We start from the raw sequence: 57,671 nt of genomic DNA on the forward strand, positions 1-57,671 counted from the left end.
GCGCAGGTGGTGAACGGCCTGAGGGCCCACTCGAATCCGCTCAGCCCCGGATACTCCTCCTCGGGCGCCGCGGCCTCTTCGGGTGCGGCGGCCACCGCCGCTTCGGCCAGGTCGGCCCAGTCCGGCCGCTCATCGTCCCCGCCGTCGTGGACCAGCCCGCTGTCCCACCACCGTTCGACCGCCGACAGCGAGGCCGTAGCCCGCTCGTGTCCGGCTCTCACCGCCATCGCCCCTCCTCGAACCGACCCGGCCCATCGCTCCGGGCCGTGTCCGATCCTGGTACGGGGGCGCCTCCGGGGCATGGGGAACAACCCCCCATGTTTTCCACCGGGCAGCGACACCGGACGACGGCTACGCGTGGGGGCGCCGGGTCCGCCTCGGGTCGGACGGGGCTCCGCCCTCCTGAAGAAGGTCAGGCGAGGTGCGCCAGCAACAGTTCGACGAGTCGTTCGGGACTGCGGAGCGGCAGGTAGTGGTCGGCGTCCGGGACGACCACGCCGTGGGCGTCGGGTATGCCCGCGACGAGCCGGTCGGCGATCGCTGCGATCTCCGGGTGGTCCTGGTCACCGTGGATGACCAGGGTCGGCGCGGCGATGTCGCAGAGTCGCGACTCGGCGTCGCGGTCCGGGAAGTGTGCGAAGAACGGTTCGCTCTTGACTCGGGATTCGGCGTTGTCCGCCACCATCGCCTCGATGAGCTCTCCGCCGGCGGCCGTACGGCCCAGCGGAGCCCAGATCGACAGTTCCAGCGCGGCCAGGGCCGCCGCGTCCCGCTGTCGGCGGGCGGTGTCGTAGGCCGAGGACTGCGGGTCCTGCGGCCAGACGTGCCCGCTGACCGACGCACCGACCAGGGCCAGCGCGCTGACCCGCCCAGGGTGGGCGAGCGCGAAGTCCAGCGCCGTCTCCCCGCCCATGCTCAGTCCGACCAGCGCGGCGCGATCCAGGCCGAAGTGGTCAAGGACGGCTCGCAGGTCCTCGACATCGTCGAAGGGCTGGTCCGGCAGGCTGGAACGCCCCAGACCGCGGGCGTCGTAACGGACGACGTCGTGATTGCGGACCAGCTCAGGAACAACCGCGTCCCACAGGCGGGCATCCATGCCCGCGCCGTGCAGCAGGACGACCGGGCCGCCGGTGCCGCGGCGTTCGGCCCGCAGCCGACCGCCGCCCGGGGCGGGAATGTCGACTTCGGCTGCGTCAAGGGGGGTTGGCCTGTCGGTGTGCGAGCTCATGACGTGATCATCTCAGAGCGCTCGATCAGGAGCCCGCGCGCGAATCGGGCTCCGGCGCGCACGCGCGCGATCAGGTGCGGGGCGCAGCCCCCGCGCCGTTCACAGCCCTTGAGCGCGGAAGCGCCCGCAGCCCCCGCGCCGTTCACAGCCCTTGAGCGCGGATGCGCCCGCAGGGCCCGCGCCAGATCACGTGCGTACGAAGGCGACACCGAGCGCGACTGCCGCTCAGGCTCCCGGGGTCGGCTTCCATTCCTGGACGAGGAGTCCGAGCAGTACTTCGTCCAGGAACTCGCCCATCACCCAGGACGACGAGCGCAGTACGCCCTCGCGGACGAAGCCGTTGCGCTCGGCGGAGCGCAGCATGGCGCCGTTGTCCGCCAGCGTCTCGATCTGCAGCCGCTGCAGGCCCCGCACGACGAAACCGTAGTGGCACAGCACCGCGACCACGTCGGTGCCGTAGCCCTTGCCGCGAGCGGCCGGCAGCAGTCCGAGGCCGATGTGCGCGGACCGGTTGTGGTTGTCGATGCCCCACAGGTTCGCGGTGCCGACCAGGGTGCCGCCCTCCAACTCCACCACGGAGAACGGGACGTGTCCCTGCTGCGTGTCGTCCACCACGAGACGCGGGTCCTTCGAGCCGGGCGTGATCGGCCGCCACGGCCCGCCTTCGGCCCGCGCGGCGTTGGCCACGTCGTCGTAGAGCTCGGTCCGCAGGATCGGGATGTCGTCCTCGTGCCGGGCCCTGAGCCCGACCTTGTCACCGCTTAGCATGCAGGCTTCCTATCCGATCGGGCCGACCGGCGGCAAACCGATTTGGGCCACGCGTCAGGCGTCAGACGTCACGCGTCAGCCGTCAGACGTCACGCGTCAGCCGTCAGACGTCACGCGCCGCGCGTCAGGCGCGCGGTGCGGGCTCCTCGCCGCGGGCGATGCCGAGGGTGGCGAGCAGGTCCTCGTGGAGTTCCATCCACACCGTGTGGCAGGAGTCCTCCTTGACCCGGTCGACCCACGACAGTTCGCCACGCCGCACCCGCTCGAGCGCGCCGGTGAAGCGGGCGCCGTACCCGCCGAGGCGGACGACCCGCGCCCCCAGCTCCTCCGACAGAGCCTCGATGACCCGGCCCAGTTCGGTGAGTTCGTCGAGCACCCGCCCGTCCCAGGCGGCGTCCCCGTGGTCGTTGACGGAGAGCCGTCCCGAACCGTCCGGACGCAACTGCCAGTCGGTGCAGGCCCGGAGACAGCGGGCGTTGTGGGCGAGGAACGTCGCGTACCGCTCGCGTACGAAGGCCCCGAGCCCCGCCTCGGCCAGCTCGCCGGCGAGCCGCCGCTCCCCCTCGGCCCGCCCGGAGTCGGTGAGGCTCCACCCCCGCGTCCCGGCGAACGCGCGCCGGGTCACCCAGCCCCTCGCCTCGTGGTCGAGGAGCGCTTCCCGTACGACGTCGGAGTCGAGCCCGTAGCGCGCCGCGGCCTCGTCGTCGCCGGCCACGCCCTTGAGCCGTACGGCGTGCAGCGCGAGCAGCTCCGGGTCGGAGACGACGGGACCGGCCGGGGAGTCCTGGAGATCGCTGGGGTTCACCACACGTCAGAGCATAGGTCCGCCCTTCGATACGCGGCCCCGGCGCGTACGGTACGGATCCGGTACGGCAGCCGGCGTCATGGCGTGATCGAGCACGAGCCGCGAGCGACACCCGGCATCATGATCACGAGCGTCTGCCTACTCCGACGGCATCGGTCTCCGCACCAGCAGGAGGGCGACGTCGTCGGTGCGGTGGGCGGCGGCCTTGACGTGCAGTGTCAGCTCGTCCGCGAGCCGGTCCAGGTCCGGGGCGCTGGACAACCCGAGCCGCTCCGCCAGGTCCGCCATGGCCGTACCGATGTCGAGGCCCGGGGCCTCGACGAGACCGTCGGTGTACAGGGCGAGGACGGAGCCCGGGTCCCAGGGCAGTTCCGTGGTGCCGTACGTGACATCCGGGGCGATCCCGAGCAGGAGCCCCGGCGGAACCTCCAGGACCTCGGCGCTGCCGTCGGCCCGGCGGAGCAGGGGCGGCGGATGGCCCGCGCTCGCCAGCCGCAGACGGTGATGAGTGAGGTCGAACTCGGCGACCAGACAACTGGTGAAGCGGTCCGCGTCGAGGTCGTCGAGCAGCCGGTTGGTGCGCGCCAGGATGTCCCCGGGCGACGCGCCGGCCGTCGCGTGGGCGTGGACGGCGGTCCGTACCTGCCCCATGAGCGCGGCGGCGGTCGTGTTGTGCCCCTGGACGTCGCCGATGACGGCGACGACGGAGGTGGGGGTCGCGCGGATGAAGTCGTAGAAGTCCCCGCCGATGTCCATGCCGTGCCCCGCCGGCAGATAGCGGGCGGCGACGTCGATGCCCGGAAGCGGGGTCAGACCGTGCGGCAGCAGGGCGGTCTGGAGGCTCCGCGCGAGGGAGTGCTCGGCGTCGTAGAGCCGGGCCCGTGCCAGGGCCTGGGCGATCAGCCCGGCCAGGGAGGTGAGCAGCGCCCGCTCCGCGGACGGGAAGGGGCGCGGCCGTTCGTAGGAGAGGATGAGCGAGCCCACCGGACGGCCGGAGGCGATCAGGGGCAGGAAGGCCCAGGCGTTGCGGCCCTCGTAGCGCGGGGCGTTCGGGTGGGCGCGGCGGAGGTCCTCGTACGTGGGGAAGAAGACGGGGACGCCGGTGGAGAGCACCTGGGCGTCGGCCACCGGCGCCGTGAGCGGTTTGCCGTCGAAGCGCTCGACGAACTCCTCGCGGTAGCCGCGGTGGCCGATGACGCGCAGCCGTCCCTCGTCGACGCTCATGAGGACGAGTCCTTCCGGGCCGAACGCGGGCACGATCTGGTCGGCGACGAGCTCGACGACATCGTGCACACCGGCCGCCTCCGCGAGGGACGCCGCCAGATTCATGAGCTGGTAGAGCGCGGTGGCGCCGACGGGCTCGACCCGCCGGGGCAGTGGCGCGGGGGTGGGGTCGGGGGTGGAGACGGACGCGGAGACGGGGGCGGGACCGTCCTCGGACACGGCCCCCTCCGTCCTCGGGGTGATGAGGACACTGATGCCGGTGGCGTCCGGGTAGAGCTCGAACAGCAGCGTTGTCGCCGGCCGCAGCGCCACGGTGAACGACGTCGGCCGACGGGTGACGACAGCGGCGCGGTAGCGGTCCTCGAAGGCGGGGTCGTTGAGCCACAGCAGCGCCTCCCAGGGCCGTCTGCCGATGAGCGCGGCCGCGCCGGCGTTCACCAGCTCGGCGGCCGCGGTGTTGATGAAGGTGATGCGCCCGTCGAGGTCCAGGGCGCAGCATCCCACCGGCAGCCGCTCCGCGAGGTCGAGGGCGGCCGCCGCCAGGGCGGGGTCGGCCTCGGAAGGGCGCTCCGGGTGCACGGCGAGAGGCTTGGTGGGGTGGGGCGGTGGCGGGTCCTGGTCGGCTGCCCGCCGCAGCAGCCGTGCCGCCAGGCGGCAGTGGGCGTCGATCGTCTCGTGTTCGCGCGCGTCGAGCTCCGGCGGATGCGAGAGCGGCCAGAGCAGGACGACGCCGCCCCAGACGGTCGTGTCGTCGGCGATGGGGGCGGCCGCCAGCATGAACTCGTACGGCAGCACCATCCCGATCCGCGGGTAGCGGTGGGCGATCTCCTGCCGGCCTCCCAGCCACACGAGCCTCCGCTCCCGGATGGCGTCGGCCACCGGGATCGGGGCGTCGGCCGGAATCCGTACCCACGGGGCGGCGATCTCCCGTGACACGCCCGAGATGAGCACGAGGCGCAACATCCGGTCGCCCGGGATCATCAGGTAGACGAGCCCCATCGAGGCTCCGGTGTCCCGCATGAGGCCGGTGAGCACGGCGGCCATCCGGCCGTCGGCGAAGACGTCCTCGGTCTCGGTGCCGGTGCGTCCGCCCACGGGTCTCACCCACCTGCCGCGACCGAGGGGGCACCGCGCGGGTCCGGGCGCGGAGCGCGGCGGAGTCCGCCGGCCCGCGTGCCGGGGCCCGGCGGCCCTGCACGAGGTCTCCGGCGGCACACATCACGCATATTCGGACGATACGTCGCCCGCCCGGCGACCGCGCGACGGGCGGCCACGGGCTTCGGGCGGACGGACGGACGGACGGACGGACGGGCTATGGCGCCACGGGCGGCTCCCTACGAGCGGCAGCGGTCCGCTCCGCGACCCGGGCGCCACCCCCGACGGGGTTCGACCGGCCGTGGGCTATCGTGCACCGTCGTCCGCAGCCCGGCCCGTGAGGGTCGGCCCGCCGGAACCAGGAGAGAAGCGCATGTCAGAGGCCATACCCGGCAACGCGGCGGCACCCGGCGCCGGCAATCCGCCCGCCTCGGTGCGCCGCTCGGCCCGACCGCTCACGTCGGTGCGCCGCACCGTCGCCCTGGTGCTGTACGTCTGGGCGGCGGCAGCCGTCGTCTCGGGCGTCTCGTTCCTCGTCCCGAGCACGGAGGGGGTCGCCATCTTCACCGGAGTGCTGCTGTGCCTCGTGTTCGGGGTGCTGCTGCACCTGCTGCACCGGGGTGTCTGGCTGGTGCTGCTCGCCGCCGCACCGGCGCTGTTCGTGCTGGTCGGCGCGGTCCAGTACGCGCCCGAACTGGCCCTCGAACGGTACGGGGTCCGCGAGAGCGTCGTCGTGGTGGCCGACAGCGCCGCCGCCGCCGGCGGCAAGAACCACGAGCTCACCCTGCGTGGCTCCGACGGCCAGGAGCTCGGGGAAAGATTCGTCTACCGCGGCACCGGCGCCCCGGACGTCGGCGAGCGCCTCGACATCGTGCGCGACTCACGCGGCAAGGTACCCATGGAGCAGGCCGACCAGGTCGACGCGGCCGGGCGGCTGGAGGAACTGATCGGCGGCCTCGTCGTCTGGACCGCGCTCGTGCTCATGGCCGGCTGGCGCGGCCATGTCTCCCGCCGCCGTGACCTGGCGCTCCATGCCGGCGGCGCCCGCCCCTGAGCCCTCGGCTGGGCATCGGAGGCCCGCCCGAGCCTCCGCCCCCTGCTCCGGCGGCCGGGTCTCCCCTGTGACGCGACCGGCCTGCGCACAGCCGCAGGGTGAGCGGGGGGGGTGCCGCAGGGCGAGCGCGAGGGGAGAGCGCCTCGAAGCGGGCGCCACCGTCGCGGCTGCCGCTCTTCGGGGCATCCCGTGGTCGCCCGCCGCGCGGCTTCGGTGCGTGGTGCGGGGGCCGGGATATCAGTGGGCGGAGGTGGCGGTCGACGGCGACCGCCGTTGTCGGGAAAGGCGGAAGACCGTGACCGTACAACCCATCCCCGAGGGGTACCCGCGGGTCACGCCGTACCTCTGTGTCGACGGAGCCGCGGCCGGAATCGACTTCTACGTGGCCGTCCTCGGCGCCGAGGAGCGCATGCGGATGCCGGCCCCCGGCGGCAAGATCGGCCACGCGGAGCTGGCGCTCGGGAACTCGGTCATCATGCTCGCGGACGAGTTCCCGGACATCGGCTTCCGCTCCCCCAAGGCGATCGGCGGCACTCCGATCACCCTGCACGTGTACGTGGCGGACGTCGACGCGGTCTTCGCCAAGGCACTCGCCCAGGGCGCGAAGGAACTGTCGGCGGTCAAGGACGAGTTCTACGGGGACCGCACCGGTCAGTTCGAGGACCCCTTCGGGCACCGCTGGAACGTCGCCTCCCACATCGAGGACGTCCCGGCCGAGGAGATGGGGAAGCGGGCCCAGGAGGCGATGGAGTCCTTGAACACGGGGTCGAACGGCGCCTGATCGACGGCGTATGCCACCCGCCGGGCGCCACCGGCCGCGCCGCCCCTCCCCGCGCCTCGCGCCCCACCGGCGCGGCCACGGACCTCAGGCCGTCAGCGGCCGTACACACCGCGGCACAGGCCCGCCGCGCCCATGGGAGCGTCGATGTCCTCGGCCTGACGGCACAGTCGGCGCATCGCCGGATTCGTCCCAGGGGTCGTCGGCTGCGGCCGGCCGCGGGGAGTGGACTGCGCCTGTGGGCGTGCCGCCCCTCGCGCGGGCGGCGCCGACGTCCGGGACTCCGTCCGCGTACGGGTCTTCCCCACGGCGGGTCGCGAAGGCTTCCTCGTGGCCGTCGCGCCTCGGTGTGTGGTGGGTGCCGCCGTTCGCCGAGCGGACGGCCGACCGGCGGCGGGAGCTCCAGCGGCTGGAACCCCGACAGCGGGAGCTCCGGCAGCGTGCTCCGCTCCCTCGGTGACCGGCCGGGCCCGCGGTCTCCCGGTCGGCGTGCCCGGGCGGGGTTCGGTGACGGCGAGATCCTCGTGCGGAACGGGCTCGGCGGGAACGGGCCATGCGGGGAGGGGAGTCGGAGGCCGGTCGGAGGCCGGCGCGAGTTCCCCGGGCCCGTGCTGAGACCGTGGCGAGGGCGGGTGGGGAACGGCCACGCAGCCGGCCGTGAGGAGTACGGACAGCAGGAGGAACGTCGTACGGCGGGGGTGCATGGGGACCACGGTGCCCGATCCGGTCCTGCGCGCGTGGGCGGCTCGGACCGGGTCCACCGTCACGGGTGAACCCGGTCACGGCGGGGTGTGCTCACTCCTGACGCAGGGTCCTGACCAGGTCCCGCGGCAGGCCATGGGTGTCGTGGAGGTAGTGGAAGTCCTCCTCGTCCAGCGGGCCCTGGAACCGCGGGCGGGCGAGGACCTGTCGGCCGCGCTCGAGGAGCAGGCCGAATCGGCGTTCCTCGTCGAGCAGCATCCGGCGCACGTCGCCCGGGTCCGTGTCCTGCCGGAAGTGGTCCAGGGTGTGCTCGATCAGCTCGGGCGGCAGGTCTCCGAGACTGCGCGTCGGATCGTCCCGCCACAGCACGGTGAGCACCCTGCGGACCAGGCGGCGCAGCACGTAACCCCGTCCGGTGCTGCCCGGGCGCACCCCGTCGCCGCTCACCACGACGGCCGAGCGCAGATGGTCGTGGACGAGACGCCGGGTCGGCTCGTCCAGCGTCCAGATCAGGGGGACGAGGAGGCGCCAGGGATCGAAGACGTCGCATTCGAACACGGACGACTTCCCCTGGAGCAGGGAGGCGAGCCGCTCCAGGCCGAGCCCGGTGTCGATGTTGCGCTGGGGAAGCGGCAGCAGGGAGCCGTCGTCGAGGCGGCGGTGGCGCATCATCACGTGGTTCCACACCTCCACCCAGCGGTCGTCCTGGGTGGGCGTCGAACGGGGCGGAGTGTCCCCGCTCCACAGGAAGATCTCCGAGTCGGGACCGCACGGGCCGGTCGGCCCGTTGGACCACCAGTTGTCCGTGACGGTGAGCTCCACGGGGACGCCGCGGTTCTGCCAGAGTTCCAGCGAGGCGCTGTCCTGTCCCGTCCGGTCGTCCCCGCCGAACACCGTGGCGTGGAGGAGGCCCGGATCGATGCCGAGCCCCTCGGTGAGCAGGCCGTATCCCCAGTCGAGGCTCTCGGGGCCCTCGTAGTCGCCCAGCGACCAGGTCCCGAGCATCTCGAAGACGGTCAGATGGGTGGCGTCGCCGACCTCCTCCAGGTCCGTCGTCCGGAGACAGCGCTGCACGTTGACGAGGCGCCGGCCCATCGGGTGGGGGCGCCCCTCGAAGTAGGGGGTGAGCGGGTGCATGCCGGAGGTGGTGAACAGCACGGGGTCGCCGGGCGGTGGCAGCAGCGTCGATCCGGTGATGCGGCGATGGCCGCGGTCCTCGAAGTACTCGACGAACGTGCGGACGATGCGCTCGGTCTTCATGGGATGACTCCTTCGCGTCACGGCAAGGGAGGCACCGGAGAACGGGCCGGCACGGTCGTCGAAGCGGGCGGAGGAGCCACGGAACCACCGGCGGGCCGTTTCCGGTCGCCAGTGGGAGGGGGAAGGTCAGGCGGCGGCAACCGGCGAGCTGGTCGCTCGCGCGGTCACGGTGAGGCTTCGGCCGGTGACGTTCATACGAGCGACGATAGCCCTCCGCCGTCCTGCGGGCACACGATTTTCCGCGCGCGAGCCGCCGCGGGCGTCGCCCGTCACCCGTCCTCCCCACGTCGGCTCCGGCAGCCGTCCGCCACCCCGTAGCAGCGCTGTCCGCCGGGCTGCTCCTCCTCGGTGCGGTGCCCGCGGCGGGCGTCACGGTCGAAGATGCCGAGGATCTCGCACGGACCGCCGTCGGCGCCGATGGCTCTACCTCCTCGCCCGTGGCCCGGAGATCTCTTGGGTGGAAACACCCGAGAAGGAGGACGACAACTTGCGTGGAATTACGGAATCTTCTCCAGAAGGATCGTTCCCTTCCGCATGAAGCTGTTCTGAACACTGGTCAGGAACAGTTGAGGGGTTGACAATCATCCATGGCGGGCAGGTTTGGAGGGCCGCCGGCCGGGCATCGTCCGGCCCGCGGCAGGAGCGGTCGTCACCACGTGCGGGAGTACACACAACCCACCACGGCCCTCCGCGGGCCGAAGAGAGAAGGAGGTTGGTCCCCATGACAGTGCGTGCCGTCGAGCAGCCCCGGCTGTGGATGCCCTATCCGCTGCGGGTGAATCCGTATCTGTCGGCCCTGCGCGAGGAGAGCGAGACCTGGGCGCGCGACATGGGCATGCTGGACGGCACGGAAGGGCCGTCCGCCCGGGGCGCGATATGGACCCGGTCGCAGTTCCATGCCATGACGGTCGACCAGTTGACCGCCTGGGCCCTGCCCGATGCCTCGCTCGCCGACCTCCGGCTCAACCACCGGTTCAACGTCTGGGCGCTGGCCTGGGACGACTACTTCGCCTCCGCCTTCAAGCAGACGGGTGACCTGCCCGGCGCCGTGGCCTTCACCGCGCGGCTGCACGAGTTCCTGCGGCCGGAGTACGGCGCCCGGTCGCCGGAACCGGCGAACCCCGTCGAGCGGGGGATCGCCGATCTGCAGCAGCAGTTCTTCCCGCCGAGGCTGGCGCACTGGCGGCATGAGTTCAACCGGGCCCTGGTGCGCTACGTCGACGCGGGAGTCGAGGAACTGGCCAACAGTCGCGGCGGCCGTGTTCCCCACCTGATCGAGTACGCACCGTTCCGGCGCGAGAGCTTCGCCGCCCACACCGCCCCGTACTCCGTCGAGCTGGCCACCGGCGCACGCATACCCGAGCAGATACGGCACAGCCGTACCGTACGGGCCCTGCTCGACGCCTTCATGGACTTCATGGGGCTGGCGAACGACCTCGCCTCCTACGAACGGGAGGTCCACGAGGAGCACGACGTCAACAACCTGGTCGTGGTCCTCGGCGCGTCCCTGGGCATCGGCCTCCGCGAAGCCGTACCCGCCGCCCTGAATCTGGTGAACACCCGACTGCGGGACTTCGAGCACCTCAGGCAGAGTGAACTGCCCCAGCTCGTACGGCGATCCGGGCTGGACCACGACGAGCGGGCCGAGCTGGAGACATGGATCCGGGGAGCCTGCAGCTTCCTGTCCGGTATCCATGCCTGGTACACCGGAGCCCCCCGCTACGCCGCCGCGGACGTCTCCGTACCGGAGCAGCGGCAGCGGTCGGGACCCGGCGAGGGGGACGCCGACAGACAGGTGTCGGCCGCCCCCTCGCAGTGCAGGCCTACCGCCTCCGCAGGAGGCGTCTGACCCGCGCCCGCCACGAGGGCCGCGGCTCGGGCCGGCGTTCCGGCTCGGGTTCCGTCACCTGCCTCGGCGGTGCCGACGGCATCCCGAAGGTCGGGGCGGGCGGGGCCGGAAGCGGGCTCGGGACGTCGAAGGCCTGGGGGGCGCGGGAGGCGAAGCTCACGGGCAGTGCCGTCAGATGCCGCGCCCAGGTGGAGGAGCGCCAGGTGAGGTCCTCCTCGGGGACGGACAGGGCGATGTCGGGAAGCCGGGTGAGCAGGATGTCGATGCCGGTGTCGGCGATGATGCGGCCGATGTCCTGGCCGGGGCATTCGTGGGTGCCGGCGCTGAAGGCCAGGTGCGCGCGGTTGTGGTGCACCGGGGTCGCGGGATCGGGGCGGATCGCCTCGTCGACGTTTCCGGCGGCCAGGCCGAGCAGGAGCATGTCTCCCGCCTTGATCTGCTGTCCCCCCAGGGTGGTGTCGCCGTTGGCCCAGCGGCCGGGGCACACCATCAGCGGCGGCTCGTCCCAGAGGACCTGCTCGACGGCTTCGGGCAGGGTCATCTGGCCGCCGGCCAGCGACCCGCGGAACCGGGGGTCGGTGACCACCATGCGCAGGACGTTGGACATGAGGTTGGCGGTCGTCTCGTAACCGGCGAGGAGGATGAGGCGCAGGTGGTGCTGCACCTCCTCGTCCGAGAGGTTGGCGGGGTGGGCCATCAGCGCGGACGCGATGTCCTGCCCCGGCCGTGCCCGCTTGGCGTCGACGAGCTGCGCGAGGCTCTCCAGCACGTAGGCGTTGCTGGCGAGCGAGGTCTCGGTGGCCTTGAAGAGGTCACGGGCGGCGTGGACGAGCCGGGGGCCCGCCTCGTCCGACATGCCGAGCAGGTGGGTGAGCGTGAGCATGGGAACGTGCTCGGTGAACTGGCCCACCAGTTCCGCCTCGCCGTCCTCGCAGAAGGTGTCGATCACCTGGTGCGCGATACGGGTGATGTGCCGGCGGACGCCGCGGTGGTCGAACTGGCTGAGACCGGCCGTGACCGCACCGCGCAGCCGCTGGTGCTCCTCGCCGTCCGCGCAGACACAGTCGGGACGCCAGCCGATCATCGGCACCAGCGGCGAGGTGGCGGGGTCGATCTCCCCGCTCCGCCAGCCGTGCCAGACGCGGGGGTCGCGGGAGAACTGGGTGGGACGGCTGGCCACGTCACGGTTCTCGAGGTATCCGAGGACGAGCCAGGCGCGTACGTCGCCGTCGAGCAGCACGGGCGCCACCGGACCGTGCTTGGCGCGCAGCTCCTCGTACAGGCCCATGGGGTCCGTCTCGGCGACGCCGCCGTAGAGCCGGGTCGCTCCCCCGGCTCCCGTGGCGGCGTGGGCCGGGCAGCCCGGAGGGGGGATCGCCCCGGGCATCTCGGTGGTGTGTTCGGCAGGTGGGAGGGTCATGCGGTCTCCTGGGCGGCGGCGAGGGTGCGCAGGTAGACCATCAGCGACAGCAGAGCGTCACGGCAGGACGCCCGGTCACGTGCGTCACAGGTGACTATGGGCACGGATTCGCTGAGGGCCAGAGCGGTGCGCAGGTCTTCTACGGGGTGGTGCGGAGCCTCCGGGAACGTGTTGACGGCCACGACGAACGGGACGCGGCGGTCCTCGAGGCGGGTGATGACTTCGAAACAGACTTCGATCCTGCGGGTGTCGACGAGGACCACGGCGCCGAGCGCGCCTTCGAAGATGCCGTTCCACAGGAACCAGAAGCGCTCCTGTCCCGGCGTCCCGAACAGATAGAGGATCAGCTCCTGGTTGATGCTGATCCGCCCGAAGTCCATCGCGACGGTCGTGGTGTTCTTGCCCTGGGCGCCGGGGTTGTGGTCGATCCCCACGCCCGCCTGGGTCATGGTCTCCTCGGTGGTCAGGGGCGGAATCTCGCTCACCGCCCCGACCATGGTCGTCTTGCCGACCCCGAAGCCGCCGACGACGACGACCTTGACTCCCCTGGCACTGTGGGGCAGCGGCATGTCTGTGCCGCGTGGGCCGGCATCGCGTACGTCAGAGCTTGCGTAGTCCATGGATCACCGCCTCCAGCAGGCCGCGTTCGGGGAATGCCGCGACGGGCACGGGTGCGATGGCCTCGACCCGTTCGTCCTCGACGAGTTGGGACAGCAGTGTGGTGACGACGCTGAACGGAAGACTGAGGTACGCGGACACCTCGGCCACCGAGAGCGGGTAGGCGCACATGGTGAGGATGGCCGCCTGCTCGGGCTGTGTCGCGGCGTCGGGCTCGGATCGCGTCGCGATGAGGGTGACCAGGTTGAAGGTGTTGGCCGCGGAACCCGTGCCCCCGGTGATGACGTAGAGCGGAACAGGATCGGTTTCATTCCAGGGGGCCTGGTTCTCCGATGTCACATCGCCTGCCCGACGTCCTCACGAGGAGGGCTGGTCATGTGCTGGCCGATCCGGACCACCAACGTCCGCATGCGGTCGCCCAGGAGGCCGGCGTCCACCTGATCGTCGGCGAGCACCGCGAGATAGGCCCCGGGACCGGCCGCCATCAGGGAGAAGTAACCGCCGTCGGCCTCGATCCCGACCATCCGCGTCGAGCCGTCCCCCTGCGGGAACCGCTGCGCGATGGCCCTCGCCAGGCTCTGGATGCCGGAGCAGGCCGCGGCGATCGCGTCGGCGGTGTCGGGCTCCGTGTTCGACTGCCCGATGCACAGGCCGTCCGCCGACAGCACGACGACGTGTCGCACGTACGGGACGCCGCCCACGAGCTCCTTGAGCATCCAGTCCATGTTCGGCAGTGGCAGCATGTTACTCGACCTCATCTGACGGCTCGCTGTGTGGAGTGGAAGGTTCGGCGACCGCTCTCTTGTCGCCGTTGAAGGCCTCCCACATCAGCCCCGGCTGGCGGGACGTGCCGGAGGTTCCCCAGGAGGCGGCCGGGGCGGGGGGCGTGGGAGCCACCTGGACGATCGGTGTCTGGACGGGTGTCTCCCGTCGCCGCTGCGGGAGTCCGTTGACGGTCTTCCTGACCTCTCCGGAATCCGTCGAGGCATCGCCCGGCGGCGTCGGCCTGGGCAGGATCGGGCCGCCCGTGCGCCTCCGGGCGGGCGGGGGCGGGTAGCGCACGGCGGACTGAGGCACCGTGGTGATCAGGTTCCTGGGAACCAGCACCACGGCCCGTACTCCTCCGTAGGCGGAGGTGCGCAGGTCGACCTCGCAGCCGTGCTCGCGGGCCAGCCGGCTGACGACGGGCAGACCGAGCTGCGTCACCTCGCCGAGGCCGGCCAGGTGGATGCCCGACGCCGACTGCTCCATGATGCGCTCGATGCGCTGCCGGACCTCTTCGGTGAGTCCGACTCCGCGGTCCTCGATCTCGATGGCGATGCCGGAGGGGACCTCGCTCGCGGACACCTCCACGGGGGTGTGCGGCGGCGAGAACGTCGTGGCGTTGTCGAGCAGTTCGGCGAGGAGGTGCATCAGCGGCTCGGCTCCCGGGCCGACCACGGCCACGGCCGTCACCGACTGCAGCTTCACGCGCGGGAAGTCGACGATGCGCGACATGGCTCCGCGCAGGACGTCGTAGAGCGGGATCGCCTTCGACCACTGGCGTCCGGGCCGGGCGTCGCCGAGGACCGCGATGCTGGCCGCGAGGCGGCCGATCAGCGCGGTGCGGTGGTCGACTCCCTGGAGGCCGCGGGAGACCACGAGGTCCGTGCCGTGCAGGATCTGCATGGAGTGCAGGTCCTTGGCCAGTTGGTGCACGATCGCCTGGACCCGGCGCGCGACCGCCACGAGTGCCCGCTGGGAGGAGTCGCGGGTGAACTCCTCGGCCTCCACGGCTTCCAGGAGTGTCTGCAGAGCCCCCCGGACCGCCTCGGTGAACTCCTCGTCGAGGTGCTCCCCGAAGGTGACGGACCGCAGGATCTCCGAGGCGGGGTCACCCTTCTTCATACGGGCCACAGCCGCCGGGAGGAGCTCTTCGGCGAGCCACACGGTGGTGGCGCGCTGATCGGCCAGGCGCCCGAGCAGTGCGGCCTCGCGTTGCGCGTAGTACTCCTGCGCGTCGGCGGTCGCCCGCTCGTAGCGCTTCACGTCCCCCGATCGAAGCCGGCGCGCGGTCACGGCCGAGGTGACGGCCGTCAGGACGACCGCGGCGAGACCGCACAAGGCGACCGGTGTCCGTATCTGTGCGGGGGAAAAGAGAAACGCTATGGCAAAGGCTCCCGCCAGAACTCCAGGAGGAAGCAGCCAAACCCGATCGACCGCGGGTGGCCTGGCTCTGGAAATTGAACCTGCACGAACCATCAAGGGGTCCCTAATCAGTCTGGAACGAACGGACTGAGGTGATGCGATGCGCCGACAGGAACGAATCGGGCTTCATTCGGGCGAGTGCCACGTTCCGTCCGCGCGCACCACAGCGTTCATGACTCGCTGTGACCGCAGCGCAACACACGGGGGAGCATAGTCAGTTCGGGTTCGCCATGTGACCGTGCTGGAAGGGCTGCCTCCAGTGGTCAATCTCGACCCATAAAACGACCATTCACTGCACCGAACATGCAATGAACTGATCACATCGCGACGCCCGTTCATCAGATTTCCCGGCCCCCGAACAGACGACCGTCCATCGGCGGACGCAGGCCGCCGGAAGCCGGGGCGGTGGGGGTGGCCCGGACCGGCCGGACAGGTACGGACAGGTACGGATACGGAGGAGCCCACGGAGAACAGCTCCACCCCCGCCGGCTCCAGCCCCGCCGGCTCCAGCCCCGTCACACCCCCTTGATACCCAGGGGGGTATTTGACTTGCCGCGACGACTCACCTTACGGTCGAGCTCGCACATACCCATGGGGGTATCAGAGAGCAAGGGGTACCCCGGTGCGTGCATACCGCACGAAAGGATTGCCGTGTTCTTCGCCCAGTACTACCTCGACTGCCTCTCCCAGGCGTCGTACATGATCGCCGACGAGCGGACCGGTCACGCGGTGGTCGTCGACCCGCGTCGGGACGTCTCCGCGTACCTGGCCGACGCCCGCGCCCACGGCCTGACCGTGGTCGGCGTCGTCAACACCCACTTCCACGCCGACTTCGTCGCCGGTCACCTGGAGCTGGCGGACAGCACCGGTGCCTGGATCGGGTACGGCAGCCGGGCCGAGACCGAGTACCCCATCCGCAAGCTCGCCGAGGGTGAGCGGATCAGCCTCGGTGACGTCACCCTGGAGATCATGGAGACGCCCGGGCACACCCCGGAGTCGATCAGCGTCCTGGTGTACGAGCACAGCCGCGACACCGTCCCGTACGGCGTGCTCACCGGCGACGCCCTCTTCATCGGAGATGTCGGCCGGCCCGACCTGCTCGCCTCGGTCGGTGTCACCGCCGACGAGCTCGGCGCGATGCTCCACGACAGCGTCCAGAACAAGCTGATGGGTCTCCCCGACGAGGTACACGTCTTCCCCGCACATGGGGCCGGTTCCGCGTGCGGCAAGAGCCTCTCCACCGAGAAGCGGTCCACGATCGGGGAGCAGCGCGCCACCAACTACGCCTGCACACCGATGAGCCGTGACGCCTTCGTCGCGCTGGTCACCGCCGGCCAGTCCGCCGCGCCGGGCTACTTCGCGTACGACGCCGACCTCAACCGCAGGAACCGGGACCGTTACGACGCCACGACGGCGGCGCGCTCGCTCTCCCGGGCCGAGTTCGCCGAGCTGCGGCACTCGGGTGCGGTCGTCGTCGACGCGCGCTCCCCCCAGGAGTTCGCGGCGGGTCACCTGTACGGCGCGGTGAACGTACCCGCCGACGGACGGTTCGCCGAGCAGGCCGGAAGCGTTCTCGACCCCGCCGACGAGTTGGTCGTCATGGCGCCGGAGAACCGGGAGGAGGAGGTCGTCACCCGTCTCGCCCGGATCGGCTTCGACCGTGTGGCGGGCCATCTGCGGAACCCGGAGGACGCCCTGGAGGAGCTGGCCGACGAGGTCGCCCCGGCGAGCCGGCTGACCGCCGCCCAGCTGCGGGCCGCCCTCGCGGGCGACCGTCCTCCCGTCGTCGTGGACGTCCGCACCCGCGGCGAGCGCGAGGCGAACGGCTTCATCGACGCCGCCCTGCACATCCCCCTGAGCGAACTGCCCCGGCGCGTGGACGAGCTGCCCACCGACCGGCCCCTCGTCGTGCACTGCGCGGGCGGTCACCGCTCCTCCATCGCCGCGAGCCTGCTGCGACACCGCGGCCTCGGGGACGTCTCCGACGTTCTCGGCGGTTACGCGGCCTGGACCCTGCCCACGGCTACGGCCACCGCCACCGCCACCGCCTGACGTTCCAGCCGGTCACGGGTGGTCTCGCCACTCCGTCGCGGGCGCCCCTCCCTCCCCTTCTTCATACCCCCCTGGGTATCTCACACCGATCCGGAGTCATACATGAGCGCCGTGCCCACGCCCGCCCCGTCCTCCCTCAGCCCTGCCGTCCTGCACCGGCTCATCGGGGAAGGGCGCGCCCCGCGTCTGCTGGACGTCCGTACGCCCGCCGAGTTCCGTACCGTCCACATCCCGGGCTCGTACAACGTCCCCCTGGACACCCTGCGCGAGCATCGCGCCGAACTCCTCTCCCACCTCGACGAGGACGTCGTCCTCGTCTGCCGGTCCGGGGCCCGGGCCGCGCAGGCCGAGCAGGCACTCGCCGCTGCGGGGCTGGCGAACCTCCGCGTCCTCGACGGCGGCATGAACGCCTGGGAGGCGGCGGACGCGCCCGTGAACCGCGGCCCCGAGCGCTGGGACATGGAGCGCCAGGTGCGCCTCGTCGCCGGTTCCGTCGTCCTGGCCACCGGCCTTGTCGGCGTCCTCGTGCCGGGCGTCCACCTGATCGGTACGGCGATCGGCGCCGGACTGACCTACGCGGCCCTCAGCAACTCCTGCGCGATGGGCGTCCTGCTCTCCAAGCTGCCGTACAACCGCGGCCCCCGTCCCGACCTCCGCACGGTGATCTCGGAGCTGCGGAGCACGCCGTGACCGTGCTCGTCGTCGCCGCTTCCCTGCTCATCGGTGTCAGCCTGGGCGTGCTCGGGGGCGGTGGCTCGATCCTGACGGTGCCGATCCTGGTGTACCTGGCGGGTCAGGACGCCAAGGAGGCGATCGCCACCTCGCTGTTCGTGGTCGGCGTCACCAGCCTGGCCGCCCTCGTCCCGCACGCGCGGGCACGGCGGGTGCGGTGGCGGACCGGTCTGCTCCTCGGTGCGTTCAGCATGGCCGGCGCGTACGGGGGCGGGCGCCTCGCGGCATATGTGCCCGGCCCGTTGCTCCTCGTCGCCTTCGCCCTGATGATGCTGGCCACGGCGGTGACGATGCTCCGCAAGCCGCGTCGTGGACGTGAGCGGGCGGGGTCCACGCGGGGTGAGCTGCCCCTCGCCCGCGTCGCCGCCACCGGTCTCGGGATGGGTGCCGTGACGGGACTGGTCGGTTCCGGCGGCGGTTTCCTGGTCGTCCCGGCCCTCGCGATCCTCGGCGGGCTGCCGATGGGCGTCGCGGTCGGCACCTCGCTCCTCGTCATCGCGATGAACTCGTTCGCCGGGCTCGCGGGACACCTCTCGGGCGTGACGGTCGACCGGGGTCTCGCCCTGACGGTCACCGCCGCCGCCGTGCTCGGCAGCCTGGCCGGCGCCCGCCTTGCGGGCCGTATCCCGCAGGAGGCCCTGAGGACGGCCTTCGGCTGGTTCGTCGTCGTCATGGGCGTCTTCGTCCTGGCGCGGCAGCTCTCCCCCGCCGTCTGGACGCACCCCGCCACCTGGGCGGTCCTCGGAGCCGCGGCGACGGCCGCGATCGCCTCCCGCGCACGACGCGCGCCGCGGCACCCCTGACGGGGCGCGCGGCCCGCTGCGGCGCGGCCTCCTGCGGCACGTCCTACTGCGGCTTGGTCGCGATCTGGATCAGGTTGCCGCAGGTGTCGTCGAAGACGGCCGTGGTGACGGGGCCCATCTCCAGGGGCTCCTGGGTGAAGCGGACGCCGAGGGCGCGCAGGCGCTCGTACTCCGCCTGCACGTCGTCGACCGCGAACTGGGCGAGCGGGATGCCGTCCTGGGCGAGCGTGTCGCGGTACGGCTTGACGGCCGGGTGACCGGCGGGCTCCAGGAGGAGTTCGGTGCCGTCGAGCTCGTCGGGCGAGACGACGGTCAGCCATCGGTCCGTCTCGCCCAACGGGACGTCGTGCTTCTTCACGAAGCCGAGGATCTCGGTGTAGAAGCGCTCGGCCTTGGCCTGGTCGTCGACGAAGACGCTGGTCAGATGGATCTTCATGGGGTGCTCTCCTCTGGTCCGGCTGGGTGGGGCACGAGCCACCGGTCGGCGATCTGTCGCAACGGGGCCGTGTTCAGGTCGTGGAACTTGTAGCGACCCTCCCGCCTGGTCTCGACGAGCCCGGCGGCCTCCAGCACGGCAAGATGCTGGGAGACCCCCTGGCGGGAGATGCCGAGCTGATGCTTCATGCTCAGTCGCGCACAGATCTCGAACAGTGTCTGTCCGGACTTCTGCGTCAGCTCGTCGAGGATGGTGCGGCGGGTGGGGTCGGCCAGGGCTTTGAAGAGGTCGTCGGCCACCACCCCAGGATAGGCAAGTAACGACTTGCCTATCAAGTCGAGGCGGAGCCCCCGGGGGCCGAGGTCGCCGAAGTCACCGAGGCCCACGAGGGCTCCACCGGCACGCATCAGCCCAGACGGATGTGGTCCACCGCCCAATACCAGTTGTTTCCGGCGTCGTACATCCGGAAGCGAAGGGTCACCGTGCGCGCCCCCGCCGGGACCGTGAGGTCCTTGCCGACCGCCGCGTTCTCGGCGTCCGGCGAGCCCGGGCCGTACCGCAGGACGATCTGCTCCTCGCCGTTGTCGAAGACGGCGCGGACCTCGGCCTTCTGGTCACCCTCCTGCCGGTAGTGGGAGTCGAAGTCCACCCGGAGGGCCGTCCGGCCGGCCGGGATCGGAACCGCCGGCGGGACCAGGGTCGAGTCGAAACGGCCCTTGCTCGCGGGCGCGCCGGTGTCGTCCCGGTCGTCCGGGTCGGCGACCGCGACGATGCCGAGCCCCCGGGTGAAGTTCGGGCGGTTCTGGGAGCCGGCCGACCAGGCGCGCCGGGTGTGGAAGGGTTCCTGACATTGCCCTCTCACCGGCGCGCTCGGGTCGGAGCCGCCGACGACGGGAGCCGCGTTGTCAGTGCCTCGCTGTAGCTTCGATCTTGTTGGATCAGCTGTACGAGAGGGGCGAATTCGTGGGTGTCGAGCGTGCGTTGAGGGTCGTTCTGGTCGATGTCAACGACGAGGTGGTGGCGGCCTGGCGTTCCGCGTTCGCGGACACGCCCGAGGTAGAGATTCGGCGGGGCTCCCTGCTCGATGCGGACGTCGACGCGTGGGTGTCCCCCACCAATGCGCGGGGCCGGATGGACGGTGGCGTCGACGCCGTCGTCAAGCGACACCTGGGCGCCGGCATCCAGGTGCGGGTGCAGCGGGCGATCCGCGACCGGTTCGGCGGAAGCCTGCCGGTGGGCAGCGCGGTGTGCGTCCCGTCCGGGGCGGCCGTACCGCGGTATCTGATCTCGACGCCGACCATGCGGCAGTCCTCGCAGAACGTCAGCGACACGATGAACGTGGCGCTGGCGTGCGCGGCCGCGTTCCAGGCGGTGCACCTGCAGAACCGGGTGAAGCCCGGCAGCATCAGGTCGGTGGCGCTCGTGGGGATGGGCGCGCAGACAGGTCGGGTGCCGGCAGGGGTGTGCGCCAATCTGATGTGGACGGGCTACGCGCTGTTCCACGATCACGGGTTCGCGGACTACGACGAGTTGCGGGCCGCTGTGTTGGGGCAGCTCGACGACATCGAAGGGGCGGGGTCCGCGCGGCGGGTCCGGATCAACGTCCCGGAGCGGCCTTCCTTTCGTTGCTGACACGAACGTTCCGCAGGCCGGCACCGCACAGGGCGGGGAAGCCGGCGATGACCCCACCGAATCCGTACACGAATCCGTACAGGATGCCGGCGGCCCCGAAGGGGCGTCCGGTTCGAGTTCTGGGAGTTCTGCCCTCGTGAATGACGTCGACGTTCCCGCAGCGGGCGAAGCGGGTTCCTCCGCCGGGGATCCCCTGGGACTGGCCGATCTGTTCACCGGTGGCGGTGAGCCGTGGCTTCCGTTGCTGGCCCCGGTGATCGAGGCACAGCCGGGGGCCGGCGACTTCATCGGTCCGAAGCGCAGTCCGGAGGTCGTTCCGGTGCGCGAGTTGACGTTTCAGGCGTTGAAGCCCCATCCGCCGCACAAGTGGAAGGTCGTCGCCTTCGGACAGAACCCGTACCCGCGGGCGGAGAGCGCGACCGGCATCGCGATGTTCGACAACACCTTCAACGACTGGAAGGACAGCCAGTTCGGTCGGGTGGTCAGCATCCGCTGCATCATCAAGGCGGCCGCGATGTGGAAGTACGGCATCGTCAAGAAGACGCCGATCTCCGACGTCCGCGCCCTGTTGAAGAAGGAGGACACGGTAGCGCCGCCGGAGTGGTTCCAGGCGATGCTCACCCAGGGCGTACTGCTTCTCAACGCCTCTCTGACGGCGAGTGCGGACGGGGCGATGCCGACGGATCGGCACACGTCGTTCTGGCGGCCCGTGGCCGAGCAGATCGTCGAGGAGATCCTCCGGGCGAAGCAGGACGCCGACGAGGAGGACCGGGGTGTGGTGTTCGCCTGGTGGGGCGCGCACGCCCGGAGCCTGAAGAGGGTCGTCCAGCGACTGGAGAAGAAGTACCCGGGGGTCGAGGTCCGGCACCTCGACCACGCGAATCCGGCGGCCCAGGGGGACATCTTCTGCGAGGGGGACCACTTCGCCCGGGTGAACGACGCCCTGGCGGCGGTGGGTGCCGAGCCGGTCGACTGGCTGCCGCGGAAGGGCTGGGACCGGAAGGCGGCGGGGGCCGGCGGCGCGGAGGGCGGTGATGTCGCGGAGCGGATGGGGGCGTTCATCGCCTCGACGATGGAGCTGCACCAGCTGTATCTGGAACGGCTCACGAGCGTCAAGGACGAGGGGCTCGTCCTTCCGTCCATCACCGGGGTGTTCGACACACCGCTGATGGATTTCCGCAAGGCCGTCGAGCCGGTGTCGCGGGTGCTCGCCCGGCTGGATCGGCACATCGAGCGGTCGAGCCGGTTCGGGGAGGCCAAGGTCGCGGAGGCGGCACTCGGGGAGGAACTGTCCGCCGACGCGATCTCGGCGCTGCATCTGTACACCTGCGAGTCGGCGTTCTACCGCGAGATCAACGCCGTGCTGCGGTCCCCGGACCGGGAGCGGCTGGTGCCGTACCTGCCGTACCTGCGCCTGCTGTTCTCCGCGGTGGAGTCACTGCCGGCGCGGACGCGGCCGTTGTGGCGTGGCGTGGCGCTGGATCTGCGGTCGCAGTATCCGGTGGGGCAGACGGTGACGTGGTGGGGCGTGTCGTCGTGCACGTCCGAGTTGGGCGTGGCCAGGGCGTTCCTCGGCAGCCGTGGCAGGCGGACGCTGTTCGAGGTCACGCCGGCGCGGGCGGTGGCGATCCGGCGGTTCTCCGCGTTCACGGGCGAGGAGGAGTACATCCTCGCGCCGGGCACCCAACTGAAGGTGACGGAGGTCAAGGCCGAGCGCGGAGGGCTCTGCACCGTGCGGCTGACCGAGCTGGAGGGTCAGGGAATGGTGTCCTAGCCTCAGGGACCCACCCCCTGCCGTCAACACTTCACGCCAACTCCCGTCGAATCTCAACTTCGAGAAGCATCAAGGGGGTTGTGCGTTCAAGATCTGAATGCGCGAAGTCTTGACGCGTCTGGTTCAGACCTTTACATTCGCCGATCAGAAAGTGGAATGGTGTTCACACTCCTGAACGACGGTCGATCCGGTGGATCCGGTCGACCCGGTAGATCCGCGGTGGGCGCCTGCGCCCGGCCGCGCCCCCCGCCGAGCCTCCCCACCCGAGAGGACCCCCCACATGCACCGGACCCGCCTGCCACTCACCGTCGCCGCGCTCGCCCTCGCCGCCGGCGGCCTCACCCTCGCCACCGACGCCCCCGCCGACGCCGCCACCGGTCGGATCACCGGAATCGGCGGCAAGTGCGTCGACGTGGCGGGGGCCGACACCGCGAACGGCACCCCCGTCCAGCTCTACGACTGCAACGACACCGCCGCCCAGAACTGGGACGTGGGTACCGACGGCACCATCAAGGCCCTCGGCAAGTGCCTGGACGTGACCTCGGGCGGCACGGCGAACGGGGCGACGATCCAGCTCTGGGACTGCAACGGCTCCGCCGCCCAGCGCTGGATGGTCACCGCGGCCCGCGACATCGTCAACCCGCAGGCGGACAAGTGTCTGGACGCCACGGGCAACAGCTCGGCCAACGGCACCCGGCTGCAGATATGGACGTGCACCGGCGCCGCCAACCAGAAGTGGACGGCACCCCCGGCCGGTGGAACGGGCCCGGCCCCCGGCGGGAACATGGCCGTCGCCCCGTACCTCTACAACGGCTGGGGCAGCCCGCCGAGCCCGACCACCGTCATGAACGCCACCGGCGTCAAGTGGTTCACGCTCGCCTTCGTCCTCAGCAACGGCTACTGCAACCCGCAGTGGGACGGCGGCCGTCCCCTCGTCGGCGGCGTCGACCAGCAGACGGTCAACACGGTCCGGGCGGCCGGCGGCGACGTCATCCCGTCCTTCGGCGGCTGGAGCGGCAACAAACTGGAGAGCTCGTGCTCCAGCGCGGGCGAACTCGCCGCCGCGTACCAGAAGGTCATCGACGCGTACGGGCTCAAGGCCATCGACATCGACATCGAGGCCGCCGCCTACGACAGCCCCACCGTCCAGCAGCGCACGGTGGACGCCCTGAAGACGGTCAAGGCCGGCAACCCCGGCCTGAAGGTGTACGTCACCTTCGGCACCGGCCAGAACGGCCCCGACACCGGCCTCATCAACCGCGCCGCCACGGCCGGCCTCACCGTCGACAGCTGGACCATCATGCCGTTCAACTTCGGCGGCAACGGACAGAACATGGGCACTCTGACCGTCCGTGCGGCCGAGGGACTCAAGACCGCGGTGAAGAACGCGTACGGCTACAGCGACGACCAGGCCTACCGCCACACCGGCATCTCCTCGATGAACGGCGTCACGGACGTGGGCGAGACCATCACCCAGGCCGACTTCCGCACCATCCTCGCCTACGCGCAGCAGCGGCACCTGGCCCGGCTGACCTTCTGGTCCGTCAACCGCGACCGGCCCTGCACCGGCGGCGGAGCCGACACCTGCTCCAACATCGGGCAGCAGGCCTGGGAGTTCACCCGGATCCTCGCGGCCTACAACGGCTGACCCTCGGCCGCGCCCGCCCCTTCGCGTACGCCTCCGCCGGGTTCGCCCCTCCGCGCCTTCCGCCCCTCCGCGCCTCCCGCGCCCTGCGCCCCCGCATCTCTGCACCCCCTCAGCCAGCCTCCGCCCAAGGAGCCCCCATGCCCGCCCTTCCACGGAACGCCGCACCCCGGCGCCCCGTCCGTGCCCGCCCACGACCCCAGCGCCTCGCCGCGGTCCTGGCCACCGGCACGGTGCTCTGCTCGGCTCTCGTCGCCCTCTCCCCCGCCTCCGCCCTCTCCCCCGCCTCCGCCGCCTCCCCCGGATCCGCCGCCGGGGCCACGGCAGCGGTCGCGGCCGAAGTCCCCACCGGCGTGGTCACCGTAGTGAACTCCGGCAGCGGCAAGTGCCTCGACGCCCGCGCCGCCGCGACCGTCAACGGCACCGCCGTCCAGCAGTACGCGTGCAACGGCACCACCGCCCAGCAGTGGACCATCGCACCGACCTCGGACGGCCACGTCAGCATCGGCAGCCGCGCCGACTCCGCCCAGGTCGTCGACGTCAGCGACGTCTCCACCGCCGACAACGCCGCCGTCCACCTGTGGACCTACGGCGGCGGCCTCAACCAGCAGTGGCGGGCCGTCGACGAGGGAGGCGGGGCCTTCCACCTCGTCAACCGCAACAGCGGGAAGTGCCTCGACGTCCCCGCCGCGTCCACGGCCGACAACGTGCAGCTCGTCCAGTACACCTGCAACGGCACGGCCGCCCAGCGCTACCAGATCACCCCCGTCAGCACCGCGCCCGGCGACGTCGACCTCGGACCCAACGTCGTCGTCATCGACCCGTCCATGCCCTCGACGACCGTCCAGAGCCGCCTGAACACGATCTTCCAACGACAGGAGACCAATCAGTTCGGGCCGGAGCGGTACGCCGTCCTGTTCAAGCCGGGCACGTACAACAACGATGTCAACGTCGGCTTCTACACCCAGGTCCTCGGGCTCGGCCAGTCGCCCGACGCCGTGACGATCAACGGCGCCGTGCACGTGGAGGCCGACTGGTTCCCGCCGCAGAACGCGACCCAGAACTTCTGGCGCGGTGCGGAGAACCTGTCCGTCAACCCGACCGGCGGCACCGACCGCTGGGCCGTGTCCCAGGCCTCGGCGTACCGCCGGATGCATGTGCGCGGCAACCTGGAACTGAGCGACGGCGGCTGGTCCAGCGGCGGTTTCATGGCCGACACCAAGATCGACGGCCAGGTCCGCTCCGGCACCCAGCAGCAGTGGCTGACCCGCAACTCCCAGCTGGGCTCCTGGACGGGGTCGAACTGGAACATGGTCTTCGTCGGCAGCCAGGGCGTCCCCGGCACGAGCTTCCCCAACCCGCCGCACACCACCGTGGACCGCTCCCCCGTCGTCCGCGAGAAGCCCTTCCTCACCGTGGACGCCACCGGCGCCTACAAGGTCGTCGTACCCGCCCCGCGCACCGACTCCACGGGCACCACGTGGGCCGCCGGCGGCACCCCCGCCGGAACCCAGCTCGGCATGGACCGCTTCCACGTCGTGAAGGCGGGCGCGACCGCGGCCCAGATCAACGCCGCCCTCGCCGCGGGCAAGGACCTCCTGGTCACCCCCGGGGTGTACCACCTGAACGAGACCCTTCGGGTCACCCGCCCCGGCACCGTGGTCCTCGGCCTCGGACTCGCCACCTTCGTCCCCGACAACGGCGTCACCGCCATGACCGTCGCCGACGTCGACGGGGTGAAGATCGCGGGCGTCCTCTTCGACGCCGGCACGGTCAACTCGCCGACCCTGCTGGAGCTCGGCCCCGCCGGATCGTCCGCCTCCCACGCCACCGACCCGACCTCGCTCCACGACGTGTACTTCCGCGTCGGCGGCGCGGCCGTCGGCAAGGCCACCACCAGCCTGGTCGTCAACAGCGACCATGTCATCGGCGACCACCTGTGGGTCTGGCGCGCGGACCACGGCACCGGCGTCGGCTGGAACACCAACACCGCCGACACCGGCCTTGTCGTCAACGGCGACGACGTCACCATGTACGGCCTGTTCGTCGAGCACTACCAGAAGCACCAGACCGTCTGGAACGGCAACCGCGGCCGGACGTACTTCTACCAGAACGAGATGCCGTACGACCCGCCCAACCAGGCATCCTGGATGAACGGCACCACCCAGGGCTACGCCGCCTACAAGGTCGCCGACTCGGTCACCAGCCACCAGGCCTACGGACTCGGCAGCTACTGCTACTTCAACGTCAACCCCGGCGTCACCGCCGAGCACGCCATCGAGGCCCCCGATCGTCCCGACGTCCGCTTCCGGAGCATGGTCACCGTCTCCCTCGGCGGGACCGGCACGATCCGGCACGTCGTCAACGACCGCGGCGGCCCGTCCAACTCCTCCACCAACGTCGCGAACCTGGCGAGTCACCCATGACCCGACTCCTGACCCGGCTGCTCGGCCTCATGGCACTGGCCCTCGGACTCGGCATCGTCGTACCCGCCCAAGCGGCCACGGCCGCACCGGAGTTCAAGGTTCTCGCCTTCTACAACGGCACCTGGGACGCGGCCCACATCGACTTCGTCAAGGAAGCCAACGACTGGTTCCCGCGCACCGCGGCCGCCAACGACTTCACGTACACGGCGACCACCGACTGGAACCTCCTCGCCAACGGCGGCGTGGACGCGTACGACGTCGTCGTCTTCCTCGACGACGCCCCGCAGGGCGCCGCGCAACGCGCTGGATTCGAGCGGTACATACGGGGCGGCGGAGCGTGGCTCGGCTTCCACGTCTCGGCGTTCACCACCAACGCCTCCAGCTGGAACTGGTACTACAACGAGTTCCTGGGCAGCGGGAACTTCCGCTCCAACACCTGGGGCCCGACCACCGCTCTCGTACGGACCGAGAACGCGTCCCATCCAGCGGCGGCCGGCCTGCCCGCGACATGGACCTCGGCCGTGAGCGAGTGGTACAGCTGGTCGAACAACCTGCGGGCGAACCCGTCGATCAAGGTACTCGCCTCGGTCGACCCGGCCGGCTTCCCGCTGGGCACCGACCCGAACCAGACCTGGTACAGCGGCGACTACCCCCTCGTGTGGACCAACACGCAGTACCGCATGCTGTACGCCAACTTCGGTCACAACGCCATGAACTACACCACCAACACCCGGCTCTCCTCCAGCTTCGCCAGCCCCACGCAGAACCGTCTCCTCATCGACGGCCTCAGGTGGCTGGCGGGCACCGGCACCACCACTCCACCCGGTCCGTTCCCCGGGGACTCCTGGTACGCCCTGGCCGCCGAGGCAAACGGCCTGTGCGTCGACGTACGGGCGGCGGCCACGGCCAACGGCACACCCGTCCAGCAGTACACCTGCAACGGCACCCAGGCCCAGCAGTTCCGCTTCACCCCGACGACCGACGGCCACACCCGCATCGGCGTCCGCACCGCACCCCAGCAGGTTGTCGATGTGACCGACCGGGCGACAACCGACGGGGCACCCCTGCAGCTGTGGTCCTACGGGGGCGGCACCAACCAGCAATGGCTGCCGGTGGCCGAGCCCTCCGGCCGGTACCACTTCGTCGCCCGCCACAGCGGCAAGTGCCTCACCACCACCGGCACGACCACGGTCGGCGCGCCCCTCGTCCAACGCTCCTGCGACGGCTCCCGGGCGCAGAGCTTCCGCCCCACCGCCGTCCCCTAGGCGCCACACCCACACGGAGGCACCGCACCCACACGGATCACCCTGCCGATACCGCCGCCCCCCGGGCGGCGGTATCGGCATGCACACCCGGCGGCCCGGGACGATCATCCGTACAGGGCAGGCATCCGGCGACCGGACCTCTCGCCCCCACGCCTCGCCTTTCCGCTCGACCCGCAGCAGGGAGCCAGATGGGCCGCCGCCTGATCCTTCGATGCCGTACCGTCCTCGCCGCCACGGCTCTCGCCGCCGTGACGGCGGCGGCGCCCGGACCGCCACCACTGCCCGACACCCCCGCCTCCGCGGCCACACCCGGCCCGCCGCCCGTCTTCACCTCGTCGGCCGCCTCCGACACCCCCACGGCCGCTTTCGACCCCTCGCCCGCCCGGGCGAGCCTGGAGCGCCTGTTGCCCTCCCGGGCCGCGCAGTTCACCCTGGTCCCGGTCGAGGAGCCCGCCTCGGGCGCCTCCTTCTCGGTCTCGGGCGAGGCCGGGGCGATCCTGGTACGTGGCACCTCGCCGGCCACCCTCCTCACCGGCGTCGGCTGGTACCTGAAGCAGGTCGCCGGGGTCGACCTCGGATGGCCCGGCGCCAGCGTCGACCTGCTGCCCGGCACGCTCCCCGCGGTCTCCGGGACCATCACCCGATCGGCGGCCGTGCCCCACCGCTACGCCCTGAACGACACCGACGAGGGGTACTCCGGCGCGTACCGCGACTTCGCCTCCTACCAGCACGAGATCGACCTCATGGCGCTGCACGGCGTGAACGAGGTCTTCGTCCCGACGGGCGCCGAGTACCCGTACCACCGGGCGCTCCAGGAGTTCGGCTACAGCGCGGCGGAGTTGCGCGACTGGATCCCCGCCCCGGCCCATCAGGGCTGGTGGCTGCTGCAGAACCTGTCGGGCTTCGCGGGCCCGGTCTCCGAGCAGCTGATCGAGGCCCGCGCGACGCTGGGGGGCCGGATCGCGCGGCACCTGCGTTCGCTGGGGATGACACCCGTGCTGCCGGGGTTCTTCGGCACGGTGCCCCCGGACTTCGCCGCGCGGAACCCGGGCGCGGTCACCGTCCCACAGGGCAGATGGGTGAGTTTCGACCGGCCCGACTGGCTCGATCCGACCGGTCCCGTCTTCGCCCGGCTCGCCGCCGCCTACTACCGGTTCCAGCAGGGGCGGTTCGGGGCCACCGACATGGTCAAGATGGACCTGCTGCACGAGGGAGGGATCGCGGGAACCGTCGACGTCGCGGCGGCCGCCGGAGCCGTCCAGCGGGCCCTGGAAGCGGCGCGTCCCGGCGCCACCTGGGTCATGCTCGGCTGGCAGCACAACCCGACCCCGGCCCTCCTGAGCGGCGTCGACCGCCGCCGGGTCCTGATCGTCGACGGCCTCTCCGACCGCTACGACGGGCTCGATCGCGAGACTGCCTGGGGTGGCACGCCGTACGCCTTCGGCACGATCCCCAACTTCGGCGGCCACACCAGCCTCGGCGCCAACACAGGGGCGTGGGTGGACCGCTTCCACACCTGGCTCGCCGAGCAGGACAGCGCGCTGCGCGGCATCGCGTACCTCCCCGAGGGCACCGGCGGAAATCCCGCCGCGTTCGACCTCTTCACCGAACTCGCCTGGCAGCCGGGCCCGATCGACCAGAAGAGCTGGTTCGCCGGGTACGCGGCCCGGCGCTACGGCGGTACGGATCCGCACGCGGCCGCCGCGTGGGAGCAGCTGCGGCTCGGCCCGTACAGCATGGGGTCCGGCACGTGGAGCGAGCCGCAGGACAGCCTCTTCGCCGCGCGGCCCGGTCTGACGGCGGCCACCGCCGCGAAATGGAGCCCGAAGGCGATGCGGTACGACGCCACGACGGTGGAGCGGGCGCTCGCGGAACTGCTCCAGGTGGCGCCCCGGCTGCAGGCCACCGACGCGTACCGCTTCGACCTCGTGGACGTGGCACGTCAGGCGCTCGCGAACCGCAGCCGGGTCCTGCTCCCCCGTATCAAGGGCGCCTACGAGGCCGAGGACCTGGCGGGCTTCCGGGCGCTGGTACGGGAGTGGCGGGCGCACGAGGAGCTGCTCGGGCGGCTCGTCGGCTCCGACCGGCGGTTCCTGCTCGGTCCCCGGCTCGCCGACGCGCGCTCCTGGGGCGCCGGCCCGGCCGAGAGCGACCGGCTGGAGTACGACGCCCGGTCGATCCTCACCACCTGGGCCGACCGGGTGCCGAGCGAGGCGGGCGGCCTGCACGACTACGCCAACCGTGAATGGGCCGGTCTCGTCCAGGACGTCTACGCGCCCCGCTGGGCCGCCTACTTCGCGAGTCTCGACAGCGCCCTGGTGGACGGCGCGGAGCCGGTCGCCGTCGACTGGTTCGCGCGGGACGACGCGTGGGCGCACGACCGCCGGCGCTACCCGACGACGCCCACGGGTGACCCGCTCGCCCTGGCGGGCGAGGTGCGGGCGGCCCTGGCGGCGTCGTCCGCGGTCGCGTCGCCCGGCGCCGCTCGCGCCGGAACGCCCGTACGCGCCGGGCGATGAGTTCTCGCCGCCCCCGAAGTCCTCTTGGCGGACGCTGTGGCCGATGCGCCGGCGGACGCTGTGCCCGAAGACCCGGCGAACGCTGTGCCCGATGAAGGAGAACCCGTGACGGACGATGTCTGGCCGATGGTGCACGCCGAGCGTGCGGCGCTGATCGACGAACTCACCGACCTCGATGCCGAGAAGTGGCGGAAACCGTCGCTCTGTGCCGGATGGACCGTGCACGACGTGCTCGCCCATCTGGTCGACAACGCCCGCACGACACGCCTGGGTTTCGTGAGGGGCATGGTCGTCGCGCGGTTCGACTTCGACCGCCAGAACACGCGCGGTGTGGAGCGCGAGCGCGGGACGGCACCGCGGGAGACGCTGGAGCGGTTCCGTCGGGTGGCGTCGAGGACGTCGGCCCCTCCCGGGCCCTTGGACAGTCGGCTCGTCGAGGAGATCGTCCACGGCGAGGACATCCGTCGGCCCCTGGGCCTCGCCCGCTCCTACCCGCCGCAGGCCGTCAGCCGGTCCCTCCGGCTGCAGGCACGGACCCCGGCGTCCTTCGGCGGGGCCAAGGAGCTGCTGACCCGCGTCCGACTCACGGCGACGGACGCCGACCTGACGGTCGGAACGGGGCCGGAGGTGAACGGCCCCGCGCTGTCCCTTCTGCTGTCCGTGATGGGGCGTCGGGCGGCGCTGGACGATCTCCGCGGCCCCGGCGTCGCCACGCTGTCGGCCGACGCCTGAGCTGCCGTCCGGCAGCCCGGCGACCCCGTCCCCATTACCGCCCCCAACCGGCCACGCGCAAGGCGTCGGGCCGGAGAATCCTCGCCGACGCACTAGACTGGCGGGCTGTTTGGCGTCGGACCGGAACAACCTGGGCAGACCCGGGCTCCGCCGACGACCCGGAGTTGCCGGGAACGAGACACGAGGTCCGATGGCAGCCACACCAGAGCACGGTGACACCACTCTGCTCCACGACGGGGACGCGTGGGAGGAGGAGTCCGGCAAGTCCGCCCGGTTCTCCGCCGGGCCCGCCGCCCCGGTGCGCACCCTCATCGACATCTTCGAGGCGTCCGTCCAGGCCTACCCCGACGAGCTCGCCCTGGACGACGGCCACACCCGGCTGACCTACCGGGCGCTCGCCACGGAGGTCGAGCGCCGGCGGCGCGCCCTGGCCGCCGCAGGAGTGGGGCTCGGCGACCGGGTCGGCGTCCGGGTGCCCTCCGGCACCAACGAGCTGTACGCGGCCATCCTCGCCGTACTCGCCGCGGGAGCCGCCTATGTGCCGGTCGACGCCGAGGACCCGGACGAGCGGGCCGAGCTGGTCTTCGGCGAGGCCGGAGTGCGGGCCGTGCTGGGCGGCGGGCAGCGGATCGACGTCATCGGGAGCGACGTCGCCGGGCACGCGGGTGACCTCGCCGGGCGCACGGACGACCGTGCCGCCGCGCGGCCCGGCCCCGAGCACGACGCGTGGATCATCTTCACCTCCGGCTCCACCGGCAAGCCCAAGGGCGTCGCCGTCAGCCACCGCAGCGCCGCCGCGTTCGTGGACGCCGAGGCCGCGCTCTTCCTCGTCGAGGAGCCGATCGGAGCCGGCGACCGGGTCATGGCGGGGCTCTCCGTCGCCTTCGACGCCTCCTGCGAGGAGATGTGGCTGGCCTGGCGCTACGGCGCCTGCCTGGTGCCCGTCCCCCGGTCCCAGGTGCGCAGCGGCGCCGACCTCGGCCCCTGGCTGGTGGAGCAGGAGATCACCGTGGTCTCCACCGTGCCGACCCTCGCCGCGCTCTGGGATCCGGAGACCCTCGACGAGGTCCGACTGCTGATCTTCGGCGGCGAGGCCTGCCCGCCCGAGCTGACCCAGCGCCTGGTCACCGAGGGCCGCGAGGTCTGGAACACGTACGGCCCCACCGAGGCCACCGTCGTCGCCTGCGCCTCCCTCCTGACCGGTGAGGAGCCCATCCGGATCGGCCTCCCGCTGAACGGCTGGGAACTGGCCGTGGTCGACGAGTCCGGCGAACCGGTGCCGATGGGCGGCAGCGGCCAGCTGGTGATCGGCGGCGTCGGGCTCGCCCGCTACCTCGACCCCGAGAAGGACGCGGAGAAGTACGCCCCGCTGGAATCCCTCGGCTGGGAGCGGGCGTACCGCAGCGGCGACCTCGTCCGTGCCGAGCCGGAGGGCCTGGTCTTCCTCGGCCGCGGCGACGAGCAGATCAAGCTCGGCGGCCGCCGCATCGAGCTGGGCGAAGTGGACTCCGCCCTGCAGGCCCTGCCCGGCGTCGCCGGGGCGGCCGCCGCCGTCCGTACCGCGCGCAGCGGCAACCAGCTGCTCGTCGGCTATCTCGTGACGCAGGAAGGCTGGGACCACGCGGCGGCGGTCGAGCGGCTGCGCGCCGAGCTGCCCGCCGCCCTCGTGCCGCTCCTGGCACCCGTCGCCGAGCTGCCCACCCGCACCTCGGGCAAGGTCGACCGGGACGCGCTGCCCTGGCCACTCCCCGAAATGGAGACCACCGGCCCCTCCGAGCAGCTGTACGGCACCGAGGCATGGCTCGCCGAGCAGTGGAGCGAGACCCTCGGGGTGGCCGTCACCGGCGCCGCCGACGACTTCTTCGCCATCGGCGGCAACAGCCTCGCCGCCGCCCAGCTCACCACCCGGCTGCGCACCCGCTATCCGAGCGCGGCCGTCGTCGACATCTACCAGCAGTCCACCCTGCGCAAGCTGGCCAGGCACCTGCAGAAGTCCGTCCAGGACGACGGGGCCGTACGGACCGTTCAGCCGGTCCCGTTCCGGTCCGGGCTCGTCCAGACCGTCCTGCTGCTCCCGCTCTTCACCGTGGTCGGGCTGCGCTGGACGGTGGCGCTGCTCGCGCTGGGCAACGTCCTGCACTGGTTCGGGCCCTACGCGTGGGCGCCGACCGCCTCGTGGTGGCTCGTCGCCGCCGGCGCGGCGCTGCTCTTCAGCCCGCCCGGCCGGCTCGCGATCGCGGCGGGTGGCGCACGACTGCTGCTGCGCGGGGTCAAGGCGGGACGCCACCCACGCGGCGGAAGCGTCCACCTGCGCCTCTGGACGGCCGAACGGCTTGCCGAGTGCGTCGGCGCGACCTCGCTGACCGGTTCCTGGCTGGAGCGCTACGCGCGGGCGCTCGGCGCCAAGGTCGGCCCCGACGTGGACCTCCACTCGCTGCCGCCGGTCACGGGCATGCTCAAGCTCGGCCGCGGCTGCGCCGTGGAGTCCGAGGTGGACCTCTCCGGTTACTGGCTGGACGGCGACCGGCTGGAGATCGGCCCGGTCAAGGTGGGCGCGGGCGCGGTGGTCGGCACCCGCAGCCTGCTGTTCCCCGGGGCTCGGGTCGGCAAGCGGGCCGAGGTGGCCCCCGGCTCCGCCGTGGCCGGGCAGATCCCGACCGGACAGCGCTGGGCCGGAGCACCCGCGGGCAAGCTCGGCAAGGCCAAGCGGAACTGGCCCAAGGAGCGACCGGTGCGCACGCTCCGCTGGCGGGCCGTATACGGAGCGACCGGCTTCTTCCTCTCGGCGCTGCCGGTGCTCGCCGGCCTGCCCGCGCTGCTCGTCGTGAGCCGCTTCGTGCCGTCCGGCGCCGGGCTCGCCGAGGCGCTGTCGGGTGCGCTGCTCGCCGTGGTGCCCGGAGCGCTCGCCTACGGGTTCGCGTACGCGTCGCTCGTGCTCGTCTCGGTACGGCTGCTCAGCCTCGGGCTGCGCACCGGAAGCCATCCGACGCACAGCCGGGTCGCCTGGCAGGCGTGGACCGTCACGCAGCTGATGGACCTGGCGCGGGAGACGCTCTTCCCCCTCTACGCCGGGCTGATCACTCCGGTCTGGCTGCGGCTGCTCGGCATGAAGATCGGCCGGGGCGCCGAGGTGTCCACGGTGCTCGCGCTGCCGAGCCTCACCACCGTCGGCGAGGGCGCGTTCCTCGCCGACGACACCCTGACCGCCCCGTACGAACTGGGCGGTGGCTGGGTCCGGATCGGGCACTCCGAGATCGGTCGCCGGGCGTTCCTCGGCAACTCCGGCATGACCGCGCCGGGCCGTACGGTGCCGGACGACGGCCTGGTCGGGGTGTTGTCCGCGACGCCGAAGAAGGCCAAGAAGGGCAGCTCGTACCTGGGTCTGCCGCCGGTCAGGCTGCCGCGGTCCGCCGCGGACTCCGACCGGAGCAGGACGTACGACCCGCCCGCGCGCCTGCTGTGGGCGCGCGGCCTGGTGGAGCTGTGCCGGCTGGTTCCGGTGTTCTGCTCGGCCGCCCTCGCGGTCCTGACCGTGGCGGCGCTCTGCGCCCTGGTCACGGCGACCGGTCTGGGGATCTGGGGCACGGCGTCGCTGTCCGGGGTGGTCCTGCTCGCCTCGGGTGCGGCCGCGTGCCTCGTCTCGGTGGCCGCCAAGTGGCTGCTCGTGGGCCGGCACCGGACGGGCGAGCACCCGCTCTGGTCCGGCTTCGTGTGGCGCAACGAACTGGCCGACACCTTCGTCGAGGTCCTCGCCGTGCCGTGGCTGGTCGGATCGGTGCCGGGCACGCCGCTCCTCAACCTGTGGCTGCGCGGGCTCGGGGCCCGGGTCGGCCGGGGCGTGTGGTGCGAGAGCTACTGGCTGCCCGAGACGGACCTGGTCGTCCTGGGCGACGCGGTCAGCGTGAACCGGGGCTGTGTGTTGCAGACTCACCTCTTCCACGACCGGATCTTGAGGACGGATACTGTGGTCCTCCGCGAGGGCGCCACCCTGGGCCCGGGCGGAATCGTCCTGCCCGGCAGTTCGGTCGGGGCCCGCAGCACGCTGGGTCCCGCCTCTCTCGTGATGGCCGGGGAATCCGTCCCCGCCGACACCCGCTGGCTGGGCAATCCGATCGAGGCGTGGCGGGCCTGAACGGGCAGCACGAGCACAGCACAGGGCAGGGAGCGGGAGCAGCAGTGAGCGGCGAGCGGACAACGGCATCGGACCCGTACTTCCCTGACCACGGCGACTCCCGTTACCGCGTGCATCGGTACGAACTCGCTCTGGAGTACCGTCCCGGCCCCAACCGGCTGGCCGGGACGGCCCGGCTGAGCGCGATCGCCGGGCGGGCAGCGCTCACCGAGTTCCACCTGAACCTCTCCGAGTTCAAGGTCGGCCGGATCCTCGTGGACGGCCGCGCACCGCACTACACCCACCGCGGCGGCAAGCTCCGCGTCCGGCCGGCCAAGCCGCTGCCCGCGGGCGCCGCGTTCACCGTGGAGGTGCACTACGCGGGCAACCCCAAGCCGGTGCGCAGCCCCTGGGGCGGGCTCGGCTGGGAGGAGCTGACCGACGGCGCGCTGGTGGCGAGCCAGCCCATCGGCGCGCCCTCCTGGTACCCCTGCAACGACCGGCCCGCCGACAAGGCCTCGTACCAGATCTCGGTCAACACGCCCTCCGCGTACACCGTGGTGGCGGGCGGCCGGCTGCTCACCCGTACGACCAGGGCCAGCACGACCACCTGGGTGTACGAGCAGCCCGCGCCCACCTCCAGCTACCTGGTCGGCCTCTCCATCGGCATGCACCAGACGGTGCTGCTCGGGGACCCCGGGCTCGGTGGCGTGACACAGAGCGCCCATGTGCCGGCGCATCTGCTGCCCCGCTTCTCCCGCGACTTCGCCCGGCAACCCGCCATGATGCAGCTGTTCGAGGAGCTCTTCGGGCCGTATCCGTTCGGTGAGTACGCGGTGGTCGTCGCCGACGAGGAACTGGACGTGCCGGTGGAGGCCCAGGGGCTCTCCCTCTTCGGCACCAACCACGTCGACGGCGCGCGCGGTTCCGAGCGGCTCGTCGCCCACGAGCTCGCGCATCAGTGGTTCGGGAACAGCGTGACCATCGCCGACTGGCGGCACATCTGGCTGAACGAGGGCCTGGCCAAGTACGCCGAGTGGCTCTGGTCGGAGCGCTCCGGCGGCCGCACGGCGCACGAGCTCGCGGCCATGGCGCACCGGATGCTGGCCGCGCAGCCGCGGGACCTGAAGCTCGCCGACCCCGGGCGCAAGCTGATGTTCGACGACCGTCTGTACGAGCGCGGGGGGCTCACCGTGCACGCGATCCGCTGCGCGCTGGGCGACGGCGCCTTCTTCCGCATGCTGCGCGACTGGGCGACCGTGCACCGCCACGGCGTGGTGACCACCGCGGCCTTCACGGCCCACGTGTCCCGCTACGCCGACCAGCCGGTGGACGCTCTGCTCACGGCCTGGCTGCACCAGCCGTCGCTGCCGCCGCTCCCGTCACCCCACGGCTCCCCGTCGATACCGGAGCGCCCGGCCTATCCGCCCACGAACGGCGACGCGAAGGGCCGGGGCAGGGCCTCCGCGTAGGGGCAGGACCTCCGCTCGGGGTCTCCGCTCAGGGGCCCCGCTCAGGGGCCCCGCCACCCCGCCGCACGAGGGCGGCCGGGCGTCATGCCTCGCGCGCGCCCTCGTACATGGCCTCGACGAGCTCGGCGTACTCCCGCTCCACGACGGGCCGCTTGACCTTGAGGCTCGGGGTGAGTTCCCCGTGCTCGATGTCGAGGTCGCGCGGCAGAACCGCGAACTTCTTGATCGTCTGCCACCGCTGCAGGTCGCCGTTGACGCGCTGGACGAAGCCGTCGATCAGCGCATGCGCCTCCGGTGCGGAGACGACCTCGGCGTAGCTGCGCCCCTCAAGGCCCTGAGACACCGACCAGGGCATGATCGCGCTCTCGTCGAGCGTGATCAGGGCGGTGCAGTAATTGCGGTTGTTGCCGATGACCAGGATGTTGCTGACGTACGGGCAGGCGGCCTTGAAACGGCTCTCGATCTCCGTGGGTGCGATGTACTTGCCGCCGGAGGTCTTGAACAGGTCCTTCTTGCGGTCGGTGATCCGGACGAAGCCGTCCGTGTCGATCTCGCCGATGTCGCCGGTGTGGAACCAGCCGTCGCTCTCCAGCACCTCGGCGGTCTTCTCCGGGAGGTTGTGGTAGCCGCGCATGACGCCGGGACCCCGCAGGAGAATCTCCCCGTCCTCGGCCATGCGGACCTCGGTGCCGGGCAGGGGCCTGCCGACCGTGCCCACCCTGAAGTCGTCGACCGGGTTGACCGTGACGGCCGCGCTGGTCTCCGTCAGGCCGTAGCCCTCGAGAACGGGCACGCCCGCACCCGCGAAGAAGTAGCCGATGTCGGCGGCGAGCGCGGCGCTTCCCGACGCGCTGCCGCGGAGTTCGCCGCCGAAGGCCGCACGGATCTTGCCGTAGACCAGCTTGTCGGCGAGGGCGTGCTGCACGGAGAGCCACCGGGGCACGGTGCGTCTGCCCGTCGCCACCATGGTCTCCTGCCCGGTCCTGGCGTGGTCGCGGGCGACCTTCGCGGCCCACAGGAAGATCTTGTACTTGACCCCGCCCTCGGCCTTCGCCCTGGCGGCGATGCCGTTGTAGACCTTCTCGAAGATCCTCGGTGCGGACGCCATCACGGTGGGCCGGACGGCGGGCAGGTTGGTGACGATGCGGTCGATGCGGCCGTCCACCGCGATCACGCTTCCCGTCCTCACCTGCCCCGAGATCAGGGCGTTGCCGAAGACATGGGACAACGGCAGCCACAGAAACTGCACGTCGTCGGGGAGCAGCAGCCCGCTGACCTCCTGCGCGACGGCCTGGTAGGACCAGCAGTCGTGCACCAGACGCACGCCCTTCGGGCGGCCGGTCGTTCCGGAGGTGTAGATCAGGGTGGCGAGCTGATCCCGCTCCAGGGCACCGACAGTCTCGTCGACAGCCTCCGGATGCTTCTGAAGGTACGCGGTGCCTCGCTGCTCCAGCTCGGCGAGGGTCAGCACGTCCAGCCCCTCGACCGGGGGCAGGTCCGGCTCCGGGTCGAAGAGGATCGCGTGGTCGAGCCCGGGCAGGCGTTCTGTCTGGGCGGCCACCTTGGCGAGCTGCTCGGCGTTCTCGACGAAGACGGCCCGGCTGCCGGAGTCGGCGAGGATGTAGGCCGTCTCGTCGGCGTCGGTGCTCGGATAGACGGCGGTCGCGGCGCCTCCCGCGCACATCACGCCCAGATCGGCGAGGATCCACTCCATCCGTGTCGAGGAGGAGATGGCCACCCGCTCCTCCGGCCGCAGCCCGAGGGTGAGCAGGCCGGCCGCGATGGCCTTCACGCGCTCCCCGGTCTGCGCCCACGTCAGCGAGCGCCACTCCTCGGCGCCGGGAGCGCCGTGGGCGGCCGCCACGGGGTGGCGATAGGCCTCCCGGTCGGGTGTGGCCTCGACTCTGGAGAGGAAGATGTGCGCCACCGACGGCGGGCGGCTCTCAAGAAGGTGCTGCGCGGAATTCATGTCAACCCCCCGGGCCCGGACTGCCCGTCGACGATTCATTGACCGGCCGGTAACGTGCGAGCAGTGGTGAGGCTAAGGGGAAACTCGCCGGTGCGTAAGAGAGCAGGCGAAGAAAGCGCTCGAAGCTCCGCCGGCGGATCGGTGGCGTAGCCCCCGGCCGTGGTGCCGGGCCGGAACCCGCGTGCCGGAGCGGTCCCCCACGATCGAACATACGATGGGCGGGAGCCGGCGTCGGCAGCTCGTCGTGCCGGTCGTCCGACGCGAGCAGGGCGGAGACGCATGGCACAGGTCACCGACGCGGCACGGACCGTCATCCTGACGGTGGACGACGACCCGGGAGTGTCCCGCGCCATCGCCCGCGACCTGCGGCGCCGCTACGGCGGCGGCTACCGGATCGTGCGCGCCGAATCCGGCGAGTCCGCCCTTGAGGCGCTGCGCGAGCTGAAGCTGCGGGGCGACCTGGTGGCCGTGATCCTCGCCGACTACCGCATGCCGCAGATGAACGGCATCGAGTTCCTGGAGCAGGCCCTCGGCGTGTATCCGGGGGCCCGGCGTGTGCTGCTGACCGCGTACGCCGACACCAACGCGGCCATCGACGCGATCAACGTCGTCGACCTCGACCACTACCTGCTCAAGCCGTGGGACCCGCCCGAGGAGAAGCTCTACCCGGTCGTGGACGACCTCCTGACGGCCTGGCGCTCCAGTGACTACCGGCCGGTACCCGCGACGAAGGTGGTCGGGCACCGCTGGTCGGCGCGCTCCTCGTACGTGCGCGAGTTCCTGGCCCGCAACCAGGTGCCGTACCGCTGGTACTCGTCCGACGAGCCCGAGGGACGGCGGCTCCTCGACGCGGCCGGGGGCGACGGCCATCGGCTGCCCCTGGTGATCACGCCGGACGGCACCGCGCTGGTCGAGCCGGATGCGCCCGAGCTCGCCGCCCACGTGGGGCTCGCCACGACGCCGACCGCCGATTTCTACGACCTCGTCGTCATCGGCGGCGGCCCGGCCGGGCTCGGCGCGGCGGTGTACGGGGCGTCCGAGGGGCTCCGTACCGTCCTGGTGGAGCGCTCGGCGACCGGCGGGCAGGCCGGCCAGAGCTCCCGGATCGAGAACTACCTCGGTTTCCCGGACGGCGTCTCCGGTGGGCAGCTCACCGAACGCGCCCGCCGCCAGGCCGGCCGCTTCGGTGCCGAGATCCTCACCGCGCGGGAGGTCACGGGTCTCGAGGTGAACGGCGCGGCGCGCGTCGTCCGCTTCTCGGACGGTACGGAGGTCGCCGCGCACAGCGTCATCCTGGCGACCGGTGTGTCCTACCGGCAGCTCCGTGCGCCGGGCTGCGAGGACCTGACCGGGCGCGGCGTGTACTACGGCTCCTCCCTCACCGAGGCGTCCTCCTGCGAGGACCAGGACGTGTACATCGTCGGCGGCGCGAACTCCGCCGGGCAGGCCGCGGTGTTCCTGGCGCGGGGCGCGAAGTCGGTGACGCTCCTGGTGCGTGGGGAGTCCCTTGCGGCATCGATGTCGTACTACCTGATCCAGCAGATCGAGGACGCTCCGAACATCACCGTGCGGTCCAGAACCGTCGTCCAGGCCGCACACGGCGAGGAGCACCTGGAACAGCTGACCCTGCGGGACGCCGTGACCGGCGCCACCGAAGTCGTCGACGCCCAGTGGATGTTCGTCTTCATCGGAGCGGCCCCGCTGACCGACTGGCTCGACGGGACGGTGCTGCGCGACGAGCACGGCTTCATCCTGGCCGGGCCGGATCTCACGCCGGACGGGCGGCCGCCGGCCGAGTGGGACCTCGACCGGCCGCCGTACCACCTGGAGACGAACGTGCCCGGCGTGTTCGTGGCGGGCGACGCGCGTGCCCGGTCCGCGAAGCGCGTCGCCTCCGCCGTAGGAGAGGGAGCGATGGCCGTGATGCTCGTCCACCGGTACCTGGAGCAGTCATGAGCGGCCAGGTCATGCCCTGCGACCAGCACGAGATCTCCTCGCTGTTCCTGTTCGAGAAGCTCTCGCCCGAGCAACTCGCACGACTGTGCGCCGAGGGACGGGTGGAACGGTTCGGGACCGGCCCGGTCTACACCGAGGGCGACCCGGCCACCTGCTTCTACGTGATGATCGAGGGCACCGTCGTCCTGTCCCGGCGGGTCGGCGGCGACGACGTGGAGGTGAGCCGCACCTCGCAGCGCGGCGTGTACGCGGGGGCCATGCAGGCGTATCTGGGCGACCGGGTGCCCCAGACGTACAACAACTCCATGCGGGTGACCGAGCCCACCCGGTTCTTCGTCCTGCCGGCGCAGTCGTTCGCGGACATCATGCGGGAGTGGTTCCCGATGGCGGCGCACCTGCTCGAAGGGCTCTTCTTCGGGTCCAAGAACACCCAGCGCGCCATCGGCCAGCGTGAACGGCTGCTGGCGCTCGGATCGTTGTCCGCCGGACTCACCCACGAGCTCAACAACCCGGCCGCGGCGGCCGTCCGGGCCACCGCGGACCTGCGGGAGCGGGTCGGCAAGATGCGGCACAAGCTGGCGATCATCGCCCGGGGCCCCTACTCCCGGGAGGCCCTCGCCGAGCTCATCGAGATCCAGGAGCGCACGGCCGAACGGGTCGCCAAAGCGCCGGTGTTGAGCCCGATGGAGGCCTCCGACCGGGAGGACGAGCTCACCGACTGGCTGGAGGACCGCGGCATCCCGGAAGGCTGGCGGGTCGCGCCCACCTTCGTCCAGGCGGGTCTCGACACGGACTGGCTGGAGCAGGTGGCGGCGACCGTGGCCGAGGACGTCCTGCCGGGAGCCGTCGGCTGGCTCAACTACACGGTCGAGACCGAGCTGCTGATGGACGAGATCGCCGACTCCACGAACCGCGTCTCCCACCTGGTGGACGCGGCCAAGCAGTACGCGCAGCTCGACCGTGCCCCGCACCGTGACGTCGACGTCCACGAACTCCTCGACAGCACGCTGCTGATGCTGTCCGGCAAGATCGGTCCCCGGGTGCGCGTGGTCAAGGACTACGACCGTTCCCTGCCCGACGTACCCGCCTATCCGGCGGAGCTGAACCAGGTGTGGACCAACCTCATCGACAACGCGGTGTCCGCCATCGGGAGCGCCGGCGGCGACGGCACCCTGACGGTCCGCACGGCCCGGGAGGGCGACCGCCTGCTCGTGGAGTTCCGCGACACCGGCCCCGGTGTTCCCGAGGACATCCGCAGTCGTATCTTCGACCCCTTCTTCACGACCAAACCGGTCGGCGAAGGCACCGGTCTCGGCCTCGACATCTCCTGGCGGATCGTCGTGAGCAAGCACCACGGGAGCCTCCAGGTCGAGTCCGTGCCGGGCGACACCCGGTTCCAGGTGCTGCTGCCGCTGACCGCCCCCGAGAGCGAAGCCGAAACCGAAGCCGAGACCGGAACCGGAACCACGGCCGACACCGAAACCGCGACCGGCCCCGAGACCGCCGAGGAGCCCGCATGACCGAGATCGAGGGAATCGACCCGAGCGTCCCGCCCAGCGGCACGGGCTGCGCGGACTGCGACACGGTGGGCGGCTGGTGGTTCCACCTGCGGCGCTGCGCCCAGTGCGGCCACATCGGCTGCTGCGACTCCTCGCCGGCCCAGCACGCCACCGCCCACTGGAAGTCCACCGGGCATCCCCTGGTGCAGAGCTTCGAGCCGGGCGAGGACTGGTTCTGGAACTACGACACCGACGACCTGTACGAAGCCGGCCCCGTACTCGCCCCTCCGGGCGGCCACCCGGCCGACCAGCCGGCCCCGGGCCCGGCCGGCCGCGTCCCCCAGGAGTGGCAGCGGCTGCTCCATCGCTGAGGACCCGGCCGGAACCGGCTGACACGGGGCGTCCCGATATTCGATCAGGGGTGCGCGGCCGCCGTTCGTCCGCCTAAGGTGGGCGTGCAGCTGGTTCGCCCCGTCCGCCAGGCGGGATGCGTCGTAAGAGGGAACCCGGTGGGAATCCGGGACTGCCCCGCAGCGGTGAGTGGGAACGACCGCCGTCATACGCACTGGGCCCGGACGGGTCTGGGAAGCGACGGCCAGTAGGTGTCTGCCCCGGCAGACGTGCCCGCGAGTCCGAAGACCTGCCCGTTGCCCGCACGTGGACGATTCCGCGTGCGGTGATCCCGGTGACCTCGTGGGCGGGTCGGCGTACTCATCGAGCGGCACGTGCGGTGTATCCGCGACGTGTTCCGCCCGGTCGTTCGTTCCTTCGCGTCCACGTCCCGTCTCCGGGGCGCTCAGGACACATCTCGCGAAGGAGAGTTCCGTGACACCGAAGCCCGCAGCCGCGGCAGCACGAGCCACCGTGTACGGGTACCCCCGCCAGGGGCAGAACCGCGAACTGAAGAAGGCCGTCGAGGGGTACTGGAAGGGCCGTGTCGGCGCCGGCGCCCTCCGGGTCACCGCGGCAAGCCTGCGCCGTTCGCATTGGCGGCAGCTGGCCGAAGCCGGCATCCACGAGGTGCCGACCGGCGACTTCTCGTACTACGACCACGTCCTGGACACCAGTGTGATGGTCGGCGCCGTACCCGAGCGGCACCGCGCGGCGGTCGCGGCCGACGCTCTGGACGGGTACTTCGCGATGGCCCGTGGCACCCAGGACATCGCCCCGCTGGAGATGACCAAGTGGTTCGACACCAACTACCACTACCTGGTGCCCGAACTCGGGCCGGACACCGTCTTCACCACCGACTCCCGCAAGCAGGTCGACGAGCTGAAGGAGGCCCTCGCCCTCGGCCACGCCGCCCGCCCGGTCCTCGTGGGCCCCGTCACCTACCTGCTGCTCGCCAAGCCCGCGCCGGGCGTGGCCCCCGACTTCGAGCCGCTGACGCTGCTGGACCGGCTGCTTCCCGTGTACGCCGAGGTGCTCGCCGACCTCCGGGCGGCCGGGGCCGAATGGGTGCAGCTGGACGAGCCCGCTCTCGTCCAGGACCGCACGCCCGCCGAGTTGAACGCCGCCGCCCGGGCCTACCGCGACCTGGGCACCGCCACCGACCGTCCCAAGTTGCTGGTCGCCTCCTACTTCGGGCGGCTCGGCGACGCGCTGGGCGTACTGGCCAAGGCGCCGGTCGAAGGCCTGGCCCTCGACTTCACGGAGTCGGGCGCCGCCAACCTCGACGACCTCGCCGCCGCCGGCGGGCTGCCCGGCAAGCGCCTGGTCGCGGGCGTCGTCGACGGACGCAATATCTGGATCAACGACTACCAGAGGTCGCTGGGCACTCTCGGCACGCTCCTCGGGCTCGCCGACCAGGTGGACGTCGCCGCCTCCTGCTCCCTCCTGCACGTGCCGCTGGACGCCGCCGCCGAACGGAACGTCGATCCGCAGATCGCCCGCTGGCTCGCCTTCGCCCGGCAGAAGACGGCCGAGATCGCCGTCCTGGCACGCGGGCTCGCGCAGGGCACGGACGCCATCGTGGCCGAACTCGCGGCGAACCGGGCCGACTTGGCATCACGCTCCGGATCCGCGCTGACCAGCGATCCGGCGGTGCGTGCCCGCACGGCGGCCGTCACCGACACCGATGGACGGCGCTCGCAGCCGTACGCGGAGCGGACCGTCGCCCAGCGGGCACACCTGGGCCTTCCGCTGCTGCCGACGACGACCATCGGTTCGTTCCCGCAGACGAGCGAGCTGCGCATCGCGCGGGCCGATCTGCGGGCCGGCCGGATCGACGCCGCCGGGTACGAGGAGCGGATCAAGGACGAGATCCGCGAGGTCCTGTCCTTCCAGGAGAAGACCGGGATCGACGTCCTGGTGCACGGCGAACCCGAACGCAACGACATGGTGCAGTACTTCGCCGAGCAGCTGACCGGCTACCTGGCCACCCAGCACGGCTGGGTCCAGTCGTACGGCACCCGGTACGTCCGGCCCCCGATCCTGGCCGGGGACGTCTCCCGCCCCGAACCGATGACCGTCCGCTGGACGACGTACGCCCAGGCGCAGACCTCCAAGCCGGTCAAGGGCATGCTGACCGGTCCGGTGACCATGCTCGCCTGGTCCTTCGTACGGGACGACCAGCCGCTGGGCGAGACCGCCCGGCAGGTGGCTCTCGCCCTGCGCGACGAGGTGAACGACCTTGAGGCGGCGGGCACGTCGGTCATCCAGGTCGACGAGCCGGCGCTGCGCGAGACGCTGCCGCTGCGCGCCGCCGACCATGCCGCCTACCTGGCCTGGGCGACCGAGTCGTTCCGGCTGACGACCGGCGGAGTGCGGCCGGACACCCAGATCCACACCCACATGTGCTACGCCGAGTTCGGGGACATCGTGCAGGCGATCGACGACCTCGACGCGGACGTCATCAGCCTGGAGGCGGCCCGCTCCCACATGCAGGTCGCCGGCGAACTGGCCGCGCACGGCTACCCGCGCGAGGCCGGACCCGGCGTCTGGGACATCCACTCCCCGCGCGTCCCCGGCACCGAGGAGGCAGCCGCACTCCTGCGCAAGGGACTCGATGCCATCCCCGCCGAGCGCCTGTGGGTCAACCCCGACTGCGGTCTGAAGACCCGTGGTTGGCCCGAGACGCGATCCTCCCTGGAGAACCTCGTCGCGGCCGCCCGTGAAGTCCGCGCGGACCTGGCTGCCGAGAGCGCCTGATCCCGCTCGGGGCGGGTCGGGCGCCCGGCGCGCCCGACCCGCCCCGGCCGCCCTGCGTGAGGTGCCGTGCCGCCGCCCGGCCTCCGGGCCGGCGCGAGGGCGTGGGGTCAGCGGTGGGTGAAGTGCGGGGGCCGCTTGTTCACGAAGGCGGACATGCCCTCCTTCTGGTCGGCCGTGGCGAACACCGCGTGGAACAGGCGGCGTTCAAAACGGACGCCCTCGGCCAGGGTCGTCTCGAAGGCGCGGTTGACGGCCTCCTTGGCCATCATGGCGACCGGCTTCGACATCCCTGCGACGGTCTCGGCCACCGCGAGGGCCTCGGAGAGGAGGTCGTCGGCCGGGACGACACGGGAGACCAGGCCCGCCCGTTCGGCCTCGACGGCGTCCATGGTGCGGCCCGTCAGGCACAGCTCCATGGCCTTGGCCTTGCCGACGGCCCGGGTGAGGCGCTGGGAGCCGCCGATGCCCGGGATCACGCCCAGTCTGATCTCGGGCTGGCCGAAGACGGCGGTGTCGGAGGCGAGGAGGATGTCGCAGAGCATGGCCAACTCGCAGCCGCCGCCCAGGGCGTAGCCGGAGACGGCGGCGACCGTGGGGGTGCGGAGGTCGCCGAGCCGGTCCCAGGCGGTGAACCAGTCGGTGAGGTACATGTCCAGGTATCCCTGCGGCTGCATCTCCTTGATGTCCGCGCCGGCCGCGAAGGCCTTCGGGGAGCCGGTGAGGACGATGCACCCGACGTCCGGGTCACGGTCGAGGGCCGCGGTGGCGCTCACGACCTCGTTCATGACCTGGAGGTTGAGGGCGTTGAGCGCCTTCGGCCGGTCGAGTGTGAGCAGAGCCGCACGGCCGCCCGTACGCTCGACGGTGATCGTCTCGTAGTCGGTCCCGGTCATGCGGTGGCCGTTCCCTTCGGTGTTTCGGCGGCCCCGTCGCGCAGGACCCGGACGATGCCGGAGAAGTCCTGGGCCGCTCCGGATCCTTCGGCGAACGCCGCGTACATCTCGGCGGCGCGCAGGCCGAGTCCACCGTGGATGCCGCCGGCGCGCAGTGCGTCGGCGGCGAGTCCCACATCCTTGGCCATCAGCGGCGCCGCGAACCCGGGCCGGTAGTCCCGGTTGGCGGGGCTGGCCGGAACGGGCCCGGGGACCGGGCAGTTGGTGGTCAGTGCCCAGCACTGGCCGGAGGCGGTGGAGGCGACGTCGTAGAGCGCCTGGTGGGACAGGCCGAGGCTCTCGCCGAGGACGAAGGCCTCGCTGACGGCGATCATCGAGATGGCGAGGATCATGTTGTTGCAGATCTTGGCGGCCTGGCCGGCGCCCGCTTCTCCGCAGTGCACGGCCCGTCGTCCCATGACGGCCAACAGCGGTTCGGCCTCGGCGAATTCGGCTTCGCCGCCTCCCGCCATGAACGTGAGGGTGGCGGCCTCGGCTCCCATGACGCCGCCCGAGACGGGGGCGTCCAGAGCCCGGTGTCCGGCTGCTGCGGCCGCGTCGTGGGCGGCCCGCGCGTCGGCCACGTCGATGGTGGAGCAGTCGATGAACAGCGTGCCGGGCTTCGCGGCCGCGAGGAGGCCCTCGTCCCGGTAGAGGGCGAGGACATGGCGGCCCGCGGGCAGCATGGTGATCACCACGTCCGCTTCGGCGGCCGCCGCGACGGCGGACTCGGCCGCCTCCACCCCGGCTGCCGAGGCCGTCGCCAGCGCGTCGGGGACGAGGTCGTAGCCGAGGACCCGGTGGCCGGCGGCGGCCAGGTTGGCGGCCATCGGGCCGCCCATGTGGCCGAGGCCCATGAAGGCGATGACGGTGGTCACCAGGGCACCTCCTGGAACGAGTCGGTGACGGCGGGAAGCCGCAGTTCACGGTCGGCGCCGAGCGGGGCGAAGTACCGGGCCACGTCCTCTCCGGTGACGTCGGCGAGCGCGGCGGGCGACCAGCGGGGATCGCGGTCCTTGTCGATGACCTGGGCCCTGATGCCCTCGACGAGGTCGGGCGAGTTCAGCGCCGCGCAGGAGACTCGGTACTCCTGTTCGAGGACCCGCTCCAACGGGCCGAGCCCGCGGGCTCGGCGCAGCGCGGTGAGGGTGACCTTGAGCGCCGTCGGGGACTTGGCGGCCAGGGTGGCGGCCGCCTCCTCAGCGGCCGGCACGTCCGCGGTGAGGAGCCGGTCCACGATCTGCTCGACCGTGTCGGCGGCGTAGCAGTGGTCGATCCACTCGCGGTGGGCGGCCAGTCGACCGGGCGGTGCCTGGCCGACCTGCGCGGCCAGGGCGTCGTGTACGGACGCCTGCGCGAACCCTGCCGTCAACCGGTCGAGCCGCTCGGCCGGCACGAAGTGGTCGGCGAGGCCGCAGAGCATGGCGTCGGCGGCGCCGACGGCCGCCCCTGTCAGCGCCAGGTGGGTCCCCAGCTCGCCGGGCGCCAGGGCCAGGAGATAGGTGCCGCCGACATCGGGGACGAAGCCGATGCCGGTCTCGGGCATGGCGACCCGGGAGCGCTCGGTGACGATCCGTACGGTGCCGTGGGCCGAGACCCCGACCCCGCCGCCCATCACGATGCCGTCCATGAGGGCGACGTACGGCTTGGGATAGCGGGCGATCAGGGCGTTGAGCCGGTACTCGTCCCGCCAGAAGTCGGCGGATTCCGTGCCACCGGCCCGGGCGTCCTCGTGGATGGCGCGGATGTCGCCGCCGGCGCACAGACCGCGCTCCCCCGCACCGGAGATCACGACGGTCTCGATCGTGGGATCGTCCCGCCAGACGGTGAGGGCCTCCTCGATCCGCAGCACCATGCGATGGCTGAGCGCGTTCAGGGCCTTGGGGCGGTTGAGGATCAGCCGGCCCGTCCGCCCTTCGGTACGGACGATGACCTCCTCGTCCCCGGTCATCGGAGGTGCTCCGTCAGGCCGCGGGCGACGATGACGTTCATGATCTCGTTGGTCCCTTCCAGGATCCGGTGGACCCGCAGGTCGCGGACGATCTTCTCGATGCCGTACTCGCTGAGGTAGCCGTATCCGCCGTGCAGCTGCAGTGCCCGGTCGGCGACGGAGAACCCGGTGTCCGTGGCGAACCGCTTGGCCATGGCGCAGAGTTGGGCCGCCCGCGGGTCTCCCCGGTCGAGGGCCTCGGCCGCCTGTCGGACGAGCGCGCGGGCGGCGGTCAGCTCGGTGGCCATGTCGGCCAGCCGGAACTGGAGGGCCTGGGCGTCGAGCAGTCGGCCGCCGAAGGCCTCGCGGTCGGAGAGATGGGTGAGGCTGCGGTCGAGGGCGCTCTGGGCTCCGCCGAGGGAGCAGGCCGCGATGCCGAGGCGGCCGCCGTTGAGGCCGTGCATGGCGATGCGGAAGCCGTCGCCCTCCGCACCCAGGCGACGGTCGGCGGGGATCCGTACCCCGTCGAGGACGACCTGGCGGGTCGGCTGCGCGTTCCAGCCCATCTTGCGCTCGTTCCCGCCGAAGGAGACTCCCGGGTCACCCCGCTCGATGATGAAGGCGGAGATCCCGCGGGGGCCGTCCGCGCCGGTGCGGGCCAGGACGAGGTACACGTCGGAGACGCCCGCGCCGGAGATGAACTGCTTCACGCCGGTCAGGACGTAGTGGTCGCCGTCCCGCTCGGCGCGGGTGCGCAGCGCGGCGGCGTCCGAGCCCGCGCCGGGTTCGGTGAGGCAGTAGCTGCCCAGGGTCTCGGCGGAGCAGAGGCCGGGCAGCCGGCGGGCGCGCTGGGCATGGTCCCCGTACCGGTCGATCATCCAGGCGACCATGTTGTGGATGGAGAGGTAGCCGGCGATCGAGGGGCAGCCGGTCGCCAGGGTCTCGAAGACGAGGACGCCGTCGGCCCGGGTGAGTCCGGAGCCTCCGTGTTCCTCCCGTACGTAGACTCCGCCGAGGCCGAGCGAGGCGGCTCTGCGGATGACGTCGACGGGGAAGTGCTTGTCCTGGTCCCAGGTCACGGCGTGCGGGGCGAGCTGTTCCTGGGCGAAGTCGAGGGTGACTTCGGCGAGGGCGAGCTGGTCCTCGGTGAGGGTGGTCACGGCGCTCATCCCATCGTCGGGATGGTGAAGCTCGCGCCTTCCTTGACCCCGGAGGGCCAGCGCGAGGTGACGGTCTTGGTGCGGGTGTAGAAGCGGACGGCGTCGGGGCCGTGCTGGTTCAGGTCGCCGAATCCGGAGCGCTTCCAGCCGCCGAAGGTGTGGTAGGCCACGGGGACCGGGATGGGGACGTTGACGCCGACCATGCCGGTGTTGACGCGGCGGGTGAAGTCGCGGGCGGTGTCGCCGTCGCGGGTGAAGATGGCGACACCGTTGCCGTAGGGGTGCTCGCTGGGCAGCCGCAGGGCCTCCTCGTAGTCGGCGGCCCGTACGACGCACAGGACGGGGCCGAAGATCTCCTCCTGGTAGATCCGCATCGAGGGGGTGACCCGGTCGAAGAGCGACGCCCCGGCGAAGAAGCCGTTCTCGTGCCCGGTGAGGGTGAACCCCCGGCCGTCCACGACGAGTTCGGCGCCCTCGCCGACACCGATCCCGACGTAGCCGTTCACCCGTTCCAGGGCGTCCCGGCCGACGAGCGGCCCGAAGTCGGCGTCGGGGTCGTCGGAGGTGCCGATACGGAGGGTCGCGATGCGCTCCTTCAGTTTCGCCACCAGCGCGTCGGCGGTCTCCTCCCCCACCGGGACGGCGACGGAGATCGCCATGCAGCGCTCGCCTGCGGAGCCGTATCCGGCGCCGATCAGCGCCTCGACGGCCTGGTCGAGGTCGGCGTCGGGCATCACGATCATGTGGTTCTTGGCGCCGCCGAAGCATTGGGCGCGCTTGCCGTGGGCGGCGGCGGTGGCATAGATGTGCGCGGCGATCGGGGTGGAGCCGACGAAGCCGAGGGCCTGGACGCGGGGGTCTTCGAGGAGGGTGTCGACGGCTTCCCTGCCGCCGTTGACGACGTTGAGCACGCCGGGCGGCAGTCCGGCCTCCAGGAACAGCTCGGCGAGCCGCAGCGGTACGGACGGGTCGCGCTCCGACGGCTTGAGGATGAAGGCGTTTCCACAGGCCAGGGCAGGTGCGGCCTTCCACAGCGGGATCATCGCGGGGAAGTTGAAGGGGGTGATCCCGGCGACGACGCCCAGCGGGCTGCGCAGCGAGTGGACGTCGATGCCGGTGCCGGCGCTGTCCGTGAACTCGCCCTTGAGGAGGTGCGGGATACCGGCGGCGAACTCCACGACCTCCAGCCCGCGTTGCAGGTCGCCGTGGGCGTCGGCGACGGTCTTGCCGTGCTCGGCGGAGAGCAGCCGGGCCAGGGAGTCCCGTTCGCCCTCGACGAGTTGGAGGAAGCGCAGCAGGACGCGGGCGCGCCGCTGCGGGTTCCATCGGCCCCATTCCCGCTGGGCCTCCTCGGCGTCGGCGATCGCCGCCTCGGTGTCGGCGCGCCCGGCCAGGGGGACCCTGGCCTGGACGGCGCCGGTGTTGGGGTCGTACACGTCGGCGAAGAGACCGGACGTGCCGGTGGTGTGCTTTCCGCCGATGAAATGGGTGAGTTCGCGGACCATCGAAGCCTGCTCTCGTCAGGTGAGGATCCGAGGAAGGCGCGGTGAGGAGCACGGTGCGACACCGATCGGGAGTTCACACCGCGGGTCCGACCGCGGGACAGGGGAAGGCGTGGGCGCCCTCGTCGAGTCACGAACGCGGGGACAGGGCCTCGCCGTTCGGGTACTCCGCCGGATCACCTGGGCCGTGGTCACGTACCGGTGCCATGCGTGTCTGCTCCATCCTCGTGGACAACACGGAACACCCCACGGCCGGTATCCTGACTCCCGGATCAGCGCGCGCTCTCCGGCCTTCCCGACGGATGGTTTCCGCCAGTGGCCTGTACTTCTGAAGAGCACACTCCCCGGTCACAGTGGCGGGACCGCGCCGGATTCACACCGGCTTCCCTGCACCGCGGGCTTCTCACGAACATATAGTTGGACGTCCTGGTAAGTCCACCCCCACTCCGGCGCGCCCCGCGCCGTCCGGGCGGTGGCCGGCACCGCCCCCGTCGAGGTCTCAGACGCGGCGGTCGGCGACCTGGTACGGGACGAACGTGCTGGTGTTCTCGTCCACGGCGAGCGGGCGACCCAGCGGAGGGACCGCGCGCTGGGGGCAGTCGAGGCGCTCGCAGAGCCGGCAACCCATGCCGATCGGGGTGGCGGCCCCGGCGTTGTCGAGGTCGATCCCGTCCGAGTACACGAGCCGGGACGCGTGGCGGATCTCGCAGCCGAGACCGATGGCGAAGGTCTTGCCCGGCTCGCCCCAGCCGCCCCGGTGCCGGGTGACGGCGCGGGCCGTCCAGAGGTGGCGCTGCCCGTCGGGCATGGCCGCGACCTGGACGTGGATCCGGCCGGGCGCGGCGAACGCCTCGTACACGTTCCACAGCGGGCAGGTGCCGCCCGCGCGGGAGAAGTGGAATCCGGTCGCGGACTGCCGCTTGGACATGTTCCCCGCCCGGTCCACGCGCACGAAGGAGAAAGGGACCCCGCGCAGCCTGGGACGTTGGAGGGTGCTCAGCCGGTGGCAGACCGTCTCGTAGCCGAGTCCGAAGTGGTCGATGAGCCGCTCGATGTCGTAGCGGAACGCCTCGGCGGCCCTGTGGAAGGCCCCGTAGGGGAGGATCAGCGCGGCGGCGAAGTAGTTGGCGATCCCGATCCGGGCCAGGCCGTGCGGGGTGGACCCGGCCGGGAAGTCCTCCGCGGCAAGCCGGTCCAGCTCGTCCCCGTATTCGAGCAACGCCAGCTGCGTGGCCATCCGGAACGCCTGCTGGCCGGGCCGCAGCCGCGCGGAGAGGTGGAGCACGCGCCCGGATTCCTCGTAGTGGTGCAGCCGCTCGGAACCGCCCGCCGAGTCTCCGACGACCTGTACGCCGTGCCGGTCCGCCAGCCGGGTGGAGAGCGCGCGGACGACTTCTCCGGGCCGGATTCCGATGCCGCGGGCCAGTTCCTCGGCGGCGAGGTCGGTCTCGTGGAGGTAGTTCTGGCGGCGGTAGAAGAACTCGCGGATCTCCTCGTGCGGGGAGAGCGGTCCACCCCGGTCCCCGCCCCGGCCGTCCGCCACCCCGGCCAGGCCCTCGGCGAGCCGCTGCCCACGGCGGCCGAGGTCCAGGAGGACCTGGGCGACGGCCGGCATCCGGGAGGCGAGCTCGGCGAGGTCGGAGGCGGAGACCCGGGCCTCGGCGACCTCCCCGGCCAGCGCCTCGCGCAGATCCGCGACGAGCCGGCTGGTGTCGCGCTCCGAGAAGAAGCCGGGGTCGACGCCGAAGGCCTCGGTCAGCCGCAGCAGGACGGGCACGGTCAGCGGTCGTGAGTCGTGCTCCATCTGGTTCAGGTAGCTGGGCGAGATGGCCAGGACGCGCGCCAGCTCCGCCTGGCTCATCCGCCGCTCCTCGCGCAGCCGCCGCAGCCGCGCTCCCGCATACGTCTTGCTCACCGGGCCCCCTCGTCCGTCGCCTCAGCCTACGCGGGAATCCGCGCGGGCCGGCCTTGGCAGACTTGGCAAAACCTCGCGGGAAGATTCGCAGAAGTTGGCAATCATCCCTGCTTGATGGCACCCAGTGTCATTGGGAGAGTCGTCCTGCGGCCCGCCGATCCAGGCGGCGCGGCGGTACCACCGGGCGCGATTCATGCCCTGATGTCGGTGATCCCGGCGGGTATCGGCCGGCGGTTCGGCACGATTGCCCAGTTCGCTCCACGAGGGACGGCGGGCCGCACCCCTCAACAACGGCACACAGTGCCAAGCCTTTGCACCTTTGACGTGCACGGCCCGCTCGAACGACTCATGGAGACGGTGACGGTCATGGCAGACACGAACACGACGGCAGCGGCGGTATCCACGGCGGCCGCACGGCTGGCCGAGCGCTGGGCCGCGGAACCCCGCTGGGCCGGCATCGAGCGCACGTACGGTGCCGAGGACGTCGTACGGCTCTCCGGCAGTGTCCGCGAGGAGCACACCCTGGCCCGGCGCGGGGCCGAGCGGCTCTGGCGACAGCTGCACGAGCAGGACTACATCCACGCCCTGGGCGCGCTGACCGGCGGGCAGGCCGTCCAGCAGGTGCGCGCCGGTCTCCAGGCGATCTACCTCTCCGGCTGGCAGGTCGCCGCCGACGCCAACCAGGCGGGCCACACCTACCCCGACCAGAGCCTGTACCCGGTCAACTCCGTTCCCCAGGTGGTCCGTCGGATCAACAACGCGCTGCTGCGGGCCGACCAGATCGCCACCGCCGAGGGCGGCTCGACCGCTTCGGCCGACGAGGGCATCGACTGGCTCGCGCCGATCGTCGCCGACGCCGAGGCCGGCTTCGGCGGCCCCCTCAACGCCTTCGAGCTGACCAAGGCGATGATCGCGGCCGGTGCGGCCGGCATCCACTACGAGGACCAGCTGGCCTCGGAGAAGAAGTGCGGACACCTCGGCGGCAAGGTCCTCGTGCCGACCGCCCAGCACATCCGCACCCTGAACGCGGCCCGCCTCGCCGCCGACATCGCCGACACCCCGACCCTGATCATCGCCCGCACGGACGCCCTCGCCGCCAACCTCATCACCAGCGACGTCGACGAGCGCGACGCGCAGTTCGTCACCGGCGAGCGCACCGCCGAAGGCTTCTACCGGGTCCAGAACGGCATGGCCCCGGTCATCGCCCGCGGCCTCGCCTACGCCCCGTACGCCGATCTGATCTGGGTCGAGACCGGCACCCCGGACCTCGCTCAGGCCCGCGAGTTCGCCGAGGCGATCCACGCCGAGTACCCGGACCAGATGCTCGCGTACAACTGCTCGCCGTCCTTCAACTGGAAGGCCGCGCTCGACGACGACCAGATCGCCAAGTTCCAACGAGAGTTGGGCGCGATGGGCTACCGGTTCCAGTTCATCACGCTGGCCGGCTTCCACTCCCTCAACCACGGCATGTTCGACCTCGCCCGCGGCTACGCCGAACACGGCATGACCGCCTATGTGGACCTCCAGGAGCGGGAGTTCGCCGCCCAGGCGCAGGGCTTCACCGCAGTCAGGCACCAGCGCGAGGTCGGCACCGGCTACTTCGACCTCGTCTCCACCGCCGTCAACCCGGCCTCCTCCACCACTGCGCTCGCCGGCTCCACCGAGGAAGAGCAGTTCCACTAGCCGACCCTCCGGCGCCCGGCCGGCTCGCGCCCCGGCCGAACGGGGGCGAGCGACCGTCCCCGTCCGCCCCCGTTCACCCCGCAGCTCAGGAGAGTTCGATGACCACCAGCGCCCCGACCCGTCATGTCCGTGTCCTGGCCGCCCCCGGTGACCGCCACCACGAGATCCTCACCCCCGACGCGCTGGACTTCGTCGGCCGGCTCGCCGCCGCCTTCGGCGAACGCCGGCAGTGGCTCCTGAAGGAGCGCCGCCGGCAGGCCATCCGGCTCGCCACCGGCTCCCCGCTCGACTTCCCCGTCGCCACCTCGGCCGTCCGCGCCGACCCTTCCTGGCAGGTCGCCCCGCCGGCGCCGGGCCTGACCGACCGCCGGGTCGAAATCACCGGCCCGCCCGACCGGCGCATGGCCGTCCACGCCCTCAACTCCGGCGCCCAGGTGTGGATGGCGGACTTCGAGGACGCCACCGCACCCACCTGGGACAACGTCATCGGCGGCCAGCTCACCCTGCTCGACGCCATCGAGCGCCGCATCGACTTCACGACACCGGAGGGAAAGGAGTACCGCCTCGGCGAGAACCCCGCCACCCTCGTGGTCCGGCCGCGCGGCTGGCACCTCGACGAGCAGCACCTGGAGCTCGCCGGAAGCCCGGTCCCGGCCTCGCTCGTCGACTTCGGGCTGTACTTCTTCCACTGCGCGCAGCGTCAGATCGATGCCGGGCACGGCCCGTACTTCTACCTCCCCAAGCTGGAGAACCACTACGAAGCGCGGCTGTGGAACGACGTGTTCGTCCTCGCCCAGGAGCTGCTCGGCATCCCCCGGGGCACCGTCCGCGCCACCGTCCTCATCGAGACGATCACCGCCGCGTTCCAGATGGAGGAGATCCTCTACGAGCTCCGCGAGCACAGCTCCGGCCTCAACGCCGGGCGCTGGGACTACCTGTTCAGCCTGATCAAGACCTTCGGCCACCGCACCGACTTCCTGCTGCCCGACCGGGCGAAGGTCACCATGACCGCGCCCTTCATGCGCGCGTACACCGAACTCCTGGTGCGCACCTGCCACCGGCGCGGCGCCCACGCCATCGGCGGCATGGCCGCCCAGGTTCCGAGCAAGGACCCGGCCACGAACGAGGCGGCCCTCGCCAAGGTCCGGCTCGACAAGGAGCGGGAGGCCGAGGACGGCTTCGACGGCTCCTGGGTCGCGCACCCCGGTCTCGTCCCGGTCTGCCGGGAGGTCTTCGACTGCGTACTCGGCGACCGCCCGCACCAGCTCGACCGCGGCCGCGAGGACGTCCAGGTGGCAGCCGCGGACCTGCTCTCCGTACGACGGATCAGCGGCCCGCCGACCGAAGAGGGCGTGCGCACCAACATCGCGGTGGCCCTGCGCTACTTCGACGCCTGGCTGCGCGGCCAGGGAGCCGTCGCCCTCGGCGGCCTGATGGAGGACGCGGCCACCGCGGAGATCGCGCGGGTCCAGGTCTGGCAGTGGCTGCGGCACCGGGTGATCGACCGCGAGAAGGTGCTGTGGGTACTTGACGAGGAACTGGCCAGGCTCGGTGCGGAGTACCCGTGGGCCGCCGTCGACGAGGTGCGCGAGCTCTTCGAGAGGACCGCGCTCGCAGCCGAACTGCCGCTCTTCTTCACCCCGGACGCCTACACCCGCCACCTCGTACGCACCACGGAGGCGCAGTCCTGAGCGACGCGGGCGAAGCCTCCCCACGACCACGGCGCTGAGGTCCTCGCCCCTCCGGCGCCCATAGCGGAGACCGTCTGGCCGCCCTCTGCCCTGGCCGTCTCCCGGCGGTCGGTGTCCCGGGGCGCCGAGTCACTGCTCCAGCACCGCCATGGCCGCGTTGTGACCGGGGATGCCGCTCACCCCGCCGCCGCGCACCGCGCCCGCGCCGCAGAGCAGGACGTTCCTGTGGGCGGTCTCGACGCCCCAACGCCCGGTTCCCCTGGCCTCGTCGACGAACGGGAAGGCCAGCGATCGGTGGAAGATGTTGCCGCGGGGCAGCCGAAGCTCGCTCTCCAGGTCGAGGGGGGTCTTCGCCTCGATGCAGGGCCTGCCGTCCCCGTCGAGCGCCAGGCAGTCGGCGATCGGCTCGTCCAGTACGGCGTCCAGTTCGGCGAGAGCCGAGGTGAGCAGTGCCTCGCGCTGGGCGGCGTTGTCGCCGGCGAACAGCCTCGCGGGCGTGTGAAGGCCGAACATCGTCAGCGTCTGGTAGCCGCGTTCGACCAGTTCGGGCGAGAGGATGGTCGGGTCGGTGAGCGAGTGGCAGTAGATCTCCGAGGGCGGCGCGGACGGCAGCGCACCCGCGGCGGCCTCCCGGTAGGACTGCTCCAACTGCCCGTATCCCTCGGCGATGTGGAAGGTGCCGGAGAATGCCTCGCGCGGGTCGACGGAGGTGTCGCGCAGCCGCGGCAGGCGGCGCAGCAGCATGTTGACCTTGAGCTGGGCGCCTTCCGCCCGCTCGGCCGGTGCCTCGTCGCCGACGAGTTCGGCGAGGGCCTCGGGGGAGGCGTTGACCAGGACCTTGCGGGCGGCGACGCTGTCCTCGCCGGACGCGGTGCGGTAGGTGACCACGGAGTGCAGGTCGTCGGGCTCGATGCGGAGCACTTCGTGGCCGGTGACGATCTCGGTCCCGGCGGCGCGGGCCGCGCCGGCGAGCGCGTCGGTGAAGGACCCCATGCCGCCGACCGGGACGTCCCAGTCTCCCGTGCCTCCACCGATGACGTGGTAGAGGAAGCAGATGTTCTGGGCGAGGGACTTGTCGTGCGCGTTGCTGAAGGTGCCGATGAGGGCGTCGGTGAGCACGACGCCGCGCACCAGGTCGTCCTGGAACCGTTCTTCGAGCGTGACGCCCAGCGGCTGCTCGAAGAGCATGTTCCAGGCGGCGGCGTCGCCCACCCGGGCCCGCAGCGCGTCCCGGGTGGGCAGCGGCTCGGTGAGCGTGGGGAAGACGCTGCGGGCCACGTTCGCGGTCGTGGCGTAGAAGTCCTGCCATGACCGGTACTCGGTGTCGGATCCGGTGAGGTCCCGGAAGGAGGCGCGGGTGCGTTCCTCTCCTCCCCCGACGAACAGCCCGGTGGCGCGGCCGTCGCGCACCGTGGGCGTGTAGGAGGAGACCGATCGCTTGCGCACGGCGAAGTTCAGCCCGAGGTCGTCGACGATCTTCGACGGCAGCAGCGAGACGAGGTAGGAGTAGCGGGAAAGACGCGCGTCCACACCCGCGAACGCCCGGGTCGAGACGGCGGCGCCTCCCGTGACATCGAGGCGTTCGAGGACGAGGACGGAGCGCCCCGCCCGTGCGAGGTAGGCGGCGGCGACGAGCCCGTTGTGGCCACCACCGACGATGACGACGTCGTAGACATCCTTGGAGACTTCGGCTTGTG

At 71.8% G+C, this 57,671-nt stretch carries 43 protein-coding genes, 1 pseudogene and 2 riboswitches (2 of these 46 cut by a window edge); of the genes and pseudogenes, 21 read left to right on the plus strand and 23 right to left on the minus strand.

The genetic code is table 11. The features are described from left to right. From OG462_RS07190 to OG462_RS07210, 5 genes are all read right to left on the minus strand, one after another. On the minus strand, positions 1-227 hold the 5' end (the start) of the coding sequence (locus OG462_RS07190) for a type 2 lanthipeptide synthetase LanM family protein (RefSeq protein ID WP_406055571.1). It extends 3,136 nt beyond the left edge of the window; only the first 227 of its 3,363 coding nucleotides appear in the window; the start codon lies at positions 225-227; its stop codon lies beyond the left edge, outside the window. A 185-nt stretch (positions 228-412) separates the two neighbouring features. Continuing rightward, positions 413-1,228, minus strand: a complete 816-nt coding sequence (locus OG462_RS07195; protein WP_406055573.1) for an alpha/beta fold hydrolase — start codon at positions 1,226-1,228, stop codon at positions 413-415. Between the two features lie 225 nt (positions 1,229-1,453). Then, a complete protein-coding gene (locus OG462_RS07200; RefSeq protein WP_406055575.1) occupies positions 1,454-1,996 on the minus strand; it encodes a GNAT family N-acetyltransferase in 543 nt (180 codons plus the stop codon). A gap of 124 nt (positions 1,997-2,120) precedes the next feature. Then, positions 2,121-2,804 (minus strand): transcriptional regulator, encoded by a 684-nt coding sequence (locus tag OG462_RS07205; protein ID WP_406055577.1) that lies wholly within the window; start codon positions 2,802-2,804, stop codon positions 2,121-2,123. Positions 2,805-2,939: 135 nt separating this feature from the next. Further along, entirely contained in the window at positions 2,940-5,069 is a 2,130-nt protein-coding gene (locus OG462_RS07210) for a SpoIIE family protein phosphatase (protein WP_406066405.1), read from the minus strand. A 424-nt stretch (positions 5,070-5,493) separates the two neighbouring features. Between OG462_RS07210 and OG462_RS07215 the strand changes: the two genes are divergently transcribed. Next, entirely contained in the window at positions 5,494-6,174 is a 681-nt protein-coding gene (locus tag OG462_RS07215) for a hypothetical protein (protein ID WP_406055579.1), read from the plus strand. 295 nt (positions 6,175-6,469) lie between these two features. Further along, positions 6,470-6,955 (plus strand): VOC family protein, encoded by a 486-nt coding sequence (locus tag OG462_RS07220; protein ID WP_406055581.1) that lies wholly within the window; start codon positions 6,470-6,472, stop codon positions 6,953-6,955. A gap of 792 nt (positions 6,956-7,747) precedes the next feature. Here the strand turns inward: OG462_RS07220 and OG462_RS07225 are convergent. Together OG462_RS07225 and OG462_RS07230 are read right to left on the minus strand one after the other, a co-directional pair. Further along, on the minus strand, positions 7,748-8,914 hold the full coding sequence (locus OG462_RS07225) for an alanine--tRNA ligase-related protein (protein ID WP_406055583.1): 1,167 nt from the start codon (positions 8,912-8,914) through the stop codon (positions 7,748-7,750). 269 nt (positions 8,915-9,183) lie between these two features. Further along, positions 9,184-9,336 (minus strand): annotated as a pseudogene (locus OG462_RS07230) (transcriptional regulator); the annotation flags it as partial. A 299-nt stretch (positions 9,337-9,635) separates the two neighbouring features. Here OG462_RS07230 and OG462_RS07235 point away from each other — a divergent pair. Continuing rightward, on the plus strand, positions 9,636-10,763 hold the full coding sequence (locus tag OG462_RS07235) for a terpene synthase family protein (RefSeq protein ID WP_406055585.1): 1,128 nt from the start codon (positions 9,636-9,638) through the stop codon (positions 10,761-10,763). Here OG462_RS07235 and OG462_RS07240 read toward each other — a convergent pair. From OG462_RS07240 to OG462_RS07260, 5 genes are read right to left on the minus strand one after another with little or no spacing between them, the layout of a single operon-like run. After that, positions 10,738-12,183, minus strand: a complete 1,446-nt coding sequence (locus OG462_RS07240; protein WP_406055587.1) for a cytochrome P450 — start codon at positions 12,181-12,183, stop codon at positions 10,738-10,740. The genes OG462_RS07235 and OG462_RS07240 overlap by 26 nt on opposite strands. After that, complete coding sequence (locus OG462_RS07245; RefSeq protein ID WP_406055589.1) at positions 12,180-12,803, minus strand: GTP-binding protein; 624 nt, start codon at positions 12,801-12,803, stop codon at positions 12,180-12,182. Before OG462_RS07245 ends, OG462_RS07240 begins: the two co-directional genes overlap by 4 nt. Beyond that, positions 12,784-13,140, minus strand: a complete 357-nt coding sequence (locus OG462_RS07250) for a DUF742 domain-containing protein (RefSeq protein WP_406055591.1) — start codon at positions 13,138-13,140, stop codon at positions 12,784-12,786. Before OG462_RS07250 ends, OG462_RS07245 begins: the two co-directional genes overlap by 20 nt. Beyond that, positions 13,137-13,544, minus strand: a complete 408-nt coding sequence (locus OG462_RS07255) for a roadblock/LC7 domain-containing protein (protein WP_266901948.1) — start codon at positions 13,542-13,544, stop codon at positions 13,137-13,139. Before OG462_RS07255 ends, OG462_RS07250 begins: the two co-directional genes overlap by 4 nt. A 1-nt stretch (position 13,545) precedes the next feature. After that, positions 13,546-14,904, minus strand: a complete 1,359-nt coding sequence (locus tag OG462_RS07260; protein ID WP_406055593.1) for a sensor histidine kinase — start codon at positions 14,902-14,904, stop codon at positions 13,546-13,548. 735 nt (positions 14,905-15,639) lie between these two features. Here OG462_RS07260 and OG462_RS07265 point away from each other — a divergent pair. The 3 genes from OG462_RS07265 (at position 15,640) to OG462_RS07275 (ending at position 18,575) form a co-directional block, all read left to right on the plus strand. Beyond that, on the plus strand, positions 15,640-17,040 hold the full coding sequence (locus tag OG462_RS07265; protein WP_406055595.1) for a rhodanese-like domain-containing protein: 1,401 nt from the start codon (positions 15,640-15,642) through the stop codon (positions 17,038-17,040). A gap of 102 nt (positions 17,041-17,142) precedes the next feature. Then, on the plus strand, positions 17,143-17,730 hold the full coding sequence (locus OG462_RS07270; RefSeq protein WP_406055597.1) for a rhodanese-like domain-containing protein: 588 nt from the start codon (positions 17,143-17,145) through the stop codon (positions 17,728-17,730). Further along, positions 17,727-18,575 (plus strand): sulfite exporter TauE/SafE family protein, encoded by an 849-nt coding sequence (locus OG462_RS07275; RefSeq protein WP_406055599.1) that lies wholly within the window; start codon positions 17,727-17,729, stop codon positions 18,573-18,575. Before OG462_RS07270 ends, OG462_RS07275 begins: the two co-directional genes overlap by 4 nt. A gap of 43 nt (positions 18,576-18,618) precedes the next feature. On the opposite strand, the gene OG462_RS07280 is transcribed toward OG462_RS07275, so the two are convergent. From OG462_RS07280 to OG462_RS07290, 3 genes are all read right to left on the minus strand, one after another. Beyond that, positions 18,619-19,011 carry a VOC family protein gene (locus OG462_RS07280; RefSeq protein ID WP_406055601.1) on the minus strand — a complete coding sequence of 131 codons (393 nt, stop codon included), beginning with the start codon at positions 19,009-19,011 and terminating at the stop codon, positions 18,619-18,621. After that, positions 19,008-19,310: an ArsR/SmtB family transcription factor gene (locus OG462_RS07285; protein WP_406055603.1), complete on the minus strand. Its 303-nt coding sequence runs from the start codon at positions 19,308-19,310 to the stop codon at positions 19,008-19,010. Before OG462_RS07285 ends, OG462_RS07280 begins: the two co-directional genes overlap by 4 nt. 107 nt (positions 19,311-19,417) lie before the next feature. Continuing rightward, on the minus strand, positions 19,418-19,873 hold the full coding sequence (locus tag OG462_RS07290) for a hypothetical protein (RefSeq protein WP_406055605.1): 456 nt from the start codon (positions 19,871-19,873) through the stop codon (positions 19,418-19,420). Positions 19,874-19,944: 71 nt separating this feature from the next. On the opposite strand from OG462_RS07290, the gene OG462_RS07295 reads away from it, so the two are divergent. From OG462_RS07295 to OG462_RS07335, 9 genes are all read left to right on the plus strand, one after another. Then, positions 19,945-20,643: a macro domain-containing protein gene (locus OG462_RS07295; protein WP_406055607.1), complete on the plus strand. Its 699-nt coding sequence runs from the start codon at positions 19,945-19,947 to the stop codon at positions 20,641-20,643. A gap of 136 nt (positions 20,644-20,779) precedes the next feature. After that, positions 20,780-22,417 (plus strand): ADP-ribosyltransferase domain-containing protein, encoded by a 1,638-nt coding sequence (locus OG462_RS07300; protein ID WP_406055609.1) that lies wholly within the window; start codon positions 20,780-20,782, stop codon positions 22,415-22,417. A gap of 280 nt (positions 22,418-22,697) precedes the next feature. Next, positions 22,698-24,065 (plus strand): ricin-type beta-trefoil lectin domain protein, encoded by a 1,368-nt coding sequence (locus tag OG462_RS07305; protein WP_406055611.1) that lies wholly within the window; start codon positions 22,698-22,700, stop codon positions 24,063-24,065. Between the two features lie 137 nt (positions 24,066-24,202). Then, complete coding sequence (locus tag OG462_RS07310; RefSeq protein ID WP_406055613.1) at positions 24,203-26,488, plus strand: RICIN domain-containing protein; 2,286 nt, start codon at positions 24,203-24,205, stop codon at positions 26,486-26,488. Next, the gene (locus OG462_RS07315; RefSeq protein WP_406055615.1) at positions 26,485-27,753 is read left to right on the plus strand and encodes a ThuA domain-containing protein; all 1,269 of its coding nucleotides are present in this window, start codon (positions 26,485-26,487) and stop codon (positions 27,751-27,753) included. Before OG462_RS07310 ends, OG462_RS07315 begins: the two co-directional genes overlap by 4 nt. Before the next feature lie 188 nt (positions 27,754-27,941). Further along, complete coding sequence (locus OG462_RS07320) at positions 27,942-30,272, plus strand: alpha-N-acetylglucosaminidase (RefSeq protein ID WP_406055617.1); 2,331 nt, start codon at positions 27,942-27,944, stop codon at positions 30,270-30,272. 126 nt (positions 30,273-30,398) lie between these two features. Continuing rightward, entirely contained in the window at positions 30,399-31,004 is a 606-nt protein-coding gene (locus tag OG462_RS07325) for a maleylpyruvate isomerase family mycothiol-dependent enzyme (protein ID WP_406066407.1), read from the plus strand. A 190-nt stretch (positions 31,005-31,194) separates the two neighbouring features. Further along, positions 31,195-35,136, plus strand: coding sequence for a Pls/PosA family non-ribosomal peptide synthetase (locus tag OG462_RS07330; protein ID WP_406055619.1), 3,942 nt, complete (start codon positions 31,195-31,197; stop codon positions 35,134-35,136). Positions 35,137-35,180: 44 nt separating this feature from the next. After that, positions 35,181-36,587, plus strand: a complete 1,407-nt coding sequence (locus tag OG462_RS07335; protein WP_406066408.1) for a M1 family metallopeptidase — start codon at positions 35,181-35,183, stop codon at positions 36,585-36,587. 82 nt (positions 36,588-36,669) lie between these two features. Here the strand turns inward: OG462_RS07335 and OG462_RS07340 are convergent, their stop codons facing one another. Next, the gene (locus tag OG462_RS07340) at positions 36,670-38,556 is read right to left on the minus strand and encodes an AMP-dependent synthetase/ligase (protein ID WP_406055621.1); all 1,887 of its coding nucleotides are present in this window, start codon (positions 38,554-38,556) and stop codon (positions 36,670-36,672) included. 279 nt (positions 38,557-38,835) lie between these two features. Here OG462_RS07340 and OG462_RS07345 point away from each other — a divergent pair, with 279 nt between their 5' ends. From OG462_RS07345 to metE, 4 genes are all read left to right on the plus strand, one after another. Continuing rightward, positions 38,836-40,512, plus strand: coding sequence for an FAD-dependent oxidoreductase (locus tag OG462_RS07345; protein WP_406055623.1), 1,677 nt, complete (start codon positions 38,836-38,838; stop codon positions 40,510-40,512). After that, the gene (locus OG462_RS07350; RefSeq protein WP_406055625.1) at positions 40,509-42,032 is read left to right on the plus strand and encodes an ATP-binding protein; all 1,524 of its coding nucleotides are present in this window, start codon (positions 40,509-40,511) and stop codon (positions 42,030-42,032) included. Before OG462_RS07345 ends, OG462_RS07350 begins: the two co-directional genes overlap by 4 nt. Further along, entirely contained in the window at positions 42,029-42,382 is a 354-nt protein-coding gene (locus OG462_RS07355; protein ID WP_406055626.1) for a UBP-type zinc finger domain-containing protein, read from the plus strand. The genes OG462_RS07350 and OG462_RS07355 overlap by 4 nt, the downstream gene beginning before the upstream one ends. A 74-nt stretch (positions 42,383-42,456) precedes the next feature. Beyond that, positions 42,457-42,674: riboswitch (cobalamin riboswitch) on the plus strand. 162 nt (positions 42,675-42,836) lie between these two features. After that, the gene (gene metE / locus OG462_RS07360; RefSeq protein ID WP_406055628.1) at positions 42,837-45,161 is read left to right on the plus strand and encodes a 5-methyltetrahydropteroyltriglutamate--homocysteine S-methyltransferase; all 2,325 of its coding nucleotides are present in this window, start codon (positions 42,837-42,839) and stop codon (positions 45,159-45,161) included. Positions 45,162-45,268: 107 nt separating this feature from the next. Here the strand turns inward: metE and OG462_RS07365 are convergent, their stop codons facing one another. The 6 genes from OG462_RS07365 to OG462_RS07390 form a co-directional block, all read right to left on the minus strand. After that, complete coding sequence (locus OG462_RS07365) at positions 45,269-46,054, minus strand: enoyl-CoA hydratase (RefSeq protein ID WP_406055630.1); 786 nt, start codon at positions 46,052-46,054, stop codon at positions 45,269-45,271. Beyond that, a complete protein-coding gene (gene mmsB, locus OG462_RS07370; RefSeq protein WP_406055632.1) occupies positions 46,051-46,971 on the minus strand; it encodes a 3-hydroxyisobutyrate dehydrogenase in 921 nt (306 codons plus the stop codon). Before mmsB ends, OG462_RS07365 begins: the two co-directional genes overlap by 4 nt. Then, positions 46,968-48,044, minus strand: a complete 1,077-nt coding sequence (locus OG462_RS07375; RefSeq protein WP_406055634.1) for an enoyl-CoA hydratase/isomerase family protein — start codon at positions 48,042-48,044, stop codon at positions 46,968-46,970. The genes mmsB and OG462_RS07375 overlap by 4 nt, the downstream gene beginning before the upstream one ends. Continuing rightward, the gene (locus OG462_RS07380) at positions 48,041-49,192 is read right to left on the minus strand and encodes an acyl-CoA dehydrogenase family protein (protein ID WP_406055636.1); all 1,152 of its coding nucleotides are present in this window, start codon (positions 49,190-49,192) and stop codon (positions 48,041-48,043) included. Before OG462_RS07380 ends, OG462_RS07375 begins: the two co-directional genes overlap by 4 nt. Continuing rightward, positions 49,189-50,688: a CoA-acylating methylmalonate-semialdehyde dehydrogenase gene (locus tag OG462_RS07385; RefSeq protein WP_406055638.1), complete on the minus strand. Its 1,500-nt coding sequence runs from the start codon at positions 50,686-50,688 to the stop codon at positions 49,189-49,191. Before OG462_RS07385 ends, OG462_RS07380 begins: the two co-directional genes overlap by 4 nt. A gap of 229 nt (positions 50,689-50,917) precedes the next feature. Then, positions 50,918-51,097: riboswitch (cobalamin riboswitch) on the minus strand. Between the two features lie 87 nt (positions 51,098-51,184). After that, positions 51,185-52,600, minus strand: a complete 1,416-nt coding sequence (locus OG462_RS07390) for a short-chain fatty acyl-CoA regulator family protein (protein ID WP_406055640.1) — start codon at positions 52,598-52,600, stop codon at positions 51,185-51,187. A gap of 366 nt (positions 52,601-52,966) precedes the next feature. On the opposite strand from OG462_RS07390, the gene aceA reads away from it, so the two are divergent. Together aceA and aceB are read left to right on the plus strand one after the other, a co-directional pair. After that, complete coding sequence (aceA, locus tag OG462_RS07395) at positions 52,967-54,283, plus strand: isocitrate lyase (RefSeq protein ID WP_406055642.1); 1,317 nt, start codon at positions 52,967-52,969, stop codon at positions 54,281-54,283. A gap of 98 nt (positions 54,284-54,381) precedes the next feature. Beyond that, positions 54,382-55,974 (plus strand): malate synthase A, encoded by a 1,593-nt coding sequence (gene aceB / locus OG462_RS07400; RefSeq protein WP_406055644.1) that lies wholly within the window; start codon positions 54,382-54,384, stop codon positions 55,972-55,974. Between the two features lie 129 nt (positions 55,975-56,103). Here the strand turns inward: aceB and OG462_RS07405 are convergent, their stop codons facing one another. After that, on the minus strand, positions 56,104-57,671 hold the 3' portion of the coding sequence (locus OG462_RS07405) for a phytoene desaturase family protein (protein ID WP_406055646.1). It continues 7 nt past the right edge of the window; the window shows 1,568 of its 1,575 coding nt (coding positions 8-1,575); its start codon lies beyond the right edge, outside the window; the stop codon is at positions 56,104-56,106.

Origin of the sequence: Streptomyces sp. NBC_01077 (assembly GCF_045162855.1) — a bacterium.
Classification (GTDB): Bacteria; Actinomycetota; Actinomycetes; order Streptomycetales; family Streptomycetaceae; genus Streptomyces.

Coding starts and splice junctions, on each gene's coding strand:
- OG462_RS07350 (WP_406055625.1), top strand. CDS start 40,509: ATGAGCGGCCAGGTCATGCCCTGCGACCAGCACGAGATCTCCTCGCTG.
- OG462_RS07330 (WP_406055619.1), top strand. CDS start 31,195: ATGGCAGCCACACCAGAGCACGGTGACACCACTCTGCTCCACGACGGG.
- OG462_RS07195 (WP_406055573.1), bottom strand. CDS start 1,228: ATGAGCTCGCACACCGACAGGCCAACCCCCCTTGACGCAGCCGAAGTC.
- OG462_RS07225 (WP_406055583.1), bottom strand. CDS start 8,914: ATGAAGACCGAGCGCATCGTCCGCACGTTCGTCGAGTACTTCGAGGAC.
- OG462_RS07380 (WP_406055636.1), bottom strand. CDS start 49,192: ATGAGCGCCGTGACCACCCTCACCGAGGACCAGCTCGCCCTCGCCGAA.
- aceB (WP_406055644.1), top strand. CDS start 54,382: ATGACCACCAGCGCCCCGACCCGTCATGTCCGTGTCCTGGCCGCCCCC.
- aceA (WP_406055642.1), top strand. CDS start 52,967: ATGGCAGACACGAACACGACGGCAGCGGCGGTATCCACGGCGGCCGCA.
- OG462_RS07305 (WP_406055611.1), top strand. CDS start 22,698: ATGCACCGGACCCGCCTGCCACTCACCGTCGCCGCGCTCGCCCTCGCC.
- OG462_RS07320 (WP_406055617.1), top strand. CDS start 27,942: ATGGGCCGCCGCCTGATCCTTCGATGCCGTACCGTCCTCGCCGCCACG.
- OG462_RS07355 (WP_406055626.1), top strand. CDS start 42,029: ATGACCGAGATCGAGGGAATCGACCCGAGCGTCCCGCCCAGCGGCACG.
- OG462_RS07375 (WP_406055634.1), bottom strand. CDS start 48,044: ATGACCGGGGACGAGGAGGTCATCGTCCGTACCGAAGGGCGGACGGGC.
- OG462_RS07280 (WP_406055601.1), bottom strand. CDS start 19,011: ATGAAGATCCATCTGACCAGCGTCTTCGTCGACGACCAGGCCAAGGCC.
- OG462_RS07340 (WP_406055621.1), bottom strand. CDS start 38,556: ATGAATTCCGCGCAGCACCTTCTTGAGAGCCGCCCGCCGTCGGTGGCG.
- OG462_RS07240 (WP_406055587.1), bottom strand. CDS start 12,183: ATGACCCTCCCACCTGCCGAACACACCACCGAGATGCCCGGGGCGATC.
- OG462_RS07325 (WP_406066407.1), top strand. CDS start 30,399: ATGGTGCACGCCGAGCGTGCGGCGCTGATCGACGAACTCACCGACCTC.
- OG462_RS07315 (WP_406055615.1), top strand. CDS start 26,485: ATGACCCGACTCCTGACCCGGCTGCTCGGCCTCATGGCACTGGCCCTC.
- OG462_RS07235 (WP_406055585.1), top strand. CDS start 9,636: ATGACAGTGCGTGCCGTCGAGCAGCCCCGGCTGTGGATGCCCTATCCG.
- OG462_RS07270 (WP_406055597.1), top strand. CDS start 17,143: ATGAGCGCCGTGCCCACGCCCGCCCCGTCCTCCCTCAGCCCTGCCGTC.
- OG462_RS07215 (WP_406055579.1), top strand. CDS start 5,494: ATGTCAGAGGCCATACCCGGCAACGCGGCGGCACCCGGCGCCGGCAAT.
- OG462_RS07385 (WP_406055638.1), bottom strand. CDS start 50,688: ATGGTCCGCGAACTCACCCATTTCATCGGCGGAAAGCACACCACCGGC.
- OG462_RS07310 (WP_406055613.1), top strand. CDS start 24,203: ATGCCCGCCCTTCCACGGAACGCCGCACCCCGGCGCCCCGTCCGTGCC.
- OG462_RS07245 (WP_406055589.1), bottom strand. CDS start 12,803: ATGGACTACGCAAGCTCTGACGTACGCGATGCCGGCCCACGCGGCACA.
- OG462_RS07200 (WP_406055575.1), bottom strand. CDS start 1,996: ATGCTAAGCGGTGACAAGGTCGGGCTCAGGGCCCGGCACGAGGACGAC.
- OG462_RS07365 (WP_406055630.1), bottom strand. CDS start 46,054: ATGACCGGGACCGACTACGAGACGATCACCGTCGAGCGTACGGGCGGC.
- OG462_RS07210 (WP_406066405.1), bottom strand. CDS start 5,069: ATGGCCGCCGTGCTCACCGGCCTCATGCGGGACACCGGAGCCTCGATG.
- OG462_RS07345 (WP_406055623.1), top strand. CDS start 38,836: ATGGCACAGGTCACCGACGCGGCACGGACCGTCATCCTGACGGTGGAC.
- OG462_RS07255 (WP_266901948.1), bottom strand. CDS start 13,544: ATGCTGCCACTGCCGAACATGGACTGGATGCTCAAGGAGCTCGTGGGC.